We start from the raw sequence: 54,886 nt of genomic DNA on the forward strand, positions 1-54,886 counted from the left end.
ACAGCGGCTGGATCTTGTAAGCCGCCTGCAGCTTCTCGACATTCGGCATGTCGGCCGGATTGAACAACTGGGTGCGGATCAGCGTCAGTGCGAAGGGCGTCGTGGAGCTGAACACCTTGTCGATGCCTGGCGGAGTCGCCCCCTTCCAGTCGGGGCCTGCGATCAGGTAGCTCCCGGCCGCGCTGGCCGTGGCCCGGCTGCCGATATAGCCGTAGTTATAGGTGTTGCCGTCGATCAACTGCACCGAGTAGTAGCGCTTTTTGGAGACGGCCGGCACGGTGATCACCAGCGGCTCGGCGCGCAGGTCGGCCCAGAGTATCGAGTACGGCGTGTCGCTGTTGGGCGTAATGACGGCCGTATCGGCAGGAGTAGAAACCCGATGCTCGTTGTACAGCTGGTTGAAGGGGGCCTTGAACTGGCTGGACTTGGCGTCCACCGCGAATTCGTTCATCACCGCGTAGTTCATGACCAGCGGCAAACCGTAGATAAAGCCTTCCTCGGCGATCGCCTTGGTCTGCTCCAGACTCGGCGCGGCCACGCCCTTGGCCACATCCGCCTTGTCGGCCTGCGCGATCGGATCGTTCTTGCCCGCACACCCCGTGAAAAGCGTTGAACCCACGACGACGACCGCCGCAGCCATGGTCCAGCCCCTGTTAAACTTCCTGTTCATTTTCACCTCAATAGCCATGAGCGCATTGCTGTCGTGAGTAATCATGTGGTCATGGCTTCGCTTATTGATATTTTTAATTCTTTAGCGTAATGCGGCTTGTACCTGGGCCTCTGTTGATGGACCCATTTTCAAATACCGAGGCGTCTGCAAAACCCGAAGTGATTCGCACCGACCAGCGTTGCGCAGAAGCCCCAAGTAACCTTAACTGCCTTGCGGTACTACTCGGGCATCATTGCCAGAACCTTCGATGTAAACGTTCATGCCTTTACCCAAGGACGGATTGATCGGCTGAGTCACCGATACCAACACGCCGTTTCTTACTCGCACAATGATCTGTTGCGCCTCTATCGGTTGGTCATACTTTTTCTTTTCTGCGTAATTACCGCCCGCAGCACCGGCGAGAGCACCGGCAACCATGGCGACATCGCGGCCGGTGCCATGACCAATCAAGCTGCCGACAGCGAGACCACCAAGGCCGCCGAGTACGGCACCGACGCCACTGTCGTGATTGGTCTGCATCTGCGCTAACGATATCTGCTCGATCTTGCCTGAGCGAATCTCGGTTTCACCGGCACCGCCATCGGATGATCCTACGACGGAGCAGGCACTGACCAGTACAGTCATCAACGTGACCGTCAACTTGAACAGGATTGATTTCATTGCGGTATACCTCGTTATTGGTGTTTAGCTTGCGTAGTTGAATCGTTTCCATGGCACGAACCCACTGATCGTCCGGACATCGACAGATGCACAAGCGCTTAACGTAAGTACACTGGCCAGAGATGCAAAAAGTAACGGTCTTTGCAATCTAAAGAGTCGATCCGATGAATAGGGGTACATGCCAGCAATCCTGTGCTTGAGCACTTTTGAACCGCCATGGCTATTGGCGATTCAAACGAGGCTTAACTGCGGATGAACGCCCAAAGATCGACGTTCAACTTGTCGATTGCAGCCTTGAAGTCCTTGGCTGTGACCTGCTGGCTTTCATTTTCCAGTGTCGTGCCAAACACCTTGCGCACCATTCTGGCCACGGTCTGGTTGGTATTCGCATCGATGAGCTCGGCCTCGATGAACAGGTTGGTGTCCTGGTCGCGGTGACCGGTGGCGGCCTGTGTCGCGCCGACAACGGCCGCAACGGGTACGACTTCATACCATTTCATGCCTTCGTTGGAGGCACTGACCCCGGTAATTGCCGCCCGCATGATCAGGGACCGAGAACCCGCCGGGGCGGATGAGATGTTGGACACCACACGGTATTTCTGACTCAACGTGGCCTGAGCCCTGCTGCTCATGTAGTTCTGAATGTCGGTCAGCGTCTGTTGATTGACTCGCTCATTAGGCTTTGGCGCCGGGTAGAACTCCAGTTTGTTGAACACCACGGTGTCGTAAGCATTCGAACTCCAGGACGGGCTGGTCCAGCGCATCACTGTTCCACCACTGGGTGTTTTGACTTCCTGCAAGTTGTTGTAGTTGTCCAGGAAGCCGGAATACTGGGTTTGCTCAGTGACTTTCGAGGTACAACCGCTCAACAAGACGCCGGTCAGTGCAGCACCGATGAGCAGGTTTCGGGACAGATTCATAATGGTGTTTACTCCTTGGATGAAATCGTCGTTCTTTCGTTTACAAAACATCAGAATCGCCAGGTCATGTTGCCGGCCAAGGCTTGAATCCAGGCATTGTCGAATTGACCGGAAAGTTGATCGCCCGACACGGATTTGGTCTGTTCCACCGGCATGTCGCCGAGCCAGACCATGGCCCAGCTGACGTTGATATCGGTGTCCTTGTTCAGCGCATAGGTGGCGCCTGTGGCAATGCGCCAGGATTCGTTCATCGGCAGGATCACGCTACGGTGGCTGTCCGACACGGCGCTGCTGTCGTAGGCTACGCCGACGTTCCACAACCATTGCTCGGTGGCCTGGTACTGCGCGCCCAGCGAGAGGTGCCAGGTGTCCTTGAACCCGGCGTCGATGGTTGTCGATTGACCACCCAACGCGGTGGTATCGACGTCCACTCCAATCTCGCCGAACTCCGACCAATCCTGCCAGTTGGCCGAAGCGAGCAAGGCCCATTGCTTGTCCAGTTGCTGGAACAGGCTCAGGGTCACCGTCTGCGGCACTGTCGTGTCGATTTTGGTTTTGGTGTTGTTGACGCGCTCGAGCAGACGGCCGTCGCCTTTCACGTCCAGCCGGTCCTCGAAGTCCAGGTCGACCTGGCTGGTATAGGTCAGGCCGATGCGCGTGCCGGGTTGCGGGGCATAGATCACCCCGACGTTGGCGCCGTAGCCCCAGGCGCCATCCTTGTATTTGAACTGGCCATCCGCGCGGTCGGTGAAGCCGAAGGGGGAGCGGTCGATGGCGGTGTCTGCCTTCAATATGCCGTACATGGCCTTCACGCCTACGCCCACCGACCATTGCTCGTTGAAGCGATACGCCACGCTCGGCACCAGCGACAAACCGAGCAGGGTGGCGTTCTGCGCGAAGTAGCGGCCGGACCAGTCGTTGTCGTAATTGACCGCCAGCCCGAAGTCACCGTACTGGCCGAAACCGACGCTCCAGTGCTCGTCCAGTTCATGGCTGATGAAGAAACTGCCGCCGGGGATCGGATCGAGGGCATTGCCACTGCCGCTGCCCGGGGTGTTGGTGCCGGAGTCGCGGTCGAAGCTCAGGTCGCCATACAGGACCTGCAAGCCGGCGGTGATTTGCGTACCCGGCAGGTAGCTCATGCCCGCGGGGTTACTGGCGATGGTCGAGGGGCCTTGGGCTCGGGCGGCGGCCCCGGCGTTGGCGAGGCCGGCGTTATCGGTGCCGATTTCGTAGAGCATGATGCCGCCGGCCCAGGCTTGCTGGCAGCACAGGGCAAGTAGCGCAGAGGCAGGCAAGATCGCCGTTCTGATATTCATGAATCAACCTTGATAGATACCACTTCGGATTAAGTGGTCGATGGCGTCCCCCGGGGCATCAATAAACCCCCACGCGCAATCTCAACCCCAACTAACCATAGCCTAGAAAAGGCAACTCAAGGAGGTGCCGAACAATTTATCGGTTCACGCGCGTCAATTTCAATCTGGCACTTTCAACCTGTAGGCCATGCTTTGCGTTCCGGGCTCGATTTTTGCACTTGCCTGGTTGATTCGGGGAAGGACCGCCCACTTTTTATTTATATACTTTCGCTGCAGCAACCCATTTATCTGCAGGATTATATTTATTGATGAGTAATAACAAAGCGGCAATATTTTCAAGGTTCCGTTATACACACATTCCATTTGCCGTCGCCTGGCTCACTTCATCTAAAATTGCACACTTCGTCAACTTACAGATTGAACTGGAGCTTAGCACCGGCTGTGCTCGTCCCTATATAGCCATTATCAAATACATTGTCGACATTTCCTCACTTTCCATGAGGCGAGTCGACATTCCCAACTAATAGCTCCATGTTCCCCGGGGCGAACCCGTCGTACACATGACCACTCAATGCCTACGATGACACTCCGTGGTTCTGACCGTCGATGCCGCTGGCGCATCAAGGATTGAGCCGGGAAAAATCGGCGTCCTCAATCTCACATTTTGTTACCGCATACCCCAATCGTGTGTAAAAACCGGCTTTGGTAACAGCTTCGCAGGCTACCTCCCCCTGCACGCACCTGCCTGCAAAGCCCATCCTAGAGCCCTTCACGCGTTTTCTCAAACACCCGATCCGTGAATTGGCCGGGTGATTGCATATGCTTGTCTGTACAAGTATTTGCGTGTGCATAAGACACTATGCCAAGCAGTACATGCGCTCTTGCGTCACAAGCGCTTTCGATGGTCCCTGGGAATAAAATAATGAAAAAAGCATTTCTCACCCTTTCTGCATTAGCTTTGTGTGTAGCTGCCGGTTCTGCGCTGGCCAAGGAGTACAAGGAGTTGCGCTTTGGCGTCGACCCCTCTTATGCGCCCTTCGAATCCAAGGCCGCCGATGGCAGCCTGGTGGGCTTCGATATCGACCTGGGTAACGCGATCTGTGCAGAGCTGAAGGTCAAGTGCAAGTGGGTCGAAAGCGACTTCGACGGCATGATTCCCGGCCTCAAGGCCAACAAGTTCGACGGCGTGATCTCTTCCATGACCGCCACGCCAGCGCGCGAGAAAGTCATCGATTTCTCAAACGAGCTGTTCTCTGGCCCAACCGCGCTGGTATTCAAGAAAGGCGTGGCCATCGGCACCGATCTGGCCTCCCTCAAGGGCAAGAAAGTCGGCTACGAGCAGGGCACCATCCAGGAAGCCTACGCCAAGGCTGTGCTGGACAAGGCTGGGGTAGAGACCCAAGCCTACGCCAACCAGGACCAGGTGTACGCTGACCTGATCTCCGGACGCCTCGATGCCTCGATCCAGGACCTGCTGCAAGCCGAACTGGGTTTCCTGAAGTCGCCACCAGGCGCCGACTTCCAGGTCAGCGAGCCGATCGAAAGCCCCCTGCTGCCAGCCAAAACCGCCGTGGGTATCACCAAAGGCAACGCCGAGCTCCAGGCCTTGCTGAACAAAGGTATCCAGGCACTGCACGACAATGGCACCTATGCGGCCGTCCAGCAGAAGCACTTTGGCGACCTGAATCTGTACAGCGGCAAATAATGACCCTGCGCCCATTTGCGGATGGGCACTTTTTTGATCGATGTAGGGCTGCCCAATGCTAGAAAACCTGTTGATGATCCTGGGGCTGTCAGGCTTCAGCCTCAAGGGCTTCGGCCCGCTGCTGCTGCAAGGCTCCTGGATGACTGTCAAATTATCCTTTCTGTGCTTGCTGGTGAGCGTTGGCCTGGGCCTGATCGGCGCCAGCGCCAAGCTTTCGAAATCGGCACTGCTGCGCGTCCCTGCGCAGGCCTACACCACGCTGATCCGCGGGGTGCCGGACCTGGTGCTGATGCTGCTGATCTTCTACAGCCTGCAAACCTGGCTGACCTCGTTTACCGATTTCATGGAATGGGAATACATCGAGATCAACCCGTTCAGTGCCGGGGTCATTACCCTGGGCTTCATCTACGGGGCTTATTTCACCGAAACCTTCCGTGGCGCCATCCTTGCCGTACCGCGAGGGCAGATGGAAGCGGCTACCGCCTACGGCCTGACCCGCGCTCAGCGCTTTCGCTTGGTGGTGTTCCCGCAAATGATGCGTTTTGCCCTGCCGGGTATCAGTAACAACTGGATGGTGATCCTCAAGGCCACGGCGCTGGTGTCGATCATTGGCCTGGCCGACCTGGTCAAGGTGGCCCAGGACGCGGGCAAGAGCTCCTATCAGCTGTTCTTCTTCCTGATTCTGGCCGCCTTGATTTATCTGGTGATAACCACCGTTTCGAACTACGTCTTGCGCCGGATGGAAATCTTCTACGCCGCAGGTACCCGGGAGGCCGTGCGATGATCGAACTTCTACAGGAGTACTGGAAACCTTTCCTGTTCCAGGACGGCAATCACATCACCGGGCTGGCCATGACCCTCTGGCTGCTCAGCGCCTCGATCTTCTTCGGCTTCGTGATGTCGATCCCGCTGTCGATTGCCCGGGTCTCGGACAATGTCTGGGTGCGCTGGCCGGTGCAGTTCTACACCTACCTGTTTCGCGGAACGCCGCTCTATATCCAACTGCTGATCTGTTACACCGGCATTTACAGCCTGGCCGCGGTGCGTGCTCAGCCCGTGCTGGACGCGTTCTTTCGCGATGCGATGAACTGCACCATCCTGGCCTTCGCCCTGAACACCTGCGCCTACACCACGGAGATCTTCGCCGGGGCAATCCGCAGCATGGCCCACGGTGAAGTCGAAGCGGCCAAGGCTTACGGACTGACCGGCTGGAAGCTGTATGCCTACGTGATCATGCCGTCGGCCCTGCGTCGTTCGTTGCCGTACTACAGCAACGAAGTGATCCTGATGCTGCACTCGACCACCGTGGCCTTCACCGCGACCATCCCGGACATTCTGAAAGTCGCACGGGACGCCAACTCGGCGACCTTCCTGACCTTCCAGTCGTTCGGCATCGCCGCGTTGATCTACCTGGCAGTCACTTTCTCTCTGGTCGGCCTGTTCCGCCTGGCTGAACGCCGTTGGTTGTCTTTCCTCGGCCCGGCTCACTAATTCAGGATGCTTGCTCATGTACAAACTGACCGTTGAAAACCTGCACAAAAGTTATGGCAACCATGAAGTCCTCAAGGGCGTTTCGCTGAACGCCAGGACCGGCGATGTGATCAGCCTGATTGGCGCCAGTGGTTCGGGCAAAAGCACCTTTCTGCGTTGCATCAACTTCCTGGAAACGCCCAATGACGGCGCCATGAGCCTGGACAACCAGCCGATTCAAATGGTCCATGACCGCCACGGCATGCGCGTGGCTGACGCCAATGAACTGCAACGCATCCGCACTCGCCTGGCCATGGTGTTCCAGCACTTCAACCTGTGGAGCCACATGACCGTACTCGAGAACATCACCATGGCCCCACGCCGGGTGCTGGGCGTCAGCAAGAAGGACGCAGAGGATCGCGCCCGGCGCTACCTGGACAAGGTCGGTTTGCCGGCACGGGTGGCCGATCAATACCCGGCGTTTCTCTCGGGTGGTCAACAGCAACGGGTCGCCATTGCCCGTGCCCTGAGCATGGAACCGGAGATCATGCTGTTCGATGAACCGACGTCGGCCCTGGACCCGGAACTGGTCGGCGAAGTACTCAAGGTGATCCAGGGGCTGGCCGAAGAAGGCCGCACCATGATCATGGTGACCCACGAAATGAGCTTTGCGCGCAAAGTGTCGAACCAGGTGCTGTTCCTGCACCAGGGGCGGGTCGAAGAACAGGGTGCGCCCGAGGACGTATTGGGTAACCCGAAAAGCGAGCGTCTGCAGCAGTTCCTCAGCGGCAACCTGAAGTAACCAGGGGGCCTTCGAGCAACCGCAGGGTCGCTCGAAGGCATACTCAATGACGCTTTACATCTCAACCTGTGTACCCAGCTCTATTACCCGATTCAATGGCAATTTGAAGTACTTCAGATTGCTATTGGCATTCTTCAGCAAAAACGCGAACAGGCTTTCTCGCCATCGGGCCATACCGATGCGCTTGGTCGGGATCACCGTTTCCCGGCTCAGGAAATAGGTGGTGCGCATCGGGCTGAAGTCCAGCTCGGCCAAGTGACAGAGACTCAACGCCAAGGGGACATCGGGCTCCTCTATAAAGCCAAAGTGCAGACTGACCCGGAAGAACCCTTCACCATAGGCTTCAACCTCGAACCGCCGTTCAGCGCTAACGCGAGGGCTGTCTTCAGACACCACGGTGAGCAATACCACCTGCGCATGTAAAACCTGGTTGTGCAGCAAGTTGTGCAGCAGCGCATGCGGAACGGCATCGGCCCTGGCTGTCAGAAATACCGCCGTGCCTTGTACCCGATGAGGAGGCTGCGTACGGATGCTGCCGATGAACAGTGGTAGAGGCAGCGTGGTTTCATCCAGTCGTTCAACGATGATCTTGCGACCCCGTTTCCAGGTGGTCATCAAAATGAACAGGCCAATGCCGGCAATCACCGGGAACGCACCACCCTGAAAGATCTTCGGAGCATTGGCCGCGAAGTAAAGGCTGTCTACCAGCAGAAAACCGAGCAGCATCGGAATGGCCAACCAGCGAGGGGTTTTCCATAGCAGCAGGACGACGGCCGAGGACAGGATGGTGGTGATCAGCATGGTGCCCGTCACCGCGACCCCATAAGCAGCGGCCAAAGCACTGGAAGACTCGAAACCAAGCACCAACAGCACAACACCGACCATCAACGCCCAGTTGACCGTGCCGATGTAGATTTGCCCCTGCTCCTGGCTGGAGGTGTGCTGGATAAACATGCGAGGGACATACCCAAGCTGGATGGCCTGGTGGGTCAGGGAAAATGCGCCTGAGATCACGGCTTGAGAAGCGATGATGGTCGCCAGTGTGGAGAGTGCGACCATCGGCAGCAGCGCCCAGCCCGGCGCGAGCAAATAAAATGGATTGCGCACCGCCTCCGGGCTCTCCAGGATCAAGGCTCCCTGGCCAAAATAATTGAGTAGAAGCCCTGGTAAAACCAGAATGAACCACGCGCGGGCAATGGGTTTGCGACCGAAGTGCCCCATGTCGGCATACAGTGCTTCGGCGCCCGTCAGCGCGAGTACCACTGCACCAAGGATGGCCACACCGACTCCCGGATGGGCGATAAAAAAATGCGCTCCCCAGTATGGATTGAGCGCTTGCAGTACTTCCGGTCGCTGGGAAATGCCATAGATCCCCAGCACACCCAGCACGACAAACCACAGCACCATCACTGGGCCGAACAGAATACCGATGCGAGCCGTGCCGTGTTTTTGTATCAAGAACAGCGCCACCAGCACGATCAATGACAAAGGCACCACCCAGTGCTCTATTCCGTCAAACGCCAGCTCGAGCCCCTCAACCGCAGAGAGCACCGAGATAGCCGGGGTGATCATGCTGTCCCCGTAGAAAAGTGCCGCACCGAAGAGGCCAAGCAGAACGAGTACTTTACTCATAGCCGGATAGGGGGCTGCCGCCCGACGGGCCAATGCCGTCAGCGCCATGATCCCGCCTTCACCCTGGTTGTTGGCGCGCAGAATGAACAGCACGTACTTGATCGAGACCACCCAGATCAACGACCAGAAGATCAACGACAGAATGCCCAGCACGCCATCGTGGTTGGCCTGGACACCGTAGTGACCGGCAAACACTTCCTTTAGGGTGTACAGGGGGCTGGTGCCGATATCTCCGTACACCACTCCGACAGCTGCGATGAGCAGTCCCACCGCTGAAGTTTTGCGATGGGGTTCTTCAATTGCATGGATCGCTGTTTCGCTCACTTTCTACGTCTCGAGTATTGAGGGCCGAAAACGCATTCCGTGAGATTTCAAGGCCGGTGGACTTCAGTGAAACCGCCATCGACTTCAGATGAGCAGCAAATTGCACAGCCAAGTGCTCACTCTTTCCGAAGGGCCTGCGACAGCCCCACGCCACCTTCTACTCCCCTGCAAGCAGCGTCGAAAACCCTTAGGAAATTTGAGGGTAATAACGTAGAAATTGAGAGATATGAGGCATAAAAGCAATGTCGGTTTTGCCAGCCAGTATCGTTGCGAGTAACAAAAGCCACCGTAAAAAAAGCGTAAATTTAGAGCCTTTTTTGCATCCCAGGTTGAAGATATTTGTATTTTCAAAAAGCTATCTGCGGTTGCGCCAATCGCTAATCAAGTAATCCCGGAAAACTTCGCTTGAGGGACGATGCGGCGCATAAAAGGCGAGCTCACGCTCGACCTCGTAGTTTGGTGGCGCACGCGTTTCCCTGTAGGAGCTGCCAGAGGCTGCTCCTACGGATATTTCGATATATGTGTTCCCCCCGGATTCCGTGAAGAACCTTATCTTATGCAGTCTGTCGACGCAGGGTCAGGATGGCTGCTGCGAAGCAGATGAAGGTCGACCCTACCACCCAACTGACCCACCGGGACAAGTCAGGCCGCGTCAGCACGCCCCTGGCCCGGGAGGCAAGCGCGGCATACAGGCTCAGCGACGCAACCGACAACGCCATGAAGATCGAGGTGAGGATCAGGAACTGCGGCAGCAACGTCGCACTCTGGTCGATGAATTGCGGGAACAACGCAGTGAAGAACATCGTCGCCTTAGGGTTGGTCAGCGCCGTCAGGAAAGCCGACTTGTACAACTTCAAGCGCGTGGGCCTGCTCTTCTTCGAACCATCCTGCATACCGTCCACGAGCATCGGGCTCTTTTTGAACAACTGCCTGACACCCAGGTAGAACAGATAGCCGGCACCGATGACCTTCACCGCATTGAACAGCCATTCGGAACTGGCAAGCAACGCCCCCAGGCCCAGCATGGCAGCGGCAGACAGGCAGAACAGGCCACTGGCATTACCAAGGGACGACCACACTGCGCTGCGCTGTCCGTGGGCCAGGCTGTTGTTGATCGCCATCAGGGTCGCAGGCCCTGGACTGGCAATGGCAATCGCAGCAACCAAGGTAAAAGCAAGAATCGAGTGAAATTCCATTTTCAAAGCTCTTAGTGGGATCGGCGCTGCATATTACAGCAGGTGATGGGTCTACACGTCACATGACACTCAGCTACCTGGCTAAAGAGGTGAGAGGTCGGCGCGCTCATCCGCACTCGAGCCGAAAGCTCATCGACACGACGCGCCGAGGTGTAATTCAACTTCAGCCAATCGATGGCTTTCGCGATCCGATACCCCTGGCCATCGACAGACGTTATTTGTCGAAGCCGGCTCGCCTGATCACTCTGCAAGAGACGGTAATGAATCTCGCGCTGAATCAAGGGGGCCAGAACAGGGATGGACTCAGGCTCATCGAGCAGTGCCAGTAAACGCTCGAACGACGCCAGCATCGCGGGGGTCACTCAACCAATTCCTACCCCCTTCGCAACCGGTCGATCACGGGTTGGCGGCAAGTCACTTTGCGTTATCAGCTCCGCCAGCATGCGCAGATCGAGTTTCAACGTCAGCCCCACGCATGGCTGTTCCGGGCTTGCCGCCAGCACTTCTGAATTGGCAGGCAATTCCAATGAGGTGATCAGAAATCGCGACCTGTCATAGGGGTAACCTTCGCCACCTACCCAGAGCAGTTTCTGATTGACTGGCAGAGACCTTTGGAGCCCAGTAATCAGCTGACTGATCAGAAGAGAATCCTCCTCTGGATTTTCACAAGCGAGTATTTACTTGAGCCCCAGTGGTCCTCTGCGCTACGAGAGTCCAGCAACAGCCAGTGGGGGGAAAAGTAGGGGGAATCCATTTCATGGACCAAAATCACCCTCGAAGAACCCGAGTTGCTGACTGCCCATTGGCCCACTGCCGATTCAAGTGGTGCGCTTGCATTATCACGCCTGTTTGCAAGCCAACGAGTCAGTCCCCACGCAGAATCAGTGCATGCGCGCCATCCCACTCGGCGAAGATTTTTTGCCCGCAGTGCACGCCGAGCAAGCTGTAATCGGCATGCCGTTTCTGCACCTGCAACTCAAGCCCGCCGCTGGCTTCGAGATAAATGTTGACCATCGAACCGATGAACTCTTCACCGATGACGGTGCAGTTCAGCCGGTTGCGTCGCATAGGCTGCGCGGTCAGGTCGATATGCTCGGCGCTTACGCAGACCGTAACGCGCTCAGCGGGAACAACGGTTTTACCCTCCGGCAGCCGCGCCAGGAATCCACCGTGCTGCGAATCGAGGCAAACCAAACCGCTATCGTCGAAGCCAACGACAGTGCAATCAAGGATGTTTTTACCGCCAACGAACTCGGCAACGAAGCGGTTGTGAGGCTCAAGGAAAACTTCCTGCGGCGAGCCGATCTGTTCGACCCGGCCTCGACTCATGATCACTACTCGATCGGCCATTGCAAAGGCTTCGGATTGACTGTGAGTGACGTAGACAAAAGTGATACCCAGGTCCTTCTGCAGTCCAGTCAGCACGCCTTGCATGCGCACACTCAGATGAGCGTCGAGGGCGCTCAGGGGCTCGTCGAGCAGCAGGATCGGCGGTTCGGTGACCAACGAGCGCGCCAACGCCACGCGTTGCCGCTGGCCACCGGAGAGCAGGCTTATATCGCGAGTGGCGAACTCCTCCAATCCAAGCCGCTCAATCCACAGTAGTGCCTTCTTGCGTCGCTCAGCCTTGGCCATCCCTCTCATTCGCAGACCGAACTCGACGTTCTCCAGCACGTCAAGAAACGGGAACAGCGCCAGGTTTTGCCAGACCAGCGGCGTCTCCCGTTCCCAGGAGTAGAGATCATTGATGCGCTCACCGTTAAGACGAATTTCGCCTTCACTGGGTTTATCCAGCCCCGCGAGCATGCGCAGCGTTGTGGTCTTGCCGCAGCCGCTCGACCCCATGATCGCGACGAACTCACCTTTGTAAATCTCCAGGTTCATACGCTCGACAGCCTGATAGCTACCGAAATGTTTAACCACGTTGTCGAATACCACCAACGGTTGAGTCATGGCTGAATCCTTCGTGTTCGGATGATTGTCAGGTTGGTATCAGGCACTGGCGGGCTTACGCCGCCGCATCAACAGCAGTTGCGCGAGGATCACCAGGGTCATGGTCGTGATAAAGACGATGGTGCCGATTGCGTTGATGGTCGGGCTCACCTGTCCTTGCAGCGTATTGAGGATGCGCAAGGGCACCGTTTCGTTAAGCCCCGACACGAACCAGGCGACAGCGAACTCATCGAAGGAAACGGCCATGGTCACGAACAGCGCGGCGAAAATGCTCGGCGCCGTGAATGGCAGGATCACATAACGCATGGCCTTCCATTGATTGGCCCCCAGGTTCCAGGCCGCCGCCTCAATGTTCGGATCCATCTGCGCCAGGCGCATCCTGATGACCGCCATTGCGAACGGTGCGCACATCACGATATGGCTGATCATCACCGCGTAGATCTCGCCGGAAAGTCCGACCCGCGACAGGAAGGCCAGCATCGCCAGCCCCATGATCACCACCGGAATGGTGGGCGGCAGTAGCGCAAGCGCCATGTAGATCGACTTGCCGAAGAACGGGTAACGAAAGTCTGTGTAAGCCGCCGTAAACCCAAGCAGAGTTGAGACCAGCGACACGACCACACCCACCGTCAGGCTGTTCCTGAATGCCTGCCAGACCGCCGGATCGCTGGCGATCATCTCGTACCAGTGCAGGCTGAAGCCGCCCAGCGGCAAGGAAGGGAAACGGTCAATGTTGAACGAGAACACGAAGCTGCCGGCAATCGGCAAAAAGATGAAGAGGAACACCAGTACGACAAAGCTGCGAAGCAAGAAGTTAATCAGCCGATGCTCGTTCATGCGCGCCTCCGGTAAGCGAAGCGAACCGCACCAAAAGCCGCGATGAGCAACGTCACAATCATCATCGTTGCGATCACCGCCGCGCGTGGCCATTGCTGGCCGGACTTGGTGGTGTCAGTAATCAGCGTACTCAAGGTCGGCGGCTGACCACCCCCCAGGTAGAGCGGGCTGACAAAGTCGCCGAAGGTCAGGATGAAGCAGAACAGCGCCGCAACCACGATGCCGATCCGCGCCGACGGCACCACCACCAGCAGCACCGTTCGCAATCGTCCGCAGCCGAGGTTGTGCGCGGCCTCAATCAACGAACGATCGATGTACATCAAGCTGAACAGTTGCAGCAAAACCACCAATGGCAGACACAGCGTGAAGTAGCCAATGTAAGTACCGAACGCTGTATTGAGCATGGCAAACGGCTCCAGCCCAAGCAGACCGAGCGCTGCATTGAAGATGCCGTTATCGCTGAGGAACACCTGCCATGAATAGGTGCGCACCAGATAGCTGGTGAAGAACGGAGTGACCAGCAGCAACACCAGCAACTGCTTTGCCGACTCGCGGAATTTGAAGGCGATCGTATAAGCGCAGGGAAAGGCCACCAGGCTGACCAGCACAGTGGCACCCGCCGCCATGGCGAGTGTATGGGCGTAAGCATCCCAAAAGAAGCCGCGGCTGAGCATGTAGCTCCAGTTTTGCCACTCGAACGTCGGCACCATCCTGAAGTTACGTACAAGCCAAAAACTGATGGCCACCAGAAATGCCAGCGGAAATACGAAGAAAATCAATTGCCAGATCAGGATAGGCATCGAGAAACAGAGGCCAAACCAGGGCAAGCGCCACACCCTCCTTGAACGGCGCTCTGTTCGGGCACCTGCATTACCGGAGAGTACCGACGGTGAAGTCTTCAACTTGTCTGAAATCATAGCGACCACCTCCACTCGTCTCGTCAAGCACCCTTGTATTGCGACCAGAAGTCATTCCACTCATCCAGACTCTGCCGGACCGGGAGTTCGCGGTACTTGATACGACCATCGCGTATGTCATCCATGACGTTGCGCTGACCGAGCAGCATGCCCTGGCGCTTCGCCTCGGCGGGATCGGTCTGGTTCAGCAGTTCCCAGCCCTTTTTGCTCGGGATCAGCGCTGGATAAGCGGCCATCTTCGCCGACTTGACCTGGCCTTCAGGTGAAGTGATGTATTGGATGAACTTCTTCGCCAGCTCCGGGCTGTGGGCTTTTTTAGCGATGCAGTAAGACTCCGTCCATTGCAACCCGCCCTCCTTCGGCAATACGGTTTTCACCGGTGCGCCGGCACGTTGCAAGACACCGGTGATCCAGTCGCCGATGCCGCACATGGCATGGATCTGACCATTTTTCAGTGAAGAAAAGGTTCCGCCGTAATCGAAGAAACCGCCGATTTGCGCACGCAAGCTCATCATCTTCTGCTGCACCGTTTGCCAGTGCGCGGTATCGATGTCGTACGGGCGCGCGTTGCCATTCATCAAGCTGATCTGTCCGAGATTCGGCAGGTGCCAGTCGAAGTGTCCAACCTTGCCCTTGAGGCTTTCGTCCCAGAACACGTCATAGCTGTGCACCTTGGCTTCGGGAACGAGTTGGGTGTTGTAGGCGATGCCGAGGAAGCCAAAGCGAATCAGGACCGAGTAGAGCTTGTCCCCCTGCCAGTGGCCGGGGAAATGCTGGAACTCCGGGTAGAAGTCATCGAAGGGGTAGTCAGCGGGGTCAAGTTGCTCGATGTACTCGGCGGCATTGAGTTGCTGGACATATTCGGCATCGGACAGAATCAGGTCGAAAGTGCCCGGCGGGGACTGTGAGATCAACCCCAGCATGTTGTCGCCGCCGGTGTAGTACTTGGCCCGGACCTTGACCCCATATTGGCGCTCGAAATCAGCGACGATGTCCGGCTCTGCGTGTCCGGCCCATGCGAGTATGACCAGTTCTTTTTCCGCTGCGGCGAAGCTTCTCAAGGGCAGCAAACCAGAAAGCGCGGCGGTGCCTGCCAGAATGCTGGTGGTCTTGAGGAATGTACGGCGTGAAAGGTCGATGCGATTTGTCATTATTGTCTCGCCTGGTGATGGAAAGTGGCTCAGATGAAAAGTGCTCCTGTCCGTCTCATCCTTTTGCTCTTGCCTGCTGCCTGCTATCGCTGCCAACCACGGCATCATTCGCTGGCTGGATGCATTGCAGCAGGTCGCCATCACCCGTTTTTGTGCGCGCTCGACCTGGACTTTGTCAGATCCGACTCATGCCCCTTCTCACGCAAAAGCGACGAGCCTTAATCCGATAACCGGACAGAAATGACAAATCAGAGGGTGATTTGTCATTTACGGGTCGGATTTAGACAATTCTGCACCCTCCCCCTCTGATCGAATTGATTCATGCGCCGCCTTCGATTCCTGCAATCTGGAAGGTCGGCCAGACGATAGGCAAACGCCCCCAACCACCGGTTAAAAATGACCAACGGTCAAACGCTTTCAGAGGCTGTATAGATGAACAACAGTGTCGTTATTGGAGAACTCACCTGGCCTGCGTATGCAGAGAAGGTCGCTGCCGGCAGCCCAATCTTTCTGCCCGTCGGTGCACTGGAACAGCATGGACATCACATGTGCATGGAAGTCGATGTGCTGCTGCCTACCGCGATATGCAAAGCGGTAGCGCAGAATGTCAGCGGCCTGGTCTTGCCTGCCCTCGCCTATGGCTACAAGTCTCAGCAGAAATCAGGCGGCGGCAACCACTTCCCGGGAACAACCAGCCTCGATGGAGCCACGCTGACCCATACCGTGCAGGACATCATCAGAGAACTTGCCCGCCATGGCGCACGCAAACTGGTGATGATGAATGGGCACTTTGAAAACTCGATGTTCATTGTCGAGGGCATAGACCTTGCCCTTCGGGAGCTTCGCTACGGTGGCATCAACGACTTCAAGGTCGTTGTGCTGTCCTATTGGGACTTCGTCAACGATCCTGCCGTCATCGAAAAGTTGTATCCCGAGGGATTCCTGGGCTGGGATATCGAGCATGGCGGTATTTTCGAAACCTCTTTGATGCTGGCCCTGCACCCCGACAAGGTCGATCTGAGTCGTGCTGTCGACCATCCGCCCGCCACCTTCGCGCCTTACGACGTCTTTCCCATCATTCCCGAGCGCACGCCAGCCTGCGGAACATTGTCATCCCCTAAAGGATCCAGTCGCGAGAAAGGCGAGCTGATTCTGGAAGTCTGTGTCTCTGGCATCAGCGCCGCTGTGCGCGAGGCTTTTGATTTGGACACCTGAAGAACACACGGACGTGCCGAAACGAGTACTCACGGTTATTGCTTCACCCTCCCCAAGTAAAATAAAAAGGGTAAGTCTCATGTCCAGCAGCTCAACCTTGGCCCCAGGCCTCAAGCAGCGTCACGTCACCATGCTGTCCATTGCCGGTGCCATTGGCGCCGGCCTGTTCATCGGTTCAGGACACGCCATCGCCTCGGCGGGGCCGGCCGCCATCCTGGCGTACATTTTTTCCGGCACCCTGGTCGTGCTGGTGATGCGCATGCTGGGAGAGATGGCCGTAGCGTCGCCCGATACAGGATCGTTTTCGACCTACGCCGAGCGGGCGATGGGACGCAGCGCCGGCTTCACCATCGGCTGGCTGTACTGGTGGTTCTGGGTACTGGTCATTCCGATTGAAGCCATCGCCGCTGCCGCCATCTTGCACGCCTGGTTTCCCGCCATTCAGACCTGGGAGTTCGCCATAGCGGTCACAGGCCTGCTGACATTGACCAACCTGTTCAGTGTCGCCCGGTACGGGGAGTTCGAGTTCTGGTTCGCCATGCTCAAAGTCATCGCGGTTCTGGGGTTTATCGCGCTTGGCGCACTTGCCCTGGTGGGCGGATTACCGGATACGACGGTGAGTGGGGTCGTTCAACTAAGTCATGAGTTCGGTGGTTTCATGCCCAATGGCATGACCGCCGTCATCGGCGCGATGCTCACCACCGTGTTCAGCTTCATGGGCACGGAAATCGTCACCATTGCCGCTGCCGAATCGCAAAACCCCTCCAAACAGATCACCCGCGCGACCAACTCCGTCGTCTGGCGAATGGGGATTTTCTATATCGTCTCGGTATTCCTCATCATCTCCATCGTCCCCTGGAACGACCCCATGCTCATGGAAGTCGGCTCTTATCAGAGGGCGCTCGAGTTGATGAACATTCCACACGCGAAAATGATCGTCGATATCGTCGTGCTGATTGCTGTAGCCAGCTGCCTCAACTCAGCCATCTATACCGCGTCACGCATGGTCTACTCCCTGAGCAAACGCGGTGATGGTCCTCGAGTACTGCAGAAAACGTCGTCTTCAGGGGTGCCTTATATCGCTGTGCTGGCCAGCACAGCGGTCGGTTTTCTGACCACGGCACTCAATTACTTTGCACCCAACGAAGTCTTCTCCTTCCTCCTGGCCAGCTCCGGTGCCGTTGCGCTGCTGGTCTATCTGGTCATCGCTGTTTCGCAACTGGTACTGCGCAAGAAAATGAATGCTTCGCGGCAACCGATCGCGTTCAAGATGTGGTTTTTCCCCTGGCTCAGCTACCTGGTCATTGCCTGCATCTTGAGCATCCTGGTGGTCATGCTGATCTTGCCGCAGCATCGCATGGAAGTGGTTGCGACGGGTGCGCTGACACTGTCCATCGTCTGTATGGGCGCAATCTTCAACTCCAGGAAGAAGACAGTGCAAGCCGTCGACATCGCACGAACCGAAAACGCTTGAAGCGCTATCCCCGATAGCAACACTCATCCTCGTTCACCTCTTTCCGGCCGCTCTCCACCACGGAGCTGGCCGGTTTTTTTGTTGATCACTCATGCCTTGCTCCCCACGTTTTCTACACCCCTCCAGCCAATCGAGACTCATGACATCTTGCGTGCATAATCCTTTCGTCACGGTCTATTGACCGGACACACCGTGTAAAATCCTGAAGCCTGTAAACAGGGCTTACAATCATAAAAACGAGATGACGTTGCCCGTGTCGGCAGCTTGCCGCGGTGCATGTCACTGATGCAGTTGAGGAGCGTTAATAATGGCGAAACTCCAGGTGGCGAAACCCGCCGCAGGACGTTCGGCGAATGAACAACGACCGGTGAAAACCGTGGGTTTTCTGGTCATCCCCAACTTCACCACCATCGGCTTCGCCTCCGCCGTGGAAACACTGCGCATGGCCAATCTGGCCGCACGCAAACCGATGTTCCGCACGGTCATCATCGCCGCCAGCCTGGAGCCGGTGACGGCCAGCAACGGCATGCGCATCCTGCCTGACCATACCATCACCGATGCACCCAAACTCGACATGCTGTTCGTTGTCGGATCAAACCCGATCGTCTCCAATCACGGCAGCCGACCACTGCTCAATTGGCTACGCAAGCTGGCGCATGATCAGGTACCACTGGGCGGGATCTGCACCGGCAGCCACTTGTTGGCGCGCGCCGATCTGCTCAAGGGCTATCGCTGCACGATTCACTGGGAAGATATTGAAGCACTGAAGGAGCGTTTTCCGGGGATCATCATTTCCAACCAGTTGTTCGAGCTGGACCGTGATCGCTACACCTGCTCCGGTGGCGTGGCCTCCATGGACATGACCCTGCAGCTGATTGCCCGCGAACCTGGTGGTCGCGATATCGCAGCCCATGCGGCCGAGTTGTTGTTGTGTGATCGGGTACGCAATGCACAGGAACAACAGCGAGTGCCATTGCGGCAAAAGCTGGGTACCTCGCAGCCCAAGCTCAGCCAGATGGTGGCGATCATGGAAGCCAATCTCGAGGAGCCGGTGGGCCTTGAGGAACTCGCGCGGTTGAACGAGGTGTCGGTGCGCCAGCTCGAACGCCTGTTTCACAAGCATCTGCAGCGCACGCCGAGTCAGTACTACCTGGAATTGCGCCTCGCACGGGCGCGTCAATTATTGCTGCGCAGCGAATCGCAGGTACGTGATATCGCCCTCGCCTGCGGCTTCGTTTCCCCGGCGCACTTCTCCAAATGCTACAGCCGTTTCTTTGGCGTATCGCCGATGGGTGAGCGCAAGCAAGTAGCGGCGGTGCATTGATTGGCAGGTTGGCATTCAACATTGATGTCAGCTGGAATGGCCTCTTCGCGAGCAGGCTTGCTCCTACATTTATCTTTAGTGAACACAGAATGTGTGTCCGCTAAAGATCCCTTGTGGGAGCAAGCCTGCTCGCGAAGTCATCCTCGAGGACACCTCAGTCTGTCAGTCCTGCAACGCCTTATGCGCCGTTTCCCGGCTCGCCAGCATGGCAATCAATGCCACCGCCGCTGCCGCCAGCAGATACCAGGCCGGGGCCATTTTGTTGCCGGTCAGTTGAATCAGCCAGGTCGCGATAAACGGCGCGGTGCCGCCAAACACCGCGTTGGCGATGTTGAAGCTGAAGGCGAAACCACTGAAGCGGACGCGGGTGGGAAATATCTCGGCGAGGAAACACGGCAAGGTGCCGTCGTTCATCGCCAGGATCGCGCCGAAAGCAATCTGGATCATCAGAATCACCATCAGCGGTTGATTCTCCAACATCCCGAACAGCGGAAATGTCAGCGCCAGGAACAATACTGAAGCGGTCAGCAGCATGGTTTTGCGCCCGAACCGATCCGACAGTTTGCCCATCAGAAAGATCAGCCCGATGTAGGTCGCCAGCGATACCGTGGACGCCAGGAACGAATCACTTTCGCTCATGCCCATTTCGGTGGACAGGTAGGTTGGCATGTAGCTGAGCAACAAGTAGAACGCTACCGCATTCAGGCAGGTCGCGCCGATCCCGATCATCACACTGCGTCGGTGCACGGTCAGCAATTCGCGAACCGGAGCGTGGGTTGCGCATTCCTTTGCTTCAAGGCGTTTTTCCATCTCCAGGAACTTGGGTGTGTCTTGCAGACTCATGCGGATGTAGCGCCCCACCAGCCCAAATGGCGCTGCCAGCAGGAAGGGTAAACGCCAGCCCCAGCTGTGCAGATCCTCGACACTCATCCACGCATGCAGGCCGGCGACAAAGACCGCGCCGAAGAGCAAACCAGCCGCCGTACTCGCCGGGACAATGCTGGTGTACAAACCGCGTTTACCCTCGGGCGCATACTCGGCGAGAAAGGCCGATGCCCCGGCGTATTCACCTGAAGCGGAGAAACCCTGGAACAAGCGAATCAACAACAGCAAGGCCGGTGCCCACAGGCCGATATGGTTGTAGGTCGGCAGGATGCCGATACAGAAGGTCGAGATCGACATGATCAGAATCGACCAGGACAGCGCACTACGCCGCCCGTATTTGTCACCGAAGTGACCCCAGACCAGTCCCCCCAGCGGGCGGACGATAAACGACAGCGCAAACACGGCGAACGTCGCCAGTAGCGCGGTCGTCTTGTCGGTTTGCGGAAAAAACGTGAGCGCGATGACGGTTGCCAGATAGCCGTAGGCCGCATAGTCGAACCACTCGACGAAATTGCCCATGAAGCTGGCACTGGCCGCGCGCCGCAGGGCCTTGCGCTCGGCGGTCTGTTCAAGTTTCTGCGCCAGGGTCGGCGTCAGGCTTGCGCTTTGGGTGCTCATTGGGCACCTCCGGTGTCAGAGGTGTGGTGATCGAAACGAAGAGTCGAGGCGTAGAACATGACAAAACCCTCTATTGTTTTACTTGGCAGGGTTAAGGTTCAGTAGATGCTGCGCGTTTTTTAGCGTGCATACGTTATTTTTTCGCTAGTACACAACCATTCCTCAAAAAGAAACGCCGCACAGGTTCACTGTGCGGCGCGGGGTCTTACTTCTTGATGATGTTGTGTTCCGGGCCATATGGGAATTGGGTGATGTTTTCCCCGCCCTGCTCGTTGACGATCAGGATGTCGTGCTCACGATAACCGCCGGCACCTGGAAGGCCTTCGGGCAGCATGATCATCGGCTCGATGGACACCACCATCCCTGGTTCCAGTACGGTGTCGATGTCTTCGCGCAATTCCAACCCGGCTTCGCGTCCGTAGTAATGGCTCAGCGTACCGAAGGAGTGGCCGTAGCCGAAGGTGCGGTATTGCAGCAGATCGTGCTCCAGGAAAATCTCGTTCAATTGCAGCGCGATATCGCAGCAGCGCATGCCTGGCTTGATCAGCTTCAGACCGGCCTCGTGCACTTTGACGTTAACTTCCCATAAGCGCAGATGCTCATCGGAGCAGTGGTCCAGGAACAAGGTACGTTCCAGTGCGGTGTAGTAACCGGCAATCATCGGGAAGCAGTTAAGGCTGAGGATGTCGCCCTTGTTGACCTTGCGCGACGTGACCGGGTTATGTGCACCATCGGTGTTGATACCGGACTGGAACCAGGTCCAGGTGTCCATCAGTTCGGAATCCGGGAAAGTGCGGGCAATTTCGCGCACCATCGCCTGAGTGGCATGCAGGGCTACTTCGTATTCTGGCACCTGATCACGCAAGGCTTCGACGATGGCCGCACCGCCGATGTCCGCGATGCGTGCGCCATGACGGATGATCGCGTGTTCTTCGGCGGACTTGATCATGCGCATACGCATGCACGGTGCGGCGATATCCACCAGCTCAGCCTGCGGATAGCGGCTGGCGAGTTTGTCGCGATTGAGCAAGTTCAGATGGTCGAATTCGATGCCGATGCGCCCGGCCTTGGGCAAGGCTTGCTGGATCGCGACGAAGTAATTGTCGCGCTGCCAGTCGGTGTAGACGATGTTTTCGGTGCCGACGGTACGGCGCCATGGCTGACCGCCATCAATGTTGGCGCTGATGGTCACGGCGCTGTCCTGGGTCACGACCAGCGCGTACTGACGCCCGAAGGAGCAGTACAGGAAATCGCTGTAGTAGTTGATGTTGTGATAAGACGTGAAGACTGCCGCGTCAATATTGTTCTGCGCCAGATAAGCCCGCAATTTGGCCTGGCGGTTGGCATATTCCTGAACCGAGAACGTCGGGTTCACTTTTTCGCCGTTCTTGATCTGGATGGTTTTCGGCATTTGCATGTCATTTATCCTTGTCAGTGATTGAGCAACAGAAGGCGCCAATCTGGCGGGCCGCTGAAGATCATTCGAACAGATGCAAGGTGAGGTTTTTTGTGCGAATCCGACCTGTAGTTGGTCATACCCGCTGTCTGCGAATCGGGTCCCCGAGTCCCCCGGCAGAAACAAAAATGCCCCCGGCAAGCGCAATAAAAGCCGCTTGGCGGAGGCATTGGCAACGCAGTCAGTGCGCGAGCGTGCTTGCTCGCGATGTGGCCGGTGTGTTCAACATTGCTACCCGCTGATTCTGCGCCTTCGTGAGCAAGCTCGCGCCCATATGATCGCGAGGGTGCGCTCCGAAGTATTGGCGATAGCAGCGCAAGAAATGTTGCAACGAGACGAAACCGCACTCCCCGGCGACATCTGACAAAGCATGTTCACCGGCCCGCAACAACTGGCGCGCCTGTTGCAGCCGCAAGTCCAGGTAGTGTCGGGACGGCGAACAACCCAGGCTGCGCTTGAACAGCCGTTCCAGATGTCGCCGGGAAATGCCCATGGTGTCGGCCAGTTCGTCGATCCCCAGCGTTCGGCGCAAATGCTCGCTCATCAATGCCAGTGTTGCTTGAAGTTTTTCCGGGGCGTCATGCAGGGGAAGTAGCGGCCGGGCCTGGCGTGCTGCATGTTTTTCCATCCGCAGTATCAGACCACGACCGTGGGTCCGGGCGAGAAGCTCGTGCATCAAGCCTTGAACGGCCTGTGGGCCGACGCAGGTCAGACGTTGGCGATCGACACAGAACGGTGCTGCTACCGGCGTCAACCCGCGCAAAGCAGCAAAGGTCGGTGATGGGGTGGGCTCAGGCAAACTGCAGCGGAAACCATCCAGCGCGCCAATCTGCGCCAGCAGCCAACCGGCCTTACCCAACGCCCCCAGGCTGATCGGTTGCCTCGCCCAGTGGTTCAGCTGCTGGAGCAAGTCTGGATTTTCGGTTTGAAGATGCAGGTTATCCCCACCGCAGAGGATCAATATATCGAACATTTGTGCCTGATCCAGTCGTGCAGTGGCGGTTGCGATGCCGTTGCTGGCGTTCAGTTGCTGTCCGTCCAGGCTAAGCATTTGCCATTGGCAAACATTGCACCCCGCCAACTGATTGGCCAGGCGCAATGGCTCCAGCGCATTGGCAAGGGCATACAAATCGAAGGCTTCCATCAACCAGAAACCAATACGCAGCACCGGCGGTTGTGGCCGGCCAGACTCGGTCAGTTGCAGCATGTTCCACTCCCCCGTTGGTCAAGGTAACTCAGCACTCGATGGAGCTGACCGCCAGCCCGCCACGGGAGGTCTCTTTGTATTTGTCATGCATGTCGGCACCGGTATCGCGCATGGTGCGGATGACCCGGTCAAGAGAAATGAAGTGTGTTCCGTCACCGCGCAAAGCCATCTGCGCAGCATTGATCGCTTTCACCGCCGCAATAGCGTTGCGCTCAATGCACGGTACCTGCACCAGGCCCCCGACGGGATCGCAGGTCAGTCCGAGGTTGTGTTCCAGGCCAATTTCCGCAGCGTTTTCCACTTGCTCGGGACTGGCTCCGAGGATTTCCGCCAAGCCCGCAGCAGCCATTGCGCAAGCCGAGCCGACTTCGCCCTGACACCCTACTTCCGCTCCGGAAATCGAAGCGTTGCGTTTGCACAAAATGCCCACCGCGGCAGCAGCGAGGAAATAGTCCACGACGTCGCTGTCCTTGGCTTCGGGGCAGAACTTCATGTAGTACTGCAATACCGCCGGAATAATCCCTGCCGCTCCGTTCGTGGGGGCGGTCACCATACGCCCGCCGGCAGCGTTTTCTTCATTGACTGCCAGGGCAAACAGATTCACCCACTCCATGGCGCTCAAGGTCGATCCGATGACATTGGGTTTGCCGATTTCCAGCAGGCTGCGGTGCAGACGCGCCGCGCGGCGCTGCACATTCAATCCTCCGGGCAAGACACCTTCATGCCGCAGGCCCGCGTCCACGCAATTGCGCATCGCCTGCCAGATCTGCGCCAGCCCGTGGCGGATGTCTTCTTCACTGCGCCATACCCGCTCATTGGCCAGCATCAGCTGGGAAATACGTAGCCCATGAGCCTTGCACTGGCTCAGCATCTGCGCGGCAGTGCCGAAGTCGTAGGGCAGTTCGCTCTGATCCCGATCGAGCCGGCCACTGGCGGCTTGCTGTTGATCTACGACAAAGCCACCGCCGATGGAGTAGTAGGTTTCGCACAACAGCGGTTGATCCTCGGCAAATGCGCTCAAGGTCATGGCGTTGGGATGGTATGACAGGTTTTCATCCAGCAGTCGCATGTCCCGCTGCCAGATAAAAGGCACACGGAACTCGCCGGCCAATAGCAGGCATTGTGTCTCGCGCAGATCCAGCAAGCGTGGCTCGATCAGCAGCGGGTCGACTTTATCCGGCCACTCCCCCATCAACCCCATGATCACCGCTTTATCGGTGCCATGGCCGATACCCGTGGCCGACAGCGAACCATACAACCGCACTTCGATACGCTGCACTTGCGCCAGCATTTCCCGTTCGCGCAAGGCCTCGACAAACAGAGCCCCGGCACGCATCGGGCCGACGGTATGGGAGCTGGAGGGGCCGACTCCAATCTTGAACAAGTCAAAAACACTGATAGCCATCGTCGATCTCCGCGCCGCTTCAAAGGTGACAGGAACTCACCCGATTGTCGGCGTCAGGAATCATCAAGGCGTGTCAGATATCGACCCCTAAGTGCTCGCCACTACCAATGGCGAGCTGGATGTGTTGCTCACACTAGCCTTTGCGGTTGCGCAGAAGACGTTCATCGTCAATGGCGGTGCATTGAGCTATGAGGCGCAACTCGTCAACGCAGTGATCACCGCCAAGGCTCCAGTCAAGGGTCGCTTGAACTTCGAGTGGTTCGGCGCCTGGGAAAACGTCATCGGCAAGATGCGCGAAGTCACCAGCAGGACCAAGAAGGACGAGGACACTGGCGAGTTCAAGAAGTACCGTGTTCCGGGCTGGAGCTTTGACGACGAGAAAGGCCTTGGGATTAAGGTCTGGGCAACCTTCAAGGGTGAAGACGAGCCACACATTCTGGAGCCTCTGCTCACCCGGGTCCGCACGCGGAACTCCACACTTTGGGCGGAAGATCCCAAGCAGCAGATTGCCTACCTGGTGACTAAAAAATGGGCGCGACTCTTCTGCCCTGACGTCATACATGCGCGAACTGTGCTTCGAGCGATTGGCGAAGAAGTCCAAGCACAACGTCAGCAGCGCTTCCATAAAGTGGGGTCACACCGAAGAACAGAAGGCTCAGGACGCCTACGAGATGCTGACCGGCAACATCGTCATACCGTCAGAGTTCGTCGTCCACCCGAAGTACGACTGGCTCGGCTGCTCGCCAGACGGCCTGATCAACGATGACGGGGGCACCGAGTCAAAGTGTCCCTTCAACGAGGCAATACACGTCAGGACCTGGCTCGAAGGCATGCCCGAGGAACACATGCCTCAGGTGCAGGGCTGCATGTTCGTAACTGGGCGGAAATGGTGGGACTTTTTGTCGTTCGATTCTCGTCAAGATGAAGAATGCCAGCTCTACGTCGAGACGATTTACCGCGACGAAGAGTACATCGCCAACCTTCACAAAGAGCTCGTCCAATTCAACCTGGAACTGAATCGCATGGTTGATGAGGTCGCGGACAAAGTGCGGGCACAAGCCCACAGATTAGGAGCTTGAGCATGATCAGCAACCACCTCAATCTGGTCGAGCAGCTTCGACCCAAGTCGAACGAACTGACGGCCCAGGTCGAGCAGTACCTGGCCGCTGGCGGCAAGATCGAAGAAGCCGCCCCCTACAACTACAAACCCAAGCGATCAGCTACAGCAACCAGATGCCGCCAGCACCGAAGCCATTTGTTCGGCGCCGGGTTGAAGCGACTCCCCCGCCAGCAGATGCATTAGATGCCCGCCAGCAGGCGCGCGAAAGGTTGGTCGATCAAGTTCGTGGGTTGAGCAGCACGCATACCCAGATGGAAGTTGCGGCGGCCGTCGGCGTCAGCAGGAAGGCTATCTACAACATCGCCAAAGAGCACGGCATCACATTCCAGCGCCCAACCCGGGGAGGCGCGAATGACGCGCGGCGCAAGGAGCAAGCAGATGCCAGAGAGGCGAAATATGCCGAGCGGATCAGGGCTTTCATGGAGCTGGGCATCACCCGGCGCCAGTGCTGCGGGAAGCTGGCCATCGGCAACAAAGCGTTCGAGCGAATCATTGCCGCCCACGGCATTGACTACCCGAAAGCGCGCCAAGGTAGTAATTCATGCGCCGCATAGCTCGCGTCCAACAACGCAAACGACAAACCTGGTTGGCATTGCCGGCCAGCGGCATAGAAGAGGCATCCCATGGCAGCGGCGCAGAAAGATCGATCGGCAAAGACTGCGACGAAACGAAAGGCTCGCGGCGAGGAAGAGTTGCGAATGCATGCCATGGCCGGCACCCGGCAAGCGCTGGCTGATTTGATGGCCTGGCACGGCATCGAGGAACAGGGCGAGGCAATGACGTTGATGATTCATCGCCTACATGAATTAGGGCCTCAAAAGTCCGCTCCGCTACTTGCCCCGCCGCGACACGTAATCACCATCAGCGAAAACGTGTCGCGCAAACTTGAGCTCGCCTACAACCGCGAAGCGCTTCGCATTTGTCACGACGAGTGAATCTTAAGGGGTGGTCTTGTTCCTCTTGAATAGCTTGCCAAATGCGTAGAAGCCGATGGCGATCTCCGCTATTGCCATCACCCCGTAGATCGCGCCAAACATGAAGGATGCACCTATAAAGCCTGCGCCTACGATGAAGATAAGCGCCTCGGCAATTTGATTTTGCCGCTTCGACAGGGAAAGCGACCCAGCCTCGATTAGGCCGGCCACTAAGCCGATCACGATTCCTACAAAAATTCGCGCAAGCATCACCACTCCTTTGAACCGGCTCCATGCCGGGCCGAACACAAATACCCCAACCCAAACCAAATTGCCACCACCGGTCACGGAGGGCGGTGCCATCCAGTTACTTGCTTGCGAAGCGAAGCATGATACCGCCCACACAAAGACCCGTAATTGCCTTGACGATGGCATACCCAGGCCCACCGCACTCGACGTAGCGGTATATCGAAGTGACCAGGAAAATGGTTGATACCATCAGGATGAAAATCGAGATCCCGCGCTGGACTCGAATTCTCTCTTTATTGCTATAGACGTACATCTAGCCCTCCCAGGGACTTCCGGTTCCAAGCACAACAATACCTTCCGCTGCGCATCCGGTCACGGAGGGCGGCGCCTGCAATGGAGATTGCCATGAGCAGCTACTTCTACAAAACCAACGCCGCGCCGGCGCTGGCCGCCATCGATGCATGGGACGCCAAGCGCGCCGAATTTGACCGCAAGCGCGAGGCGCTCAAGGACGTGTTCGGCGGCCCAGGCTCTCCGATGTATTCGGGCAGTGACAGCTATGTCGGTGGAGTGAAGATCAGCGCCAGTCGGGATTTAGACGTTCATTGGCGACGCCCGGACGAATACGGCTATCGCGCCCTGCGACACGCGGCAAAGCCGGAGAAAGGCGCAACGAAAGAAGCGCGAGCGGCGTACAAGGCTGAACACGATCGCCTGACTGCACTGTGGCAAGAGCACTGCCCTGATCGCATCAGCAAGGATGACGTATGGAAAGCACTCGGTGTGGACTGGGGCAGCGTGTGGTTGAGCGGCGGCGTGTTCTTCAAGCATGACGACGCCATTTATCTCAATCTCGGGTTCCAGCTGAAGGAAGACGGCGAGCACATCCAAGGCGCCACCGAGATTGTGGCAAGCGAGTTTGAGGCTGCGCGCCAGCAGGTACTGAATCAGCGCAAGGCCGCCTGACCAACCCCTGCCTATTACGCAGAAGCGGAAGAGCCATAAAGGTCATGCGAGTTTTGGTTTTAAATACTGCTCAATGACTGCGACACAACGATTGAAGTTTTGTCGAAACTCGTCACCTTCTTCGCTCATATTGTCGTAAATCAGTTTCGGCTTATCTTTAATGGCGTCCCAATTAGCCCTCTTATAATCATCATCTTCGCGCGGATCTGACGCCATAAACCAGAATTCCACATAAACCTTGAAGTCGTGCTGAAGTTTAAATAGTGGCTTGAAAAGCTCATGTAGTTCCTTACCCCACAGAGCTTCGCTTTCAAGCAAAGTTGCTTCGATAGGAGCTCTTGCAGCAAAAATTGCATCGAACCTCTTCTGAAATCCGCCATATTTACGCAAATGGCTTCTTTGAACAAAAGACAAATCGACGGCATTTTCAAGTTCATAATCAAGTTCAGCGCTCAACATCACTGGAGAGCGTGCTCGCTCTACTGACTCGCGAAATCTATACAGTTCGACCAGTGCTTTTCTGGCCAACTCATGATGTGCTGTACCTCTAAGCTGTCTTCGCCAAGTTGCGAGACCTGCGAAACCGAAATAAGAAGCAAGACCAACGCCAATGGCGCTAACTAGCGTCCCAAACACCGTGAATACATCTTTAGTGAGCGACCAGTCCGCATCGGTAATCGCCAAACAAATCGACATCCCTATCTCCCCATAAATTCAAATCGCAATATACCGCCGAGGTATCCCCATGCCCACAGCAATCGATTTGTTCGCCGGTCTTGGCGGGTGGTCAACCGGTGCCCGCAATGCCGGTATCGAAGTTTTATGGGCTGCCAATCACTGGCCTGTCGCGGTTGAGTGGCACAGCGCCAACCACCCGGACGCCATTCACATCTGCCAGGACTTGCACCAAGCGGATTGGTCGAAGGTCCCAGCCCACGACATTATGCTCGCATCGCCATGCTGCCAGGGCCACTCGAAGGCCCGCGGCAAAAAGTCCGGTAATGCCCAGCACGACTCATCCCGCTCGACAGCCTGGGCAGTGGTGTCGGCCGCCGAGTTCCACCGGCCGGAGGTAGTGCTGGTCGAGAATGTCGAAGAGTTCACGGACTGGACTTTGTACCCAGCGTGGTCGCAGGCGATGACTGCGCTGGGCTACATGATCGCACCGCATGTTGTGGATTGCGCCGATCTCGGCGTGCCCCTGTTTCTGGTGTGCACCCGAAGCATGGCGCCGCTGATGCTCCAGCTGCACCGGCGCCAGCATGTGCCTGCCGCCAGTTTCCTAGACTTCAACGGCGGCCGCTGGTCACCCATCGAGAAGCCTGGTCGTGCTCAGGCAACCCTTGATCGAGTGCACAACGGCCGAGAACGATTCGGCGAACACTTCATCATGCCTTACTACGGCAAAGGCTCGGGTCTGACTGGGCGCGACATCAACCGCCCGATCGGAACCATCACCACGCTCGACCGATGGGCTCTGGTCCGCGGCGACGAGATGCGAATGCTCTCAGCAAATGAGGCACTGGCCGCGATGTCGTTCCCGGCTGACATAAAGCGTCCGGACAATCACCGGCTGACGATGCACATGGCCGGCAATGCGGTGCCGCCACTTGCAGGCCAGCGAATCGTCGAGGCACTAATGCTGGCCTAAAATAAAAGTACTCTCATTTCAGTTTCGGCAAATCGCTGATGGTATGAGTGACGTTTGAGCCAATATCTGAAACCTCGATTTTTTGATTGCCATTTTCATCCATTTCGATTTTTAGTTGCCCACCAGTGGCCCCGCTTGCAAATAGGGGGTACAGAATTGCTCCGCCCTCAATAGCGTTTACAGCCTGTTCAAAAGTAATGATTTCGTGTTGACCTGTTGCCTGGTTGTTGCCACTCACGGGGTTCCATTGAAACTCAACTGCCTCACCGTTCTTGTTGATGCGAACTGCCGAAACTAAATACATAGCCATAACGCCACTCCTTTCCTGAACGCTCAACTGTAGCTCATCCCTTACTACCCTTCAGCCCGGGCATGCCCCGGCATAGGACGCCCCATGCTCACAGAAAACAAACCGGCCGAGCCGCTACCGAGCTTGGCGACCGGTGCCGAACTCAATCCAGCTACCTGGGCTGACTTCGTCCAGCGCCTGCGCTATGACTGCAAGGGTGAACGGGTCCGAGACCACTGCACCGCCGCCGCCATCTTCATTGTCGAGGCCCGCCGCATCGTCTACGGCCTGGACATGGATTACACCGACAAGCGTCTGGTGTACTGGGACAGCGGCGAGTCAGTAGCCTACTCGGTGAAGGAGTACTGGGACGGCTTGTCCAGCTACGAGAAAAGCCAGCTTAATAAAAAGATGCAGGCTTGGTCCGAGTGCCAGTTCATGAAGGCCGACGAGTCGGATCAGTGGTATGTGCTCGGCGAGCTACCCGAACACACCGTCACCGGCTGGGACGATCGCTGGGAGTACGTCAACGCCCATTTCACCCACGCTGCCGCCGAAGCATTCATCAAGCGTAAGAAGCACGACTACCGCGATGGGATGCGCGTCTACGTCGAATCGCAGTATTACGCCTGGGAGTTTGAAGCCATCAAGGCGGCGATACTCGACGGCACGCTGACCTACACGCCGAAGCCGGTTGTGAATGCCCATGATCTGGCACCTAAACACTTGTTGCGCAGCGCTCTAGATTAGTCATCTGAGCCTGCATCTGTTCTAGCATCACCTTTAAAGGGCTGTACTCCCGAGCCTGTACCGCGGGCCTGGGATCCCAGCCTTCTAAAGCGATCCGTTGGCACATCTGAACAATCGCCCTGGCATTCAGAACGCACTCAACCACTTCTGTAGTAGGCATCGACATGAGGTCGATAGCATTTAGGTCCCGTAAAATCTCGTCGACCCTCTCCAGGGACCTCCTCACATCTGCGGGGGAGTCCGGCGTAATAGGCCGATAATGGTTTCTCAATCGATAATTGAGAGCTCCAATAGCGTCAAACGCATTAAGGCAGCGTTCTTCCACAGCGCGAATCACGACTTTTTCTCTTGCTCGAATGTTGTTCTTCGTGAAGCGCCGATCACCAGAAGCGATTAATGCCGCTACCAATATCGCAAGGATTGAACCTATCGCTTGAACCCAGGCTGAGGCTTCATTCGGGAGCCAACCGGTTTTGTTGAAATACCCGATCGACCCAACGACTACCCAAAGCCCAGCCCCACCGAAAACCAATAGCCATAACGCCCACAAGGTTCGCTCTACAAATCTATTCCATTGCATATCAAGGCTCCGTTTCCGTGCAGGCACTTTGCCTCAGCGTGCTGCTCGTATTCAACTTAATCAAAACGCCGGAATCCGCCTCAACACCAAGTAATTCCCTCCCCCTTCAAAGTCAGCCGCTATAGCGGCAAGGACGAAGTCATGCCTGAAGTAAAAGTGGTGATGTACGAATCCCTGGACGCTGCCAGCATTCAAACTGTCACCGGCTGGGTCGGCGCAGATGGTCGCTTCTGGGGTAACGATGAACACATGGCCAGATATTGCGGCGCAACCCATCGCCGCTGCGAGAAAAATCCAGACCACCCAATCTACGAAGTGCGCAGCTGGTGCGAGCAGTGCCACTCCGACAGCAGGGCCAAAGCATTCGCGGCCATGCCTACCAAAGACTGGGAAGGCGAACCGCTGGTGGACTTCGACGGAGACAACTACTTCTTCGACTCGGACAGCCTGCGAGACTACATCCTCGATGGCGACGTGAACCTATCTGACCTGCGCCTGTGCATCTGTGAGCCGAACATGCCGCGCGAGATCGACCCGTCGGACGTTTTCTGCGATGACCTGCCAGAGGACGGTGAAATACGCGACGAACAGTTGGTGGCCGCGTTCGACTTGCTCAACGAGATGATTCGCAAATCTGAGCCACTGTCGTGGTCGCAAGGCAAGTTCGCCGCGGTGCTGCCTCAATCTTTCCTAGACGAAATCGCCGCTGAGCAGGTGACTCCATGATTGCCATCTCCTACATGGCCCAGCTTATCCACAAGGGGCCATATAGTAATATGGTCTCAAATTTCAATAACTTGCTAGTTAAAGTAGGGAGCTATGACATTAGCTAGCACCGAACTACTAGTCGTTAAAATAAACGCTTTCAAATCATCAAGGTGCGTTTGCTTATCTTCTGTCTTCGCCTCTATAAGTCGATCCAGAATTGTTTGAACATCGCCCCGATGTTGATCGGAAAGCTCACCAAGAAAAGGTTTTAAGTCCTTAAGTAAGGCAGCAATTTTTTCTTCTGGCGTTGAAATCACTTGAACAACGTCTCCCCGCACGTCAACTCCTAAAACATCTGAAATATGGAGATCCGCATCTGGATCGCACTCGACCCTAACAACGCTTCCACCTATGCGTTGACCCCGGACACCTTCAATTCTGAACTTACTTTCACCCATCTAACACCTCCGAATTGATGCTCATTAGTAGCGCCGACAAAGACCGCGCTCTCTACATAACATCAATCACCTTCTGCCGCCACGCGCGGCATGGAGTATCCAATGAAAAAAGAACTGATCAAGATCAGCGAGTTTCAGCGCCGGCGCTGGGGCGAGAACGGAACCCCACAATGCCCCCAAGCGATTCGCAACCATATCCGCAACGGCATAGTCCCCGGCGAGCAGATCGGAAAACTCTGGTACGTTGACTGGACCGCATTCACCCGCTCGGACGGCAACGACCTGGTGGCGATGGTATTGAAAGGAGCTGCATGATGGTCCCACGGCCGCGCAACAAGGCGAACAAGAGCCTTCCGCAGAACCTGTACTTCGATGCGCGGCGCTCGACCTATCGCTATCGCCGGCCAACTGACGGTAAGTGGTTTCAGTTCGGTACTGATCGCATCAAGGCCATCGACGCCGCGAAGCAATTGAACCTGGAGTTCATGCGCGGCGCAGACTTGATTGGCGCCGTGCTGGGCAACTCATCCGAATCTTTCGCAGGCTTCCTCGATACCTACGAGCGCGAAGTTTTACCACCGCGCGAACTGGCCAAGGGAACTCTGGGGTTGTACGCAGTGCACTTCCGGCGATTCCGTAAGCAGTTCGAGGGCAAGGCCGTCGACCAGATCACGATCCGCATGGTCGCGGAGATGCTGGATGCCCTCACCCCCCGGACGGCAAACCAATGCCGGGCACTGCTGATCGATGTTTTGAATCACGCTGCCGCCAAAGGCCTGTGCCCAGACAACCCGGCGGCCAGCACAATCAACCGCATTGAGAAAAAACAACGCAAACGCCATACCGTCGAAGGCTTGAAAGCCATCCGGGAGAAAGCGCCAGCCTGGCTACAGAATGCAATTGACCTCGCCCTCATCACTGCCCAGCGCCGGACGGACATCCTGGACATGCGATTCGACGGTGTTCGAGAGGGCTTCCTGTACTTGGTGCAGAAGAAGACGGCGAAGGCTAGTGACGCGGCGTGGATCCGCTTCCGGGTGACACCTGAGTTGCAGGCTGTGATTAGCCGCTGCCGTGACGACACTGCTTCCCCGTACCTGGTACACCGCAAGCCCGATCGCCTGAAACAGAAACAGGCACAGACCAAGGACCATTGGACGAAGATTGAAGAGCGGTATTTGACGCGAGCATTCAAGGACGCCAGGGAGGCGGCAAACTGCTACGCGGGATGGAAGGAAGAAGAGATGCCGGGCTTCCACGAAGTGCGAGCGTTGTCACTGCACCTGTACAAGAAAGCCGGAAAGGATGGGCAGAAAATCGCAGGGCATGCGAGCGAAGGCATGACCAAAAACTACCAGCGTGACCATGAGGAAATCATTTGGTCAGAGGCGATTCCAGACCTAAATATCAGCGAAATCACCGGGTAGTTTTGCGCCAGTTTTGCGCGGGTTTTGCGCAGACACAAAAAAGCCGATCTATCTGATCGGCTTAAGTGTCTGATTTTACTCAGGAATAATGGTCGGGACGGAGTGATTCGAACACTCGACCCCTAGCACCCCATGCTAGTGCGCTACCGGACTGCGCTACGCCCCGACTAGGCGTGAAACCTGTTCCTCACCTCGAGGAACGCTCAAGAATATATCGCAAGCTTTTGAAAACTGGAAGTATTTAAAAGCGAGAATTTATTTCTTGAGTACCACCAGAACATCTTCGAGCTCGGCGATCATCTGGCGGATCATTTGTTTGTATTGGGTGGTGTCGTCTTTGGCTTCATCACCAGACAAACGCAAGCGTGCGCCGCCGATGGTGAACCCCTGATCGTAAAGAAGCGCGCGGATCTGCCGGATCATCAGCACGTCCTGGCGCTGATAATACCGGCGGTTTCCGCGGCGTTTGACAGGGTTGAGTTGAGGAAACTCCTGCTCCCAGTAGCGCAGCACGTGCGGTTTTACCGCACACAGCTCGCTGACTTCACCAATGGTGAAGTAGCGTTTGCCCGGGATGACGGGGAGCTCGTCGTTATGACTTGGTTCCAGCATAAGCCTCAACTCGGGCCTTCAACTTCTGCCCTGGACGAAAGGTGACCACACGGCGAGCCGTGATCGGGATTTCTTCCCCCGTTTTCGGATTGCGGCCAGGCCGCTGGCGTTTGTCCCGAAGGTCGAAATTGCCGAAACCGGACAATTTGACTTGTTCGTTGTCTTCGAGAGCGTGCCTGATTTCTTCAAAAAACAGTTCGACCAATTCCTTGGCCTCCCGTTTATTCAGGCCCAGCTCCTCATACAGACGTTCCGCCATCTCAGCTTTCGTCAGAGCCCCCATACGTCACTTCCTTAACGTGGCGTTCAACCTTTGTTCGAGCGAGGTGAGGATGTTTTGCGTTGCGGTATTCACCTCATCGTCATTAAGAGTGCGCGATGGATGCTGCCAGGTCAAGCCGACTGCGAGGCTTTTTCTATCAGGATCAATGCCTTTACCCTGATACACGTCAAATAGCCTGAGGTCTGTCAGCCATTCGCCTGCATTTTCACGGATTACGTCCAGTACAGCCGTGGCTGCAACGTCTTTATGCGCAATCAGTGCAAGGTCACGACGCACTTCAGGAAAGCGCGATAACTCGTGGAATTTTGGCATTTTGCCCGACGCCACTTCCGCCAGAACCAGCTCGAAGACGAAGACCGGACGGTCGAGACCGAGGGTTTTCGACAATTCAGGGTGGATAGCGCCAATGAAGCCAACCAGACGACCGTCACGCTCGATGCGCGCGGTTTGACCCGGGTGCAGCGCTGGGTGCTTGCCCGGCACGAAAGTGAACGCATCCAGGGCACCGGCGAAGCCCAGCACCGCTTCCACGTCAGCCTTGACGTCGAAGAAGTCGACGGTATCGCGCCCCTGCGCCCAGCCTTCCGGCAGGCGACTGCCGCAAACAACACCCGCCAACATCGGCTCTTGCTTCAGACCTTCAAGCTGACCCACGAAACGCAGGCCGCTTTCGAACAAGCGCACGCGATCCTGCTGACGGTTCAGGTTGTGCTGAAGCGCCTTGACCAGACCCGGCCACAGCGACGAACGCATGGCAGCCATGTCATTGGAAATCGGATTGGCCAGCAACAACGGCTCCACACCCGGATTAAACAGTTCGAACTGTTTCGGATCGATGAAGCTGTAGGTAATTGCTTCCTGATAACCACGGGCAACCAGCAGGCGACGCAGTTCAGGCAGGTCGCTACGCGCCTCTGCCTTGGCTTGCGGCGCCAGACGCGCTTGCGGATAACGAACCGGCAAACGGTTGTAGCCGTACAGGCGTGCCAGCTCTTCGATCAGGTCGACTTCCAGGCTGATGTCGAAGCGATGGCTTGGCACGTCCACACGCCACTGCCCTGCCCCGTCGGCAGTAATGGTCAGGCCCAAGGCATTGAGCAGACGCTCCACTTCGGCCGAATCCATTTCCATACCCAGCATCTGGGTAATGCGCTGGGCACGCAGGGTGATCGGAGCAATTTTCGGCAGGTGCTGTTCGCTGACGGTCTCGATGATCGGACCCGCTTCACCACCGGTGATTTCCAGCAGCAAGCCAGTCGCGCGCTCCATGGCTTCGCGGGCCAGTTGCCAGTCCACGCCACGCTCATAGCGATGGGACGCATCGGTATGCAGGCCATAGGAACGGGCCTTGCCTGCTACGGCGATCTGATCGAAGAAGGCACTTTCCAGGAACACATCACGGGTGGTCGCGCTAACACCGCTGTGCTCGCCACCCATGACGCCGGCGATGGCCAGTGCACGGGAGTGGTCGGCAATCACCAGCGTATCGCTACGCAGGCTGACTTCCTGACCGTCGAGCAGCACCAGCTTCTCGCCGTCTTCGGCCATGCGCACACGGATGCCACCGTTGATTTCGGCGAGATCGAAGGCGTGCAGCGGCTGACCCAGTTCCAGCATCACGTAGTTGGTGATGTCGACGGCAGCATCGATGCTGCGCACATCTGCACGACGCAGGCGCTCAACCATCCACAGCGGCGTAGGCCTGGACAGGTCGACGTTACGAATCACACGACCGAGGTAGCGCGGGCACGCGGCGGGCGCCAGTACTTCAACCGAACGCACTTCGTCGTGGGCGGCAGGAACCGAAGCCACCACCGGACGAACCACCGCAGCGGCGTACAGGGCACCGACTTCACGGGCCAGACCGGCCAGGGACAGGCAGTCACCACGGTTCGGGGTCAGGTCGACCTCGATGCTGGCATCTTCCAGGTCCAGATAAACACGAAAATCCTTACCTACCGGCGCATCGGCCGGCAGTTCCATCAGACCGTCATTGCCTTCACCGATCTGCAGCTCGGATTGCGAGCACAGCATGCCGTTGGACTCAACGCCACGCAGCTTGGCCTTCTTGATCTTGAAGTCACCTGGCAGCTCGGCACCGATCATGGCGAAAGGAATCTTCAGGCCCGGGCGCACGTTTGGCGCACCGCAAACAACCTGGAAGGTTTCCGAACCGTTGCTGACCTGGCACACGCGCAGCTTGTCGGCGTCCGGGTGCTGCTCGGTGCTGAGCACCTCGCCAACGACCACGCCACTGAAAACACCGGCGGCCGGCGTAACGCTATCGACCTCAAGACCGGCCATCGACAGACGAGCAACCAGCTCATCGCGACTTACCTGCGGGCTAACCCAGCCACGCAGCCATTGTTCACTGAATTTCATCCTGCTCTCCTAAGAATTCGTTACGACTAGCGAAATTGCGCGAGGAACCGCAAGTCGTTGTCGAAGAACAGACGCAAGTCGTTCACGCCGTAACGCAGCATGGCCAGACGCTCTACGCCCATGCCGAAGGCAAAGCCCGAGAACTCTTCCGGGTCGATCCCGGACATGCGCAGCACGTTCGGGTGAACCATGCCGCAGCCCATCACTTCCAGCCAGCCGGTCTGCTTGCAGACGCGGCAGCCTTTACCGCTGCACATCACGCATTCCATGTCGACTTCAGCGGATGGCTCGGTAAACGGGAAGTAAGAAGGACGGAAACGCACCGCCAGTTCCTTTTCGAAGAACACCCGCAGGAATTCTTCGATGGTGCCTTTGAGGTCGGCGAAATTGATGTCGCGATCGATCAGCAGGCCTTCGACCTGGTGGAACATCGGCGAGTGGGTAATATCGGAGTCGCTGCGGTATACGCGGCCTGGGCAGACGATGCGGATCGGCGGCTGTTTCGACTCCATGGTGCGGACCTGTACCGGCGAGGTATGGGTGCGCAACAGCATGTTCGCATTGAAATAGAAGGTGTCATGCATCGACCGGGCCGGGTGGTGGCCTGGGATGTTGAGCGCTTCGAAGTTGTGATAGTCGTCTTCGACCTCAGGGCCTTCGGCGATGCCGTAGCCAATACGGGTGAAGAACTGTTCGACGCGTTCCAGAGTGCGGGTAACCGGATGCAGACCACCGGAGGTCTGACCACGGCCAGGCAGGGTCACGTCAATGGACTCGGCGGAGAGTTTGGCAGCCAGATCGGCTTCTTCAAACAATGCCTTGCGCGCATTAAGGACCTCTGTGACACGCTCCTTGGCAACGTTGATCAGCGCACCGACCTGCGGACGCTCTTCTGCCGGCAAATTCCCCAGGGTCTTCATCACCTGAGTCAATTCACCCTTCTTGCCAAGGTAGTGAACCCGGATTTGCTCCAGGGCATTGATATCTTCAGCGCTTTGCACAGCCTCTAGTGCTTGAGAGACGAGCGCATCCAGGTTTTCCATGTACAGACTCCAGATACAAAATAGGGGAAGAGCTTGAAGGCTCTTCCCCTATTTATGACGTTTAACACCTGGCCCCACAGATGCGAGGCCGGGTGACTGTCGGGGGTACTTAAGCCAAGGTGGCTTTAGCTTTCTCGACAATCGCAGCAAACGCCGCTTTTTCGTTCACTGCCAGATCAGCCAGAACCTTACGGTCGATCTCGATGGACGCTTTTTTCAGGCCGGCGATGAAACGGCTGTAGGACAGACCGTTGATACGAGCACCAGCGTTGATACGAGCGATCCACAGAGCGCGGAACTGACGTTTTTTCTGACGACGGTCACGGTAGGCGTATTGGCCTGCCTTGATTACCGCTTGCTTGGCAACACGGAATACGCGGGAGCGTGCGCCGTAGTAGCCTTTAGCAAGTTTCAGAATTTTTTTGTGACGCTTACGGGCAATGACGCCACGCTTTACACGAGCCATGAGTTACTTCCTCTATTCTTGACTAAAATTAACGAAGGCGCAGCATGCGCTCGACTTTTGCCACGTCAGACGGATGCAGCAAGCTGCTACCGCGCAGTTGACGCTTACGCTTGGTCGACATTTTGGTCAGGATGTGGCTCTTGAAAGCGTGCTTGTGCTTGATACCGTTAGCAGTTTTCAGAAACCGCTTAGCAGCACCACTTTTGGTCTTCATTTTTGGCATGTTCGGATACTCCGCATTCAGTTGATAAACATAATCAGAAGGCCTGCCGTGCCCTGTTGATTACTTCTTCTTTTTCGGGGCGATGACCATGATCAGCTGGCGTCCTTCCATCTTAGGATGCTGTTCGACCGAACCGTACTCGAGCAAGTCACCTTCAACTCGCTTGAGGAGTTCCATCCCCAGCTCCTGGTGGGCCATCTCACGGCCGCGGAATCGCAAGGATACCTTGGCCCTGTCCCCATCACTCAGGAAACGTACCAGGTTGCGCAGTTTTACCTGGTAATCCCCTTCCTCCGTCCCTGGACGAAACTTGATTTCTTTAACCTGGATCTGCTTCTGGTTTTTCTTGGCCGCAGCAATCTGCTTCTTCTTTTCGAAGATCGATTTGCCGTAGTCCATCAGTTTGCAAACAGGTGGTACTGCATCGGCGGAAATCTCCACCAGATCCAGCTTGGCCTCTTCAGCCTTAAGAAGCGCGTCTTCAATTGACACAATCCCGAGCTGTTCACCTTCAGCTCCAATTAACCGAACCTCGCGTGCCGAGATATTCTCGTTGATCGGGGCTTTCGGTGCAGCTCGTTTATCTTGTCTCATTTCACGCTTAATAATAATTACTCCGAATCTGGGCGACCACGCCGGGAAACCGCTTGCGCGAGGAACTCAGCGAACTGGGCGACGGGCATCGAGCCCAGGTCAGCACCTTCACGAGTACGCACAGCGACAGTCTGCATCTCGACTTCCCGATCTCCGATAACCAGGAGATAAGGAACCTTGAGCAACGTATGCTCGCGGATTTTAAAGCCGATCTTTTCATTTCTCAAGTCAGACTTGGCACGAAACCCGCTTTCGTTGAGAGTTTTTTCCACTTCGGCGGCAAAATCAGCCTGTTTATCAGTGATATTCATCACCACTGCCTGGGTCGGAGCCAGCCACGCGGGGAACGCGCCCTCGTAGTGCTCGATCAGGATTCCGACGAAACGTTCGAAGGACCCCAGGATCGCCCGGTGCAACATGACCGGGTGCTTGCGGCTGTTGTCTTCGGAGACGTATTCGGCTCCCAGACGGACAGGCAGGTTAAAATCGAGCTGCAGGGTACCACATTGCCAGACGCGACCGAGGCAATCTTTCAGCGAGAATTCGATCTTCGGACCGTAGAACGCACCCTCGCCCGGTTGCAGATCGTACGGCAGGCCCGCGCTATCAAGGGCTGCGGCCAGTGCAGCTTCGGCGCGATCCCAAAGCTCGTCGGAACCGACGCGTTTTTCCGGACGAGTGGACAGCTTCATCTCGACATCTTTAAAGCCGAAATCGGCGTAGACGTCCATGGTCAGCTTGATGAACGCGGCGGACTCGGCCTGCATCTGCTCTTCGGTGCAGAAGATGTGGGCGTCGTCCTGAGTGAACGCACGCACGCGCATGATGCCGTGCAAGGCGCCCGATGGCTCGTTACGGTGGCATGCACCGAATTCGGCCAGGCGCATCGGCAACTCGCGGTAGCTTTTCAGACCCTGGTTGAACACCTGCACGTGGCAAGGGCAGTTCATTGGCTTGATCGCGTAGTCGCGGTTTTCCGACTGGGTAGTGAACATGTTGTCGGCGTAGTTGGCCCAGTGCCCGGATTTCTCCCACAGACTGCGGTCAACGACTTGCGGCGTTTTGATCTCCAGGTAGCCGTTGTCACGCTGAACCTTGCGCATGTACTGCTCGAGCACCTGGTACAAAGTCCAGCCGTTCGGGTGCCAGAACACCATGCCCGGCGCTTCTTCCTGAGTGTGGAACAGGCCCAGGCGCTTGCCGATCTTGCGGTGGTCGCGCTTTTCAGCTTCTTCGATGCGCTGGATGTAAGCCGCCAGCTGCTTCTTGTCCGCCCATGCGGTGCCGTAGACGCGCTGCAACTGCTCGTTCTTGGCATCACCGCGCCAGTAGGCGCCGGACAGCTTGGTCAGCTTGAAGGATTTCAGGAAACGCGTGTTCGGCACGTGCGGACCGCGGCACATGTCGACGTATTCTTCGTGATAGTACAGGCCCATGGCCTGCTCATTCGGCATGTCTTCGACCAGGCGCAACTTGTAGTCTTCGCCACGGGCCTTGAACACTTCGATCACTTCGGCGCGCGGAGTGACTTTCTTGATCACGTCGTAATCTTTCTCGATCAGCTGCTGCATGCGCTGTTCGATGGCGGCCAGGTCGTCCGGGGTGAAAGGACGTTCGAAGGCGATGTCGTAATAGAAACCTTCATCGATGACCGGACCGATGACCATCCTGGCGGTCGGGTACAACTGCTTGACCGCGTGGCCAACCAGGTGGGCGCAAGAGTGGCGAATGATCTCCAGCCCCTCTTCATCCTTTGGCGTGATGATTTGCAGCGACGCGTCGCTGTCGATGATGTCACTGGCGTCGACCAGCTTGCCATCGACCTTGCCGGCAACGGTGGCCTTGGCCAGGCCTGCACCGATGGATGCGGCGACCTCGGCTACGGAAACCGGGTGATCGAATGAACGTTGACTGCCGTCGGGAAGAGTAATAGTTGGCATGGCGCCTCCTCTCCTAGTGGTGACCCCTACCAAAGGTCACGTGGGTTGGGATGAGCCAGTACAAGATCCGGTCCAGGCCATTCAATGACGAACGCCTGCCTTACAGCGGCAGGAGCCTTGCGGCCAACCGGAAAACCGAACCAGAGTGACTGGGATTCAAATCAGGGTTAATCGTGCATCTGCCGCCACCGGGACTGAAGGTCCGTCGGAGCCTGCAAACGCCCGAGCGAGGCATGCTAGCACAGATGAACGGTCGTCGATGCACGCAGACTCCGTGCGGGGGCAAATCGGGCATTTTTATGCCAGAGTGCTGAACTTGAACACCGCTTCGCCCCTCAGATAACACGTCATCGACCCACAAGGAGCATCCCAGCATGCGTCTGAACCGTTTGTTCGCCGTAGTCGCACCCATCGTTCTGCTGCTGCCACTGGCCGCCCATGCCGATTGGCCAAAGGGTGAGCGCGAGAAATACATGGCGCAATGCGTCCCTGCAGCGGCACAAAAGATCGGTGATGCGAAGGCAAAAGCCGTCTGTGGTTGCGGCGCCGATCAGCTCAAATCCTATCCTGCCAAAGACCTTCAGGCATTGATGGACGGCACGGCAAGTCAAGAACTGGGAAATAAGGCGATGCAGAAAATCGCCACTTGCAGGGTGGATGCCGGGGCGAAGAAATAAGCTTCTCCCATTGATTTTTTCACCTGCAATGACCGAAAAACAGGCCGAATGTCGCTTTGCCTGACATTTTTTGAAGGTTTTACAGCTTTTTTTTCGTCTTTTCTTTCGGCTGAAAGCCTTTTAAAACGGGGCTTCCAGCGATAAGAAGCACCAAAGACCGCTCAACAGCAAGGCAAACAGCTCGCCCGGGGGGCTCCCAAAGCGAACATTTCGACTATGATACCCGGGTGTGCCCAGTTGGCCTGAGCAGCACAGTACTACTGAAAATATATGTTTCTTGGAGATACACCATGTCTAATCGCCAAACCGGCACCGTTAAATGGTTCAACGATGAAAAAGGCTTCGGCTTCATCACTCCTCAAGGTGGCGGTGACGACCTGTTCGTACACTTCAAAGCTATCGAAAGCGACGGTTTCAAAAGCCTGAAAGAAGGCCAGACTGTTTCCTTCGTGGCTGAGAAAGGCCAAAAGGGTATGCAAGCTGCTCAAGTTCGCCCAGAGTAATTTCCAGGCGCACTAAAAAAACCCCGTCCATGTGACGGGGTTTTTTATGGGTGAAACAAAAACCGGGCGATCAGCCGCAGTTGACGCGGGTCACTACCCGGCCGGCATCGGTGTTCAGGTTCAGGCGATCGGAGCGGTACTCCAGCGTCACCATATCGGTTGGCAGCAGGAACCTTGCGCTTTGCGCCCCTGCGCGGGTACGCGCCTGCTCGAGCAGTTGCGGCGACGCCTGTTTGCCGATGGTGAATTCGGCAGCCTTTGCCTCACAGCGACTGTGACCCGTGTCAGTCGTCGCAACATCCGTTGTTGCCGACTCCGTAGAGGGAGTGCTGCAACCGGCCAGCGTGGCAACGGCCAACAAAGTACCCAATGACGCGCGCTTCCAAGGCATGAAGCCTCCTTTTTCAATGATTAAGCTGAGATCGTGCGACAACCAGACTGGCGTTTGGTTTCACAGGCAGCACCCTGCCCATGATCCGGACGAGCCGCGATTCTGCCTGAGCGTCGCCCTGCCCTTAATCACTGAATCGTGACTGAATATGAACGACGCTCAATAGACGTCGATATAGTCGTAAGGCGGATTGGGCCAGTTCTCTTTCAAGGCATTGAAGATTTGCATGACCCAGACTTCATCGCTGGCCGCGACCCGCCCGACATAACCGGAGCCCTTGGCCCAGGTTTCGAGCCGGAACAACAACCCGTCGATATCGGTACCGCCCACGACACCCGAGGAGATGTAGGCAATGCCGCCTTTGGTGACCCGCAACTGGGTGTGCTCATCGTCACTGGCGCCGGCCAGCAACTGACGCACCGCCTCGAGGGTCAGGCCATCCGGGGAGTTCAAATCGATCTGCACAGCGCGTTCCTTGAATATTCGTCAGAGACCAAGTGTCGCACAGCCCTCCTTTCATGCCTAAGTCGACGTGTCAAAAGCCCCGCAAAATGGTTAACTCGGCACTCAGACTTCCCCGACCTCACGAGCGCCATCATGACCACCGTAAGCATCGACGCCGACATCAAGGCCAAGTGGCAAGACGGCCACAGCTCCTACAGCCCAAGCAGCACGGAAGAGCTCGCCATTATCGGTATCGACCTTCTGGTCAGGGACCTTGGAACCGAAGCCGCCCAATCGTTCATCGAGCAGATTTTCGAGAAACACCTATCGGACCAAAAGACCGAAGCGGTTAGCGCGAGGGAGTGAAGCCCGCAGGCAAGCACCTGCGGGAGATGATGCTTACTTCAGACGGGCCAGACGCTCGGTCAGCAGATCGAAGAAGCCCTGTGCGTCGCCGCCTTCTACCCAGAAGGCGTTCTTTGGCGCGTTCAAGCCGTCATACCAGTCGACGATGGTTTGTCCAAAGGTCGGTCCTTCGCGGCTGTCGACCACCACGTTGACCGAACGACCGCTGAACAATTGCGGCTTGAGCAGGTAAGCGACAACCGTGGCGTCATGCACCGGGCCGCCTGGAATGCCGTAGTGCTCCATGTCGCCCTTGATGTACTCATTGAGAATATCGCCCACCAGACGGCTGGCATTGTTATTCAGCGCGGCAATCTGTTGCAGGCGCGCTTCGCTGGTAAGGATCTTGTGGGTCACATCCAGCGGCAGGTAGGTCAGCTTCACACCACTCTTGAGCACCACTTCGGCTGCTTGCGGGTCGGCGAACAGGTTGAACTCGGCCACCGGCGTGATATTGCCGCCGTTGAAATGCGCTCCGCCCATGACCACCACTTCCTTGATCCCCCGGACGATGCCCGGCTCCTGGATGAGCGCCAGGGCCAGGTTGGTCTGCGGGCCCAGCATGGCGATGGTAATGCTGTGGGGCTCGGCAGATTTCAGGGTGTCGATCAGATAAGTGATAGCGCTGCCCTTGGCCAGACCTTTCCTGGGCTCATGCACGGCAATGCCCGACAACCCTTCCTTGCCATGAATGTCCTCGGCGTAAATGGGTGTGCGCATCAGGGGCCTCGACGCCCCCGCATAGACCGGCACCTCTTCGCGCCCCGCCCACTCTCGGGCCAGTCGCGCATTGCGCGAGGTCTTGTCCAGGCGAACGTTGCCGGCAACGGTGGTCAATGCCCGTACATTCAGTTCGTCTGGCGATGCCAGGGCGAACAACAGGGCAACAACGTCGTCAGCCCCCGGATCGGTGTCGATGATCAGATCAATCTTTGGTGCCGCGTGGGCGTTGGTTACGGTCATCAGGGACAAAAGCAGCAGGCTCCGGAGCAGTGGATGCAGTTTCTGAGCATAGCGATACATGGCGCACTCCTTGTGCATGGAACATCAAAAACGCGGACAGCCCGTCAAAACGTAACGCCGGCGACCAGCACAATGTTGCAGTACGGCTGGCATTCGCCTGTACGAACAATCGCCTTCGCTTGTCGGCTCAGGACCTTGAATTGTTCATGGGTGAGCACTTCACGCCGCCCCAACTCGCCTTCGCCGTTCAGCGCTTCCAGCGCCACCAGGGCCGACGGCTTTTTATCGAAGATTTCCTGAGCCAGCACATGGCTTTCAACCTGCATCTCACTGAGCACGATCTTCAAGGTGCTGACAAAATCCGGAATGCCATGGGTCAGGGCCAAGTCGATCAATTCAACGCCCGGAGGAACCGGCAGCCCCGCATCTCCGATGACGACCATGTCGCCATGTCCCAATGAAGCGATCAGCCGCGACAGCGCAATGTTGAGCAGAGGGGTCTTTTTCATGGGGCTTTAAACGCCTGTACATCGCTCAAGGCGGGAATCGAAGGTTGTGCGCCAGCACGTGTGACTGACAGCGCCGCAGCCACCTGCCCGAAGCGAATCGCCTGCGCCTCATCTTGACCCGCAGCCAGTGCCGCAGCGAAACCGCCGACAAACGTGTCGCCGGCCGCCGTGGTATCGACAGCCTTCACCACGGGCGCGGGGAAATGCTCGAAGCCTTGGCCATCGGCAAACAGCGAACCTTGCGCGCCGAGGGTGATGATCACCTTGCCGGCGCCCAGGGCAATCAGGCGGGTCGCCGCGGCTTGTGCGGTGTCCAGGGAGTCCACCGACAGACCGCTCAGGGCCGATGCTTCGCTTTCGTTGGGAATCAGGTAATCGATGGACGCGTACCAGTCCGGTGGTAACGGGCGGCTGACCGGTGCCGGGTTGAGGATGACCGTCTTGCCCAGCTCGCGGCCGCGCTTGAGCGCATGGCCAACAGAAGCATCGGGCACTTCCAGCTGACAGATGAGCACGTCCGCCGCCTGTATCACCGAATCAAAACGGTCGATGGCTTCAGCGGTCAATTCACCGTTGGCGCCGGGGACGATCACGATGGTGTTCTGACTGCTGTCGTCGACCACAATCAATGCCACGCCGCTGGAGCCATCAACGGTGCTCACCGCCTGGCAATCGATCTGCTCGGCCAACAACGCCCCGCGCAGCGCCTCACCATAAGCGTCATTGCCCACGCAGCCGATCATCGACACCCGAGCTCCCAGCCGCGCCGCAGCCACGGCCTGATTGGCGCCCTTGCCGCCGGAGACGGTGGTAAACGACTGACCTATCAGCGTTTCGCCGCCCTTGGGCAAGCGTGGTGCCCGGGTCACCAGGTCCATGTTCAAACTGCCTATTACCACTACTTTTGCTGGCATACATTGCTACTCATCGAGTCTGTTTCGGCGGCGCTGTGGATTCAGCGGCTTTCTGCTTTCAACGGCTTTCTATTTTCAACGGAAGTGGTCAAACACGCCGGCCAGCGGCGCCGTCGATTCACGGATGACGATACTCGGCGTCACGATCCGCTGATCGGTCGCCAGGCCCGGCGTGGCGATTCGCCGTAAAAGCACTTCGGCGGCCATTTCGCCGAGTTGCAGGATCGATTGCCCGACCGTGGTCAACGACGGATAGACATACCGACTCATCTGGATATCGTCGAAGCCGATCACCGACAACTCGCTCGGTACGCGAATATTGCGCTCGGCGGCCGCCCGCAGCACGCCGATGCCGATCATGTCGTTGGCGGCAAAAATGGCGGTGGGCGGATTACCCTCCAGCAGAGTCGCGGCAGCGCTGTAGCCGCCGGTGCTGGTGAAATCGCTTTCCAGCATGCGCTCGGGAGAGACTTCGACGCCCGCCTCTTTCAAGGCCCGGCGATAACCCGCCAGCCGCATCTGCGCCACACTGGTGTTTTCCGGCCCGCTGATCGTGGCGATATCCCGGTGCCCCAACTCCAACAGGTGCCGGGTCGCCAGATACGCGCCGTATTCATGGTCGATGCGCACCAGGTCCGCATCGATACCGTCCAGTCCGCGGTCGACGATCACCATGGGTGTGCGGACGCCTTTGAGCCCTTGTACCAGGCCACTGTCACCACCGGCCGAGGCGACAATCAGGCCGTCGATGCGTTTTTCCAGCAGCACACGCAGGTAGCTGCGCTGCTTGTCCGGATTGTCGTCGGAGTTGCACAGGATGACGCAGTAACCGTTTCGCTCGCAGTAATCCTCGATACCCCGGGCCAGTTCGGCGAAATACGGGTTGAGGCTGTTGGGGACAAGCAGGCCGATGGTCGCCGTGGTCTTGGCCTTGAGCGAACGGGCCACCGCGCTGGGAACGTAGTCGAGGGTCTGGATGGCCGCTTCGACTTTGATCCGGACTTCTTCACTGACCGGGCGGGTCTTGTTCACCACATGGGAAACCGTGGTGTAGGAAATGCCGGCAAGGGCTGCCACATCTTTGATAGTCGCCATGACTCAGGTCCGCCGGCTTGCGCGCTGACTGCGATAAGTGTCCAGCACCACCGCCACCACGATCACCGCGCCGGTAATGATGCGCTTGGTCGGCTCGGTTGCCCCGATCTGCGCCAGCCCCGCAGCCAGCACGGAAATGATCAGGACGCCAAAAAACGTACTGATCACCGAACCGCGACCGCCCATCAGGCTGGTGCCGCCGATCACCACGGCGGCGATCACCTGCAGCTCAAGGCCGGAGCCGGCATTCGGGTCGGCGGCTTCCAGGCGGGAAATCTGAAACAACGCGGCAACACCGGCCAGCAACCCCATCAGGCTGAAGACCAGGATTTTGTAAGGCTTGGGATTGATCCCCGCCAACCGCACCGCCTCTTCGTTGGTGCCGATACCGATCAGGTAGCGACCGAACACCGTGCGGGTCAACACGGCCTGGGCGATGAAAATGATCAGCAAGGCAATGATGAACGACGGTGAAATGCCAAAGGCGATCGGATTGGACAACCAGGCGAACGCATCGCCAATGTAGGCCGTACGCGAACCGGTCATCTGGTACGCCACCCCACGGGCCATTTCCAGCACGCCCAGGGACACGATGAACGACGGAATCCGCCACGCCACCGTGATCGAGCCGGTGACGGTACCGGCGAGCGCCGCGACGGCCATGCCCAGCAGCGCCGCCGGCAGCACGCCCCAGCCCCAGCCGAGAATCGCCACGCTCACGGTCGAAGCCGCCAGGGCCAGCACCGAGCCAACCGACAGGTCGATGCCACCGATGATCAACACAAAGGTCATGCCGACCGCCAGCACCATCAGGTCCGGAATCTGGTTGGCCAGGGTGCTGAAGGTATCGTAGGACAGAAAGTGACTGCTCAGCACCGAGAACAGCACGATCATCGCCAACAAGGCACCCGCCAGGCCCAGATAGGTGCCCAGGCCGTAGAAGTTGCCACTGCGTTTGCCGGCGTAAGAAGCGGTATTCATGGAAGATCCCTAGGCGCGGCTTCGTTAAGCAGCGCATCACGTTTTTGGTAGCCCGCAAAAGCAGCGGCGAGCAACTCATCCTGGGTCCAGCTGTCGCGATCGAATGTATCGATCAGGCGCCCGGCCGACAGCACGCCGATCCGGTCGCAGATCAGCATCAGCTCACGCAAGTCGCTGGAGACCACCACCAGCGCCTTGCCCTGGCGGGTCAATTCGCCGAGCAGGTTGTAGATATCGAACTTGGCGCCGACGTCGATGCCGCGTGTCGGCTCGTCGAACAGCAGCACCGAGCAATCGCGCTCCAGCCAACGGCCGATGACGACTTTCTGCTGATTACCGCCGGACAACTCGGACACCAACTGTGCCGGACCGGAGCTGCGAATGCGCATGGCATCGATCTGACGCTGGGCCAGGGCGTTTTCGCCATCGTTGTCGACAAAGCCCGCTCTGGAGATGCCGGGCATGTTGCCCAAGGCGATATTGGCGCCGATCGACTGCGTCAACAAAAGGCCTTCGCCCTTGCGATCTTCAGTGATCAACGCGATGCCATGCCCGACCGCATCCACCGGCGAGCGCACATTGATGACCTGCGCCGGCGCCCCCAGGGCAATCGTGCCGCTGTCGGCGATATCGGCACCGAAGATCAGACGCAGCAACTCGGTGCGCCCCGCGCCGATCAAACCGGAAATGCCGAAAATCTCTCCGGCACGGACTTCGAACGACACGTCGCGAACCTTGTCGGCACGGCTCAGGCCCTTGACCGTCAACACCGGAGCGCCGATCTTGCGCGCCCCCATATCGATGTGTTCGCCGAGCTCGCGGCCGACCATCAGCGTGACCAGTTGCTCGCTGTTGTAGTTGGCCATCGGCTCGACGCAGACCAGGTTGCCATCGCGCAGCACGGCAATGCGCTGCGCGACTCGCGCCAGCTCTTCGAGGCGATGGGAGATGTAGATGATCGATACGCCGCGAGCCTGCAGACGGGTAATCTGCTCGAACAGCATTTCGACTTCGCGGGCAGTGAGCATCGCGGTCGGCTCATCGAGAATCAGCACATGACAATCGCCAATCAGGTTACGGGCGATCTCGACCATTTGCTGGTGGCCGATACCCAGTTCGCCGACCAGGGTGTCCGGGTCAATGGCGTCGAGCCCGACATGCGCCATGGCCTCGATGGCGGCCTTGCGCAACTGCTTGCGACTGATCCAGCCGCCCTTGCTGGGCAGGTTGTCGAGAAACAGGTTTTCCGCCACCGACAGGGTCGGTAGCAGATTGAGCTCCTGCATGACCATGCGGATACCCAGCGCCTCAGCCTGAGCCCGGCTACCCGGACGATAGTCCTGCCCCTGAAACCGCATCTGGCCGGTGGTCGGCGTGACCAGCCCGCCAATAATCTTCGAAAGCGTGCTTTTGCCCGCACCGTTCTCGCCGGTCAACGCCAGCACTTCCCCGCGCATGAGCGTCAGGTCGATGCCGGCCAGGACCGGTTGGGCGTAGGTCTTGCCGATACCGCTGACCGAAAGGACAGCGTTCGGAGCGCAAACTGACATAAAAACTCTCCATGCGCTCGTCCGGCTGGACGAGCGCCGTTGCGTCGCCAGAAGGTTACTTGGTGACCAGTTCAACCGGCGTTTCGATCACGCCATTGGCGCCGCCTTCGACCTTCTCGCCCTTGAGAATCTTCAATGCAGTCTCGATGCCGAACACCGCCTGCCTGGCCGCAAACTGGTCCGCGGTGGCCAGCACACGGCCATCCTTGAGCATTGGCTGGATGGCATTGATGTTGTCGTAGCCGACCACTTGCACCTTGCCGGCCTTGCCCGCGGCGCGCACCGCAGACACCGCACCGACCGCCATGCTGTCGTTGCCGGCCAACAGGGCCTTGGTTTGCGGATATTCGCTGAGAATCGATGCAGCGACCTTGTTGCCCTTGTCGATCTCCCAGTCACCGGATTGCAGGGACACGACCTTGATCTGCGCCGCCTCCATCGCATCCTTGAAACCTGCGGTCCGCTGTTGGGCATTGGTGGTGGTGGACACACCTTCGATGATGCCGACTTCGTCACCGGCCTTCAGCTGTTTGGCCAGGTAATCGCCCACCAGCCGTGCGCCCTTGCGGTTGTCCGGGCCTACGAACGGAACATTGATGTTTTTGCTTTTGACGACAGCGGGGTCCAACTGGTTGTCGATGTTGATCACGGTGATACCGGCATCGATGGCTTTCTTGATCACCGGGACCATGGCCTTGGAGTCTGCCGGTGCAATCACCAGTGCATTGACCTTGGCCAGGATCATCTGCTCGACGATGCGCGTCTGGCCCGCGGTGTCGGTTTCATCCTTGATGCCGTTGGAGATGAGGTCGAATTCGCCGGAGTGATCTTTCTGGTAGGCCTTGGCGCCGTCCTCCATGGTCAGGAAGAACTCGTTGGCCAGGGATTTCATGACCAGAGCGACTTTCGGTTTTTCAGCGGTTTCAGCAAAGGCCGAAGAGACAGGCAGTGCAGCGGATGCGGCAGCCAGCATAGCGACAGCGAGAAGACGTCCAGCGAATGGCAGCTTCATGGGTTCACTCCGATCTTATGATTATTGTGAGCAACGCTTGCGCTGGCGTAAGCTTCACGGCCCACCGCGATGAAAAGCCATCATTGGAGCCGCGCAAACGTTTGCGTTAACCAAACTATGCGAACCCTGCCTGTATTTGTCAACGACCTGAAATGCGCTTTCAGAGATGCCTGGCAAAAAAACGGCATTCAATTCATGCCGTGGTGTTGACCACCGTTCCCGTGCCGGAACCCTTGGCCAGCTCCTTGATCAGGCTTGCGCTCACTTGCAGGATGGCGCCGTTGGTGTCGGCAACCTGCCCCTGAATGGCCGCTACCGCGGTGGTCTTGGCTTCCGGGGTTGGATAGGACGCTGCCTGGGTTTGCGCCAGTTGCTGCTGTTGCTCGCGCAATTGCTGCTGCAACTCCTTCAGACGCTTGAGCAAGACCTTCACCGCAACGCTGGTGTTATCGCTGGTTTGCGATTCAGCCTGTGCGCCGGCGCTCTCCCCCAGACCTACCGGGCCCGTCTTGACCTGAGTGCCATCGCTTTTCTTTGTACCCAGCGCCTGGGCGGCCGCATCAGCTGCTGCGTCGCTCAAGGCGCGAAGGGTAGTGGCCGATTTGCCACCGATGGTGACGCCGGCGGCATTGGGTATGCCAACAGATAACGACATGTGAACTCCTGAAGAAAAAGATCCCTTGAAGGAGCATCGACCGGCGCGGGCGTTTCTTGAGTCGTCAGTGATGATTTGATCCGTTGAAATCTTAAACAAGACCGCGATCCGTTTCGGAGAGCCGAACGCGAAAGTTAAACATGTTCGGCATTCCGGACGCCCCGCCCCCGAAACCGGGCTGGCTACAAACATAAATATCGTTACAAATCATTAACTTAAACGAGTTTTTCGATTCACGACATTACTGGTACAGATCCTGCTCTTCCTCTCGCACCTCCGGCATTCAGATTCGCCCGGGGCGTATCTAGATGAACCTGCATCTGCACCGTCTCACAACTAGAAGAGAAAAATAATGACATCTGCACTCAAGACCTTTGTTCCGGGCGCCTTGGCCCTGCTGCTGCTTCTGCCCACCGCCCTTCAGGCCAAAGAAGCCGAAACCCAACAGAAACTGGCCAACGTGGTGATCCTGGCCACGGGCGGCACCATTGCCGGCGCGGGGGCCAGCGCCGCCAACAGCGCGACCTATCAAGCGGCGAAAGTCGGCATTGAACAGTTGATCGCCGGCGTTCCTGAACTGAGCCAATTGGCTAATGTTCGCGGCGAACAGGTCATGCAAATCGCCTCCGAAAGCATCACCAACGAAAACCTGCTGCAACTGGGTCGCCGCGTAGCCGAACTGGCCGACAGCAAAGACGTCGATGGCATCGTGATCACCCATGGCACCGACACCCTGGAAGAAACGGCGTACTTCCTGAACCTGGTGGAAAAAACCGAGAAGCCGATCATCGTCGTGGGCTCCATGCGCCCAGGTACCGCGATGTCCGCCGATGGCATGCTGAACCTGTACAACGCGGTGGCCGTGGCCAGCAGCAAGGACGCGCGAGGCAAAGGCGTGCTGGTGACCATGAACGATGAAATCCAGTCGGGTCGCGACGTCAGCAAAATGATCAACATCAAGACCGAAGCGTTTAAAAGCGCCTGGGGTCCGCTGGGCATGGTGGTAGAAGGCAAATCCTACTGGTTCCGCTTGCCAGCCAAGCGCCACACCATGGATTCCGAGTTCGACATCAAGACCATCAAGAGCCTGCCTGACGTCGAGATCGCCTATTCCTACGGCAATGTCAGCGACACTGCCTACAAGGCCCTGGCTCAATCCGGCGCCAAAGCCATCATCCACGCAGGCACCGGCAATGGCTCGGTATCGTCGCGGGTAGTTCCATCCCTGCAAGCCCTGCGCAAGGACGGCGTGCAGATCATTCGCTCCTCCCACGTCAACGCCGGCGGCTTTGTATTGCGCAACGCCGAACAGCCTGACGATAAATACGACTGGGTCGTGGCTCACGATCTGAACCCGCAAAAGGCCCGGATCCTGGCAATGGTCGCGCTGACCAAAACCAATGACAGCAAAGAGCTGCAACGGATGTTCTGGGAATACTGATTCGCCCTCGCCTGACCGATCCGGTCGGGCACCCCGTGCGCCACTCGCCAGCCTTGGCGAGTGGCTGCCGCTGGATCTTACAAAAAAACTTCCTTCGCCTTACGCCAAACGGAACAAATCGCTGTCAGAGGATTTTCTTGGTTTTTAAGCAGTTGCGAAATGGCCTACAGTTAAATACTGTATGCACGTACAGCTTAATAAGGATAATTCTGTGGACACCACCTCTGACTCTCCTGACACCTATGTACGCATGGGCCTGCGCGTTCAGAAAATCATCAACTCTCCCACCGCACAAAAGGCCAGGGCAGCACTGATCTTCCGCCTGCCTGACGAACCGGTGGATGAATGGGAACGCTTGCTGGAAGAAATCGACGAGAACGACAACGTCACCCTCGCTTATCGCGACGATGGCGGCGTGCAGATTTTCTGGGTTGTGCCGAAGGAAGATTGAGTCGATGAGTGTCCGCTGGTTTGCTTTGCTGTTTCTGTTTTTTGTCATGGGCGCGCATGCCGACGCGCCGCGCACCTTCACCGAAGCGAAAAAGGTCGCCTGGACGCTCTACGCGCCCCAGTCCACCGAGTTTTACTGTGGCTGCAAGTACACCGGCAACCGGGTGAACCTTGCCGCCTGCGGTTATGTGCCCCGTAAAAATGCCAAACGTGCAGCCCGCATCGAGTGGGAGCATATTGTTCCGGCCTGGCAAATCGGCCATCAACGCCAATGCTGGCAACAGGGCGGCCGCAAGAACTGCACCCGCTACGACCCGGTTTACCAGAAGGCCGAGGCTGATTTGCACAACCTGGTGCCCAGCATTGGCGAAGTCAATGGCGATCGCAGCAACTTCAGCTTCGGCTGGCTGCCCGAGCAGTCGGGGCAATATGGTTCCTGCCTGACCCAGGTCGACTTCAAGGCCAAGAAAGTCATGCCCCGCCCTTCCATTCGCGGCATGATCGCCAGGACCTACTTCTACATGAGCAAGCAATACGGCTTGCGTCTGTCGAAACAGGATCGGCAACTGTATGAAGCCTGGGACAAGACCTATCCGGTACAGGCCTGGGAGCGCCAACGCAACCAGAGCGTGGGGTGCGTCATGGGACGCGGCAACGAGTTCGTCGGCCCGGTAGACATGAAGGCCTGCGGCTGAATCCGGAACGGGACACCTGAAACGACAAAGGCCTCGAGGTTAAACACCCGAGGCCTTTTTTGTATCTCCAGCGTCTGCGCTACGTTATAGAGCGGCTGGACGCTCAAGCACCAGCAATTCGATATTTTGTTTCTTCGAGCGAGTGAGCGCCGCGCGAACTTCATCCTGTTTGGCTTCGGCCTCGGCTTTCGAATTGAACGGCCCCATCAGGATTCGGGTATTGCCATTCTCCTTGACGACGCTGGACATGAAGCTGTGCTCGATCAGCCAGCCACTCAAATCGCTGACCGCCTGAGGGGTTTCACCTCGCACTTCAAGATCCCATTGCGGGCCGGACACTGGCGCAGGCACGACAGCCATGGCCGGCTTGGGCTTTGGCGCATCCACACTGCTGCCCTCGCCACAT

At 57.4% G+C, this 54,886-nt stretch carries 60 protein-coding genes, 1 tRNA gene and 3 pseudogenes (1 of these 64 cut by a window edge); 24 read left to right on the top strand and 40 right to left on the bottom strand.

What is annotated here, in order from left to right; genetic code table 11:
• The 4 genes from BSF44_RS11475 to BSF44_RS11490 form a co-directional block, all read right to left on the bottom strand.
• Positions 1–640 (bottom strand): DUF1254 domain-containing protein (locus BSF44_RS11475; RefSeq protein WP_141250022.1); only part of this gene is annotated, 640 nt, incomplete at its 3' end.
• 231 nt (positions 641–871) lie between these two features.
• Complete coding sequence (locus BSF44_RS11480) at positions 872–1,330, bottom strand: glycine zipper 2TM domain-containing protein (protein WP_095943609.1); 459 nt, start codon at positions 1,328–1,330, stop codon at positions 872–874.
• Positions 1,331–1,572: 242 nt separating this feature from the next.
• Positions 1,573–2,250: a DUF3313 domain-containing protein gene (locus BSF44_RS11485; RefSeq protein ID WP_095943610.1), complete on the bottom strand. Its 678-nt coding sequence runs from the start codon at positions 2,248–2,250 to the stop codon at positions 1,573–1,575.
• Between the two features lie 50 nt (positions 2,251–2,300).
• Positions 2,301–3,569, bottom strand: coding sequence for an OmpP1/FadL family transporter (locus BSF44_RS11490; protein ID WP_095943611.1), 1,269 nt, complete (start codon positions 3,567–3,569; stop codon positions 2,301–2,303).
• Between the two features lie 922 nt (positions 3,570–4,491).
• On the opposite strand from BSF44_RS11490, the gene BSF44_RS11495 reads away from it, so the two are divergent.
• The 4 genes from BSF44_RS11495 to BSF44_RS11510 are packed head-to-tail and all read left to right on the top strand — an operon-like array spanning position 4,492 to position 7,546.
• Complete coding sequence (locus BSF44_RS11495) at positions 4,492–5,274, top strand: transporter substrate-binding domain-containing protein (RefSeq protein WP_095943612.1); 783 nt, start codon at positions 4,492–4,494, stop codon at positions 5,272–5,274.
• 55 nt (positions 5,275–5,329) lie between these two features.
• Positions 5,330–6,058, top strand: a complete 729-nt coding sequence (locus BSF44_RS11500) for an ABC transporter permease (protein WP_095943613.1) — start codon at positions 5,330–5,332, stop codon at positions 6,056–6,058.
• Positions 6,055–6,765, top strand: coding sequence for an ABC transporter permease (locus tag BSF44_RS11505; RefSeq protein ID WP_095943614.1), 711 nt, complete (start codon positions 6,055–6,057; stop codon positions 6,763–6,765). Before BSF44_RS11500 ends, BSF44_RS11505 begins: the two co-directional genes overlap by 4 nt.
• 16 nt (positions 6,766–6,781) lie before the next feature.
• Positions 6,782–7,546 (top strand): ABC transporter ATP-binding protein, encoded by a 765-nt coding sequence (locus BSF44_RS11510; protein ID WP_007936956.1) that lies wholly within the window; start codon positions 6,782–6,784, stop codon positions 7,544–7,546.
• Between the two features lie 54 nt (positions 7,547–7,600).
• Here the strand turns inward: BSF44_RS11510 and BSF44_RS11515 are convergent, their stop codons facing one another.
• The 7 genes and pseudogenes from BSF44_RS11515 to BSF44_RS11545 form a co-directional block, all read right to left on the bottom strand.
• On the bottom strand, positions 7,601–9,502 hold the full coding sequence (locus BSF44_RS11515) for a potassium transporter Kup (protein WP_095943615.1): 1,902 nt from the start codon (positions 9,500–9,502) through the stop codon (positions 7,601–7,603).
• 554 nt (positions 9,503–10,056) lie between these two features.
• Complete coding sequence (locus BSF44_RS11520; protein WP_095943616.1) at positions 10,057–10,698, bottom strand: LysE family translocator; 642 nt, start codon at positions 10,696–10,698, stop codon at positions 10,057–10,059.
• Positions 10,699–10,787: 89 nt separating this feature from the next.
• Positions 10,788–11,291: pseudogene (locus tag BSF44_RS11525) on the bottom strand (AraC family transcriptional regulator); the annotation flags it as partial.
• A 271-nt stretch (positions 11,292–11,562) separates the two neighbouring features.
• Entirely contained in the window at positions 11,563–12,651 is a 1,089-nt protein-coding gene (locus BSF44_RS11530) for an ABC transporter ATP-binding protein (RefSeq protein ID WP_095943617.1), read from the bottom strand.
• Between the two features lie 39 nt (positions 12,652–12,690).
• A complete protein-coding gene (locus BSF44_RS11535) occupies positions 12,691–13,488 on the bottom strand; it encodes an ABC transporter permease (protein WP_095943618.1) in 798 nt (265 codons plus the stop codon).
• The gene (locus tag BSF44_RS11540) at positions 13,485–14,405 is read right to left on the bottom strand and encodes an ABC transporter permease (protein ID WP_095943619.1); all 921 of its coding nucleotides are present in this window, start codon (positions 14,403–14,405) and stop codon (positions 13,485–13,487) included. Before BSF44_RS11540 ends, BSF44_RS11535 begins: the two co-directional genes overlap by 4 nt.
• A 23-nt stretch (positions 14,406–14,428) precedes the next feature.
• A complete protein-coding gene (locus tag BSF44_RS11545) occupies positions 14,429–15,556 on the bottom strand; it encodes an extracellular solute-binding protein (protein WP_095943620.1) in 1,128 nt (375 codons plus the stop codon).
• Between the two features lie 432 nt (positions 15,557–15,988).
• Between BSF44_RS11545 and BSF44_RS11550 the strand changes: the two genes are divergently transcribed.
• From BSF44_RS11550 to BSF44_RS11560, 3 genes are all read left to right on the top strand, one after another.
• On the top strand, positions 15,989–16,771 hold the full coding sequence (locus tag BSF44_RS11550; protein ID WP_095943621.1) for a creatininase: 783 nt from the start codon (positions 15,989–15,991) through the stop codon (positions 16,769–16,771).
• A gap of 79 nt (positions 16,772–16,850) precedes the next feature.
• Entirely contained in the window at positions 16,851–18,245 is a 1,395-nt protein-coding gene (gabP, locus tag BSF44_RS11555) for a GABA permease (protein WP_095943622.1), read from the top strand.
• 307 nt (positions 18,246–18,552) lie between these two features.
• Positions 18,553–19,569, top strand: a complete 1,017-nt coding sequence (locus BSF44_RS11560; protein WP_095943623.1) for a GlxA family transcriptional regulator — start codon at positions 18,553–18,555, stop codon at positions 19,567–19,569.
• 162 nt (positions 19,570–19,731) lie between these two features.
• Here BSF44_RS11560 and BSF44_RS11565 read toward each other — a convergent pair whose 3' ends face one another.
• The 4 genes from BSF44_RS11565 to BSF44_RS11580 all read right to left on the bottom strand — a co-directional run bounded on the left by BSF44_RS11565 (position 19,732) and on the right by BSF44_RS11580 (position 25,140).
• A complete protein-coding gene (locus BSF44_RS11565) occupies positions 19,732–21,072 on the bottom strand; it encodes an MFS transporter (protein WP_095943624.1) in 1,341 nt (446 codons plus the stop codon).
• A 205-nt stretch (positions 21,073–21,277) separates the two neighbouring features.
• Positions 21,278–22,489 carry a M24 family metallopeptidase gene (locus BSF44_RS11570; protein ID WP_095943625.1) on the bottom strand — a complete coding sequence of 404 codons (1,212 nt, stop codon included), beginning with the start codon at positions 22,487–22,489 and terminating at the stop codon, positions 21,278–21,280.
• 220 nt (positions 22,490–22,709) lie between these two features.
• Positions 22,710–23,735: a GlxA family transcriptional regulator gene (locus tag BSF44_RS11575; RefSeq protein ID WP_095943626.1), complete on the bottom strand. Its 1,026-nt coding sequence runs from the start codon at positions 23,733–23,735 to the stop codon at positions 22,710–22,712.
• A 28-nt stretch (positions 23,736–23,763) separates the two neighbouring features.
• Entirely contained in the window at positions 23,764–25,140 is a 1,377-nt protein-coding gene (locus BSF44_RS11580; protein ID WP_095943627.1) for an L-serine ammonia-lyase, read from the bottom strand.
• A gap of 211 nt (positions 25,141–25,351) precedes the next feature.
• Between BSF44_RS11580 and BSF44_RS11585 the strand changes: the two are divergent.
• The 4 genes and pseudogenes from BSF44_RS11585 to BSF44_RS30660 all read left to right on the top strand — a co-directional run.
• Positions 25,352–25,651 (top strand): annotated as a pseudogene (locus BSF44_RS11585) (recombinase RecT); the annotation flags it as partial.
• Positions 25,652–25,700: 49 nt separating this feature from the next.
• A pseudogene (locus tag BSF44_RS30650) lies at positions 25,701–25,964 on the top strand (YqaJ viral recombinase family protein); the annotation flags it as partial.
• A 6-nt stretch (positions 25,965–25,970) separates the two neighbouring features.
• Entirely contained in the window at positions 25,971–26,219 is a 249-nt protein-coding gene (locus tag BSF44_RS30655) for a hypothetical protein (protein WP_256589061.1), read from the top strand.
• A 2-nt stretch (positions 26,220–26,221) separates the two neighbouring features.
• Positions 26,222–26,443 (top strand): hypothetical protein, encoded by a 222-nt coding sequence (locus tag BSF44_RS30660; protein ID WP_095943628.1) that lies wholly within the window; start codon positions 26,222–26,224, stop codon positions 26,441–26,443.
• On the opposite strand, the gene BSF44_RS30665 is transcribed toward BSF44_RS30660, so the two are convergent.
• Positions 26,440–26,790 (bottom strand): hypothetical protein, encoded by a 351-nt coding sequence (locus tag BSF44_RS30665; protein ID WP_172435338.1) that lies wholly within the window; start codon positions 26,788–26,790, stop codon positions 26,440–26,442. The two genes, BSF44_RS30660 and BSF44_RS30665, sit on opposite strands and share 4 nt — an antisense overlap.
• Positions 26,791–26,883: 93 nt before the next feature.
• Here BSF44_RS30665 and BSF44_RS11605 point away from each other — a divergent pair, with 93 nt between their 5' ends.
• Positions 26,884–27,195 (top strand): hypothetical protein, encoded by a 312-nt coding sequence (locus BSF44_RS11605; RefSeq protein ID WP_095943630.1) that lies wholly within the window; start codon positions 26,884–26,886, stop codon positions 27,193–27,195.
• A gap of 3 nt (positions 27,196–27,198) precedes the next feature.
• Here the strand turns inward: BSF44_RS11605 and BSF44_RS11610 are convergent, their stop codons facing one another.
• Positions 27,199–27,537: a hypothetical protein gene (locus BSF44_RS11610; RefSeq protein ID WP_256589059.1), complete on the bottom strand. Its 339-nt coding sequence runs from the start codon at positions 27,535–27,537 to the stop codon at positions 27,199–27,201.
• Positions 27,538–27,828: 291 nt separating this feature from the next.
• On the opposite strand from BSF44_RS11610, the gene BSF44_RS11620 reads away from it, so the two are divergent.
• Positions 27,829–28,389 carry a hypothetical protein gene (locus BSF44_RS11620; RefSeq protein ID WP_095943632.1) on the top strand — a complete coding sequence of 187 codons (561 nt, stop codon included), beginning with the start codon at positions 27,829–27,831 and terminating at the stop codon, positions 28,387–28,389.
• A 42-nt stretch (positions 28,390–28,431) separates the two neighbouring features.
• Here BSF44_RS11620 and BSF44_RS11625 read toward each other — a convergent pair whose 3' ends face one another.
• Positions 28,432–29,085 carry a hypothetical protein gene (locus BSF44_RS11625; RefSeq protein WP_095943633.1) on the bottom strand — a complete coding sequence of 218 codons (654 nt, stop codon included), beginning with the start codon at positions 29,083–29,085 and terminating at the stop codon, positions 28,432–28,434.
• A gap of 49 nt (positions 29,086–29,134) precedes the next feature.
• On the opposite strand from BSF44_RS11625, the gene BSF44_RS11630 reads away from it, so the two are divergent.
• On the top strand, positions 29,135–30,040 hold the full coding sequence (locus tag BSF44_RS11630) for a DNA cytosine methyltransferase (RefSeq protein ID WP_095943634.1): 906 nt from the start codon (positions 29,135–29,137) through the stop codon (positions 30,038–30,040).
• Positions 30,041–30,053: 13 nt separating this feature from the next.
• Here the strand turns inward: BSF44_RS11630 and BSF44_RS11635 are convergent, their stop codons facing one another.
• On the bottom strand, positions 30,054–30,350 hold the full coding sequence (locus BSF44_RS11635; protein WP_095943635.1) for a hypothetical protein: 297 nt from the start codon (positions 30,348–30,350) through the stop codon (positions 30,054–30,056).
• An 84-nt stretch (positions 30,351–30,434) separates the two neighbouring features.
• On the opposite strand from BSF44_RS11635, the gene BSF44_RS11640 reads away from it, so the two are divergent.
• Complete coding sequence (locus BSF44_RS11640; protein WP_095943636.1) at positions 30,435–31,079, top strand: hypothetical protein; 645 nt, start codon at positions 30,435–30,437, stop codon at positions 31,077–31,079.
• Between the two features lie 721 nt (positions 31,080–31,800).
• On the top strand, positions 31,801–32,385 hold the full coding sequence (locus tag BSF44_RS11650) for a hypothetical protein (RefSeq protein WP_095943638.1): 585 nt from the start codon (positions 31,801–31,803) through the stop codon (positions 32,383–32,385).
• A gap of 74 nt (positions 32,386–32,459) precedes the next feature.
• Here BSF44_RS11650 and BSF44_RS11655 read toward each other — a convergent pair whose 3' ends face one another.
• Complete coding sequence (locus BSF44_RS11655) at positions 32,460–32,825, bottom strand: hypothetical protein (protein ID WP_095943639.1); 366 nt, start codon at positions 32,823–32,825, stop codon at positions 32,460–32,462.
• 102 nt (positions 32,826–32,927) lie between these two features.
• On the opposite strand from BSF44_RS11655, the gene BSF44_RS11660 reads away from it, so the two are divergent.
• Together BSF44_RS11660 and BSF44_RS11665 are read left to right on the top strand one after the other, a co-directional pair.
• On the top strand, positions 32,928–33,140 hold the full coding sequence (locus BSF44_RS11660) for a hypothetical protein (protein ID WP_095943640.1): 213 nt from the start codon (positions 32,928–32,930) through the stop codon (positions 33,138–33,140).
• Positions 33,140–34,252: a phage integrase Arm DNA-binding domain-containing protein gene (locus BSF44_RS11665; RefSeq protein WP_095943641.1), complete on the top strand. Its 1,113-nt coding sequence runs from the start codon at positions 33,140–33,142 to the stop codon at positions 34,250–34,252. Before BSF44_RS11660 ends, BSF44_RS11665 begins: the two co-directional genes overlap by 1 nt.
• Positions 34,253–34,341: 89 nt before the next feature.
• Here the strand turns inward: BSF44_RS11665 and BSF44_RS11670 are convergent.
• From BSF44_RS11670 to thrS, 9 genes are all read right to left on the bottom strand, one after another.
• A tRNA-Pro gene (locus tag BSF44_RS11670) sits at positions 34,342–34,418 on the bottom strand.
• 89 nt (positions 34,419–34,507) lie between these two features.
• Entirely contained in the window at positions 34,508–34,864 is a 357-nt protein-coding gene (locus BSF44_RS11675) for a MerR family transcriptional regulator (protein WP_003179985.1), read from the bottom strand.
• The gene (ihfA, locus tag BSF44_RS11680; RefSeq protein WP_002553164.1) at positions 34,845–35,147 is read right to left on the bottom strand and encodes an integration host factor subunit alpha; all 303 of its coding nucleotides are present in this window, start codon (positions 35,145–35,147) and stop codon (positions 34,845–34,847) included. Before ihfA ends, BSF44_RS11675 begins: the two co-directional genes overlap by 20 nt.
• A gap of 3 nt (positions 35,148–35,150) precedes the next feature.
• A complete protein-coding gene (pheT, locus tag BSF44_RS11685; RefSeq protein ID WP_095943642.1) occupies positions 35,151–37,529 on the bottom strand; it encodes a phenylalanine--tRNA ligase subunit beta in 2,379 nt (792 codons plus the stop codon).
• A 26-nt stretch (positions 37,530–37,555) separates the two neighbouring features.
• On the bottom strand, positions 37,556–38,572 hold the full coding sequence (pheS, locus tag BSF44_RS11690; protein ID WP_007975711.1) for a phenylalanine--tRNA ligase subunit alpha: 1,017 nt from the start codon (positions 38,570–38,572) through the stop codon (positions 37,556–37,558).
• 109 nt (positions 38,573–38,681) lie between these two features.
• Entirely contained in the window at positions 38,682–39,038 is a 357-nt protein-coding gene (rplT, locus tag BSF44_RS11695) for a 50S ribosomal protein L20 (RefSeq protein ID WP_007905879.1), read from the bottom strand.
• A 28-nt stretch (positions 39,039–39,066) separates the two neighbouring features.
• Positions 39,067–39,261 carry a 50S ribosomal protein L35 gene (gene rpmI, locus BSF44_RS11700; RefSeq protein ID WP_002553160.1) on the bottom strand — a complete coding sequence of 65 codons (195 nt, stop codon included), beginning with the start codon at positions 39,259–39,261 and terminating at the stop codon, positions 39,067–39,069.
• 60 nt (positions 39,262–39,321) lie between these two features.
• The gene (gene infC / locus BSF44_RS11705; protein ID WP_172435341.1) at positions 39,322–39,873 is read right to left on the bottom strand and encodes a translation initiation factor IF-3; all 552 of its coding nucleotides are present in this window, start codon (positions 39,871–39,873) and stop codon (positions 39,322–39,324) included.
• A complete protein-coding gene (thrS, locus tag BSF44_RS11710) occupies positions 39,873–41,795 on the bottom strand; it encodes a threonine--tRNA ligase (protein WP_095943643.1) in 1,923 nt (640 codons plus the stop codon). Before thrS ends, infC begins: the two co-directional genes overlap by 1 nt.
• A 374-nt stretch (positions 41,796–42,169) precedes the next feature.
• Here thrS and BSF44_RS11715 point away from each other — a divergent pair, with 374 nt between their 5' ends.
• Together BSF44_RS11715 and BSF44_RS11720 are read left to right on the top strand one after the other, a co-directional pair.
• Positions 42,170–42,472, top strand: a complete 303-nt coding sequence (locus tag BSF44_RS11715; RefSeq protein ID WP_095943644.1) for a hypothetical protein — start codon at positions 42,170–42,172, stop codon at positions 42,470–42,472.
• Between the two features lie 290 nt (positions 42,473–42,762).
• Complete coding sequence (locus BSF44_RS11720) at positions 42,763–42,975, top strand: cold-shock protein (RefSeq protein ID WP_003179963.1); 213 nt, start codon at positions 42,763–42,765, stop codon at positions 42,973–42,975.
• Positions 42,976–43,045: 70 nt separating this feature from the next.
• Here the strand turns inward: BSF44_RS11720 and BSF44_RS11725 are convergent, their stop codons facing one another.
• Together BSF44_RS11725 and BSF44_RS11730 are read right to left on the bottom strand one after the other, a co-directional pair.
• Entirely contained in the window at positions 43,046–43,366 is a 321-nt protein-coding gene (locus BSF44_RS11725; RefSeq protein WP_095943645.1) for an I78 family peptidase inhibitor, read from the bottom strand.
• A gap of 159 nt (positions 43,367–43,525) precedes the next feature.
• Positions 43,526–43,831: a hypothetical protein gene (locus tag BSF44_RS11730; RefSeq protein ID WP_007975706.1), complete on the bottom strand. Its 306-nt coding sequence runs from the start codon at positions 43,829–43,831 to the stop codon at positions 43,526–43,528.
• A 132-nt stretch (positions 43,832–43,963) separates the two neighbouring features.
• Between BSF44_RS11730 and BSF44_RS11735 the strand changes: the two genes are divergently transcribed.
• On the top strand, positions 43,964–44,176 hold the full coding sequence (locus BSF44_RS11735) for a hypothetical protein (protein ID WP_095943646.1): 213 nt from the start codon (positions 43,964–43,966) through the stop codon (positions 44,174–44,176).
• A 33-nt stretch (positions 44,177–44,209) separates the two neighbouring features.
• Here the strand turns inward: BSF44_RS11735 and BSF44_RS11740 are convergent, their stop codons facing one another.
• From BSF44_RS11740 to BSF44_RS11775, 8 genes are all read right to left on the bottom strand, one after another.
• Entirely contained in the window at positions 44,210–45,238 is a 1,029-nt protein-coding gene (locus BSF44_RS11740) for a nucleoside hydrolase (protein ID WP_095943647.1), read from the bottom strand.
• A gap of 44 nt (positions 45,239–45,282) precedes the next feature.
• Positions 45,283–45,687, bottom strand: a complete 405-nt coding sequence (rbsD, locus tag BSF44_RS11745; protein WP_095943648.1) for a D-ribose pyranase — start codon at positions 45,685–45,687, stop codon at positions 45,283–45,285.
• The gene (gene rbsK, locus BSF44_RS11750; RefSeq protein ID WP_095943649.1) at positions 45,684–46,601 is read right to left on the bottom strand and encodes a ribokinase; all 918 of its coding nucleotides are present in this window, start codon (positions 46,599–46,601) and stop codon (positions 45,684–45,686) included. Before rbsK ends, rbsD begins: the two co-directional genes overlap by 4 nt.
• A 75-nt stretch (positions 46,602–46,676) precedes the next feature.
• The gene (locus BSF44_RS11755) at positions 46,677–47,696 is read right to left on the bottom strand and encodes a LacI family DNA-binding transcriptional regulator (RefSeq protein WP_095943650.1); all 1,020 of its coding nucleotides are present in this window, start codon (positions 47,694–47,696) and stop codon (positions 46,677–46,679) included.
• A gap of 3 nt (positions 47,697–47,699) precedes the next feature.
• Positions 47,700–48,677 (bottom strand): ABC transporter permease, encoded by a 978-nt coding sequence (locus tag BSF44_RS11760; RefSeq protein ID WP_095943651.1) that lies wholly within the window; start codon positions 48,675–48,677, stop codon positions 47,700–47,702.
• Positions 48,674–50,227, bottom strand: a complete 1,554-nt coding sequence (locus BSF44_RS11765) for a sugar ABC transporter ATP-binding protein (protein ID WP_095943652.1) — start codon at positions 50,225–50,227, stop codon at positions 48,674–48,676. Before BSF44_RS11765 ends, BSF44_RS11760 begins: the two co-directional genes overlap by 4 nt.
• Positions 50,228–50,282: 55 nt before the next feature.
• Positions 50,283–51,239: a sugar ABC transporter substrate-binding protein gene (locus tag BSF44_RS11770; RefSeq protein ID WP_095943653.1), complete on the bottom strand. Its 957-nt coding sequence runs from the start codon at positions 51,237–51,239 to the stop codon at positions 50,283–50,285.
• Positions 51,240–51,432: 193 nt separating this feature from the next.
• Positions 51,433–51,894 carry a hypothetical protein gene (locus tag BSF44_RS11775; RefSeq protein ID WP_095943654.1) on the bottom strand — a complete coding sequence of 154 codons (462 nt, stop codon included), beginning with the start codon at positions 51,892–51,894 and terminating at the stop codon, positions 51,433–51,435.
• Positions 51,895–52,246: 352 nt separating this feature from the next.
• Between BSF44_RS11775 and BSF44_RS11780 the strand changes: the two genes are divergently transcribed.
• From BSF44_RS11780 to BSF44_RS11790, 3 genes are all read left to right on the top strand, one after another.
• The gene (locus BSF44_RS11780) at positions 52,247–53,335 is read left to right on the top strand and encodes an asparaginase (protein WP_095943655.1); all 1,089 of its coding nucleotides are present in this window, start codon (positions 52,247–52,249) and stop codon (positions 53,333–53,335) included.
• 181 nt (positions 53,336–53,516) lie between these two features.
• Positions 53,517–53,786, top strand: a complete 270-nt coding sequence (locus BSF44_RS11785) for a DUF1654 domain-containing protein (RefSeq protein WP_095943656.1) — start codon at positions 53,517–53,519, stop codon at positions 53,784–53,786.
• Positions 53,787–53,790: 4 nt separating this feature from the next.
• Positions 53,791–54,480 carry an endonuclease gene (locus BSF44_RS11790; RefSeq protein WP_095943657.1) on the top strand — a complete coding sequence of 230 codons (690 nt, stop codon included), beginning with the start codon at positions 53,791–53,793 and terminating at the stop codon, positions 54,478–54,480.
• An 84-nt stretch (positions 54,481–54,564) separates the two neighbouring features.
• On the opposite strand, the gene BSF44_RS11795 is transcribed toward BSF44_RS11790, so the two are convergent.
• Positions 54,565–54,886, bottom strand: the 3' portion of a protein-coding gene (locus BSF44_RS11795; protein WP_095943658.1) for a penicillin-binding protein activator LpoB. Its footprint extends 44 nt past the window's final position; 322 of the gene's 366 nt are visible here — the last part of the coding sequence; its start codon lies off the right edge, out of view; it ends in the stop codon at positions 54,565–54,567.

This window comes from Pseudomonas sp. ACN8 (genome assembly GCF_002303925.1).
Taxonomy (GTDB): domain Bacteria; phylum Pseudomonadota; class Gammaproteobacteria; order Pseudomonadales; family Pseudomonadaceae; genus Aquipseudomonas.

Coding starts and splice junctions, on each gene's coding strand:
- BSF44_RS11635 (WP_095943635.1), bottom strand. CDS start 30,350: ATGGCTATGTATTTAGTTTCGGCAGTTCGCATCAACAAGAACGGTGAG.
- BSF44_RS11565 (WP_095943624.1), bottom strand. CDS start 21,072: ATGAGCACCCAAAGCGCAAGCCTGACGCCGACCCTGGCGCAGAAACTT.
- rbsD (WP_095943648.1), bottom strand. CDS start 45,687: ATGAAAAAGACCCCTCTGCTCAACATTGCGCTGTCGCGGCTGATCGCT.
- BSF44_RS11650 (WP_095943638.1), top strand. CDS start 31,801: ATGCCTGAAGTAAAAGTGGTGATGTACGAATCCCTGGACGCTGCCAGC.
- BSF44_RS11715 (WP_095943644.1), top strand. CDS start 42,170: ATGCGTCTGAACCGTTTGTTCGCCGTAGTCGCACCCATCGTTCTGCTG.
- BSF44_RS11770 (WP_095943653.1), bottom strand. CDS start 51,239: ATGAAGCTGCCATTCGCTGGACGTCTTCTCGCTGTCGCTATGCTGGCT.
- rpmI (WP_002553160.1), bottom strand. CDS start 39,261: ATGCCAAAAATGAAGACCAAAAGTGGTGCTGCTAAGCGGTTTCTGAAA.
- BSF44_RS11655 (WP_095943639.1), bottom strand. CDS start 32,825: ATGGGTGAAAGTAAGTTCAGAATTGAAGGTGTCCGGGGTCAACGCATA.
- BSF44_RS11735 (WP_095943646.1), top strand. CDS start 43,964: ATGACCACCGTAAGCATCGACGCCGACATCAAGGCCAAGTGGCAAGAC.
- BSF44_RS30655 (WP_256589061.1), top strand. CDS start 25,971: ATGCCCGAGGAACACATGCCTCAGGTGCAGGGCTGCATGTTCGTAACT.
- BSF44_RS11785 (WP_095943656.1), top strand. CDS start 53,517: ATGCACGTACAGCTTAATAAGGATAATTCTGTGGACACCACCTCTGAC.
- BSF44_RS11630 (WP_095943634.1), top strand. CDS start 29,135: ATGCCCACAGCAATCGATTTGTTCGCCGGTCTTGGCGGGTGGTCAACC.
- BSF44_RS11535 (WP_095943618.1), bottom strand. CDS start 13,488: ATGAACGAGCATCGGCTGATTAACTTCTTGCTTCGCAGCTTTGTCGTA.
- BSF44_RS11550 (WP_095943621.1), top strand. CDS start 15,989: ATGAACAACAGTGTCGTTATTGGAGAACTCACCTGGCCTGCGTATGCA.
- BSF44_RS30660 (WP_095943628.1), top strand. CDS start 26,222: ATGATCAGCAACCACCTCAATCTGGTCGAGCAGCTTCGACCCAAGTCG.
- BSF44_RS11545 (WP_095943620.1), bottom strand. CDS start 15,556: ATGACAAATCGCATCGACCTTTCACGCCGTACATTCCTCAAGACCACC.
- BSF44_RS11740 (WP_095943647.1), bottom strand. CDS start 45,238: ATGTATCGCTATGCTCAGAAACTGCATCCACTGCTCCGGAGCCTGCTG.
- BSF44_RS11480 (WP_095943609.1), bottom strand. CDS start 1,330: ATGAAATCAATCCTGTTCAAGTTGACGGTCACGTTGATGACTGTACTG.
- BSF44_RS11720 (WP_003179963.1), top strand. CDS start 42,763: ATGTCTAATCGCCAAACCGGCACCGTTAAATGGTTCAACGATGAAAAA.
- BSF44_RS11530 (WP_095943617.1), bottom strand. CDS start 12,651: ATGACTCAACCGTTGGTGGTATTCGACAACGTGGTTAAACATTTCGGT.
- BSF44_RS11580 (WP_095943627.1), bottom strand. CDS start 25,140: ATGGCTATCAGTGTTTTTGACTTGTTCAAGATTGGAGTCGGCCCCTCC.
- BSF44_RS11625 (WP_095943633.1), bottom strand. CDS start 29,085: ATGTCGATTTGTTTGGCGATTACCGATGCGGACTGGTCGCTCACTAAA.
- BSF44_RS11570 (WP_095943625.1), bottom strand. CDS start 22,489: ATGCAAATGCCGAAAACCATCCAGATCAAGAACGGCGAAAAAGTGAAC.
- BSF44_RS11605 (WP_095943630.1), top strand. CDS start 26,884: ATGGCAGCGGCGCAGAAAGATCGATCGGCAAAGACTGCGACGAAACGA.
- BSF44_RS11520 (WP_095943616.1), bottom strand. CDS start 10,698: ATGGAATTTCACTCGATTCTTGCTTTTACCTTGGTTGCTGCGATTGCC.
- BSF44_RS11560 (WP_095943623.1), top strand. CDS start 18,553: ATGGCGAAACTCCAGGTGGCGAAACCCGCCGCAGGACGTTCGGCGAAT.
- BSF44_RS11485 (WP_095943610.1), bottom strand. CDS start 2,250: ATGAATCTGTCCCGAAACCTGCTCATCGGTGCTGCACTGACCGGCGTC.
- pheS (WP_007975711.1), bottom strand. CDS start 38,572: ATGGAAAACCTGGATGCGCTCGTCTCTCAAGCACTAGAGGCTGTGCAA.
- pheT (WP_095943642.1), bottom strand. CDS start 37,529: ATGAAATTCAGTGAACAATGGCTGCGTGGCTGGGTTAGCCCGCAGGTA.
- BSF44_RS11725 (WP_095943645.1), bottom strand. CDS start 43,366: ATGCCTTGGAAGCGCGCGTCATTGGGTACTTTGTTGGCCGTTGCCACG.
- BSF44_RS11540 (WP_095943619.1), bottom strand. CDS start 14,405: ATGATTTCAGACAAGTTGAAGACTTCACCGTCGGTACTCTCCGGTAAT.
- BSF44_RS11665 (WP_095943641.1), top strand. CDS start 33,140: ATGGTCCCACGGCCGCGCAACAAGGCGAACAAGAGCCTTCCGCAGAAC.
- rbsK (WP_095943649.1), bottom strand. CDS start 46,601: ATGCCAGCAAAAGTAGTGGTAATAGGCAGTTTGAACATGGACCTGGTG.
- BSF44_RS11775 (WP_095943654.1), bottom strand. CDS start 51,894: ATGTCGTTATCTGTTGGCATACCCAATGCCGCCGGCGTCACCATCGGT.
- BSF44_RS11755 (WP_095943650.1), bottom strand. CDS start 47,696: ATGGCGACTATCAAAGATGTGGCAGCCCTTGCCGGCATTTCCTACACC.
- BSF44_RS11510 (WP_007936956.1), top strand. CDS start 6,782: ATGTACAAACTGACCGTTGAAAACCTGCACAAAAGTTATGGCAACCAT.
- BSF44_RS11620 (WP_095943632.1), top strand. CDS start 27,829: ATGAGCAGCTACTTCTACAAAACCAACGCCGCGCCGGCGCTGGCCGCC.
- BSF44_RS11780 (WP_095943655.1), top strand. CDS start 52,247: ATGACATCTGCACTCAAGACCTTTGTTCCGGGCGCCTTGGCCCTGCTG.
- BSF44_RS11760 (WP_095943651.1), bottom strand. CDS start 48,677: ATGAATACCGCTTCTTACGCCGGCAAACGCAGTGGCAACTTCTACGGC.
- BSF44_RS11575 (WP_095943626.1), bottom strand. CDS start 23,735: ATGCTGCAACTGACCGAGTCTGGCCGGCCACAACCGCCGGTGCTGCGT.
- BSF44_RS11490 (WP_095943611.1), bottom strand. CDS start 3,569: ATGAATATCAGAACGGCGATCTTGCCTGCCTCTGCGCTACTTGCCCTG.
- BSF44_RS11495 (WP_095943612.1), top strand. CDS start 4,492: ATGAAAAAAGCATTTCTCACCCTTTCTGCATTAGCTTTGTGTGTAGCT.
- BSF44_RS11640 (WP_095943636.1), top strand. CDS start 30,435: ATGCTCACAGAAAACAAACCGGCCGAGCCGCTACCGAGCTTGGCGACC.
- BSF44_RS11500 (WP_095943613.1), top strand. CDS start 5,330: ATGCTAGAAAACCTGTTGATGATCCTGGGGCTGTCAGGCTTCAGCCTC.
- rplT (WP_007905879.1), bottom strand. CDS start 39,038: ATGGCTCGTGTAAAGCGTGGCGTCATTGCCCGTAAGCGTCACAAAAAA.
- thrS (WP_095943643.1), bottom strand. CDS start 41,795: ATGCCAACTATTACTCTTCCCGACGGCAGTCAACGTTCATTCGATCAC.
- BSF44_RS11610 (WP_256589059.1), bottom strand. CDS start 27,537: ATGGCACCGCCCTCCGTGACCGGTGGTGGCAATTTGGTTTGGGTTGGG.
- BSF44_RS11790 (WP_095943657.1), top strand. CDS start 53,791: ATGAGTGTCCGCTGGTTTGCTTTGCTGTTTCTGTTTTTTGTCATGGGC.
- BSF44_RS11765 (WP_095943652.1), bottom strand. CDS start 50,227: ATGTCAGTTTGCGCTCCGAACGCTGTCCTTTCGGTCAGCGGTATCGGC.
- gabP (WP_095943622.1), top strand. CDS start 16,851: ATGTCCAGCAGCTCAACCTTGGCCCCAGGCCTCAAGCAGCGTCACGTC.
- BSF44_RS11505 (WP_095943614.1), top strand. CDS start 6,055: ATGATCGAACTTCTACAGGAGTACTGGAAACCTTTCCTGTTCCAGGAC.
- BSF44_RS11675 (WP_003179985.1), bottom strand. CDS start 34,864: ATGCTGGAACCAAGTCATAACGACGAGCTCCCCGTCATCCCGGGCAAA.
- ihfA (WP_002553164.1), bottom strand. CDS start 35,147: ATGGGGGCTCTGACGAAAGCTGAGATGGCGGAACGTCTGTATGAGGAG.
- BSF44_RS11660 (WP_095943640.1), top strand. CDS start 32,928: ATGAAAAAAGAACTGATCAAGATCAGCGAGTTTCAGCGCCGGCGCTGG.